Source organism: Lactiplantibacillus pingfangensis, assembly GCF_005404945.1.
Lineage (GTDB): Bacteria > Bacillota > Bacilli > Lactobacillales > Lactobacillaceae > Lactiplantibacillus > Lactiplantibacillus pingfangensis.
On sequence record NZ_BJDG01000014.1, the window covers coordinates 1 to 56,262 of the forward strand.

Here is a 56,262-nt window from a genome sequence, read left to right on the forward strand (position 1 = left end):
AATCGAAATTAAATTTACTCATAAATGAAACCCCCAAAATTGGATTTTTCTGTCCAACCTTGGGGGTTCACTTTAAGCGCCCAATCAGTCGTGATGGCTTTTTAATTTGTGGCAAGATGGTGTCGTTTGAGTGCTTGATAAGCGTAGCGCCCCAATATCGGAATGAAAATTAGCGCCAGCATAATCCAAGTAAAGTTGTTCTCAACGAATGGCCAATCACCAAAGTAATAGCCGAAGAAACAGCAACTTCCGACCCAAATCAAGACGCCCATGAAGTTCCAAATTTGGAAATGGCGCCAATCCATGGCGGTTGTGCCCGCAATTACTGGGATAAATAACCCGATGAATGGAATGAAGCGGCCCCATAACATGGACGGCTTTTCGTGTTCATCAAATAGGGCTCGGGTGGCGTCCAATTTGGCAGAATTCAATTCACGTTCTAAGCGGTGGTGTTGATGATCCATCCGACGGGTCAGTAAATATTTTAGCATGGCGCCACTCGTTGCCGAAGAGATGAAAATAAGTAATAATAGCCAAATATTTAATTTGGAATTCGCATTAGCAGCAATTGAGCTACTCAAAAATAATAAGGATTGTCCTGGCAAAAAGGCAAACGCCAGAAACGCCGATTCCAAAAAGATAATCATGAAGAGCAGACCATAGGACCAACCCCCAATTTGGTTGGTTATGGTAACTAAGTAACTCAGTGGACGCAAGAGAACCGTCCAAGCAATGATGAGCCATGTCATAATGATAAATTCCTCCTAAGATACCGACTTAATATACCATTTTTTAGGAGTTGCGCCAAGAATAATGACAAGTAAAACTTGCAACGCGTGTCGAAAGATGGTAGGGTAGTTGATGCGATGAGTCGATTAAGTCAGATCATCAGTGATGATGGTTCCGCGCGAGCGGCTTGTGACTAATATTGATAGCGGGACATGTTTTTCCGACGAATTTCGGAATGTTTGGGTCAATGACGTTGTGGAGCGTCACCCCCGCTGGTTTACCAGTGCCGTGACTAAAACGAGTTAACTGTATTTATACAGTTGGCTCGTTTTTTTTAGAAATGTTAAGATTGTGTTTAATCCAGAAAAAGGTTGGTAAATTCACTCAACTTAAGGTATTCTTGTCTCAAGAGTTAGCATAATAATTTTGGGGAGTTGAGTCATAATGAAGAAATTAATGATTAGTACATCTGTATTGGTTGGCGTAGCAGTCTTGGGGGGCGGCTATTGGCTTTGGCCAAGCGGGTCTCAAAGTTCAACCCCAGTGGCGACCACTGAAACTAGCGCCGTGGCAACTAAGAAAGTGACGAGTCATGCGGCGAAGTCACAAACGGTTGGTACAAGCGCGGCTGCGACTTCCAGTTCTAAAGGACAATCAGCAACTTCGACAACCAGTCGTGCCGCGACAGGAACTAGCCAGTCCCAAGCGACTGGCAAATCAGCAACTAGCAGTACGACGACTACCGGATCGGCGGCCAACACTAGCGCCACGGCGACTAGCCAGACGTTAACCGCGGATCAGATTAATGACTGGGTCTGGCAACAACTTGCCCCTGAATATCAAGGGACGCAAACGACTAAAGCAAATATTGGGTTTAATCAAACGAAAAAATCAGATGGGTTAATTTATATTGAAGTGCGTGAAACGAGTAATGATCAAGTTTCTCATCTCGCTGGGCTCTTTCGAGTGAACGCCAATGGCCAACTCGAAAAGCAGGATACGGCTAAAGGCGCTGATGCTTGGGAAGTTGTGTCTTCAACTTATAATTAATTCCTTGACTTAAAGTGGACTTTAAGATTTATGATAAAGACTGTAAAAGCTACTAAGTGTTAGACTTAGTGGAATTAAGTGAGAATCCTCGAATGGAAACGGGGATTCTTTTTTGTTGATAAAAGTAAGCGCCTTCTTGAACAATTGATCAATCTACGGCATACTAGATTAAGAAGATTTGTACGCACAAATTAATTAATTGATTGAGGAGTAATCAAAATGGCAAAAGAGAAATATGATGCTTATGATAAAAAAGTTGGCCGAACGGTCTTAGTCGTTGCTAAGTGGGTGGCGATTGTCGCCGCCGTAATTGGCCCCTTTGTCATGATGTTTAACCATAATTGGGGGCTGGAACTCGGAACTTTGAGTGTCTTATGTGGTGGTGTCGCGTTATGTTTTGGCCCGACTGGTCGAACGGCAAAAGGGCAATGGTTGGCATTATTGTATACGCTAGGCGTTGGTATCGCCGTATTAGTGTATTTTGTCTTAGTTTTGAAATTTATTCATTTTTAATCAAACATTCCACTTGCCTTATAGTGGGTGGAAGGGATTAAGCTAATTTCAATCAATCAGTTTAGGAGTGATCAAATGGCAACAATTACAGAGACATTTACGTTAAATAATGGTTTGAAGATGCCCAAAGTTGGGTTTGGGACTTGGCAAACTAAGCCTGGTCAAGAAACATACGATGCCGTTAGCAACGCGTTAAAAGCTGGTTATCGGTTTATTGATACAGCCAAAGCCTATCGCAATGAAAAGAGTGTTGGCGAGGCCTTACACGATTCAGTCGTGCCCCGGGAAGATATTTTTGTGCAAACGAAGTTACCAGCTGAATCGAAGAGCTATGATGCTGCGATGGCTGACTTTAACAGTAGCTTGGCGGCATTAAATTTGGATTATGTTGATTCATATATTATCCATGCGCCATGGCCTTGGGCACAAATGGGCACGAATCATGATGCCGAAAACCGGGATGTTTGGCGTGCGATGCAAGACATCTACAAGAGTGGCCGGGCTAAGTCGGTTGGGGTGTCTAACTTTAACTCAGCTGATTTGGAAAACTTATTAACTTGGGATGGCTTAACGGTCAAACCAGCCGTTGATCAGATTCAATACTATGTCGGCCACACGCAGGAAACGATTGTGCAGACGGCGGAAGCTAACCAGATTGTGGTTCAAGCATATTCACCACTTGCTACCGGTGGTCTGTTATCTAATGCGAGCTTGAAAGCCTTAGCTGACAAGTATCAAGTTTCCTTGCCACAATTGGCGTTACGCTTTATTATTCAAAATGGCGTCGCACCACTACCAAAAGCGCGGGCAATGGCACACGTTGAGGCTAATGCGCAACTTGATTTTGAAATTGACGATCAGGATATGGCAACAATGAATGCCATGGTTGATCATGACAGTTATCATCCAGTGGGTGACTAGGTCATTAGCGGCGTTACCTGTCAAAAGGGACGTCGCTTTTTGCTTGCCTTGAAGTTCACTTGAAGGGGTAAGCTGTGGATAAGTTAAAAAAAGAGGGGTTTATTAATGACATCTAAAAGTTTAATTGTTGATTACTCGTGGTCCGGTCATACCGCCACAATGGCCAAGGCGTTACAAAAAGTGAGCGCTACTGATCTGATTGACTTAACCGTTGCTGATGATACGTTTTCAACGGATATGTTTGCGACGTCTAAAATTGCGACGCAACAATTGGCGAGTGATCAGTTGCCGGCATTAACAAATGAGTTACCGGCCTTAGCGGACTATCAAACTATTTTTGTTGGTGGGCCAGTCTGGTCAGGCAAAGTGTCAACACCAGTTCGGACTTTCTTGTCTCAACTAGGAAGTTATCAAGGGACGGTTGTGCCGTTTTACACGGATGCCGGTACCGCGGGTGACTATGAAGCAGATTTTCAAAACTTGTTAACCAATGCTAGTTTTAAACCGGGCATTGGGTTGAGCGGTGATCAACTTGCGCAAGCCGAAACTAGGTTAAAAACATGGTGGAAAAAATTTAATTAAGTTAAAAGCTTGCCTTGAAGTTACTGCAAGGGGCTATGCTAGGGTTATCAAATAGAAATTAGAGGTAATTGAAATGAAAAAAGTTTTAATTTTGGCAGCTAACGGTCAAATTGCACGCCTGGTTGAACAACGGCTTTTGACGGAACCACGTTTCAAGGACGTCGACTTAACCTTGTTTTTGCGCAATACGGCTCGGTTAGCAGACCTTGCTGGAAATGAGCGGGTGACGTTAATTGATGGTGATCTAACCGATCCGCAAGCTGTCAATAACGCTGTGGCTGGGCAAGATATTGTTTTCGTCGCCGTTGTCGATCATGATAGCCAAAATCGGTTAACCAAAAACGTGATTGCTGCTATGCAAGCTAATCATGTTGAACGCGTCTTATTTACGAATGTGCTAGGCCTTTATCATGAAGTTTCAGGGGAATTTGGTCGTTGGAATGCCGAGTCAATTGGCAGCGGTATGACGAGTGCGCGTCACTCAGATGAGTTACTGGCGGCATCAGATTTAGACTATACAACTTTACGATTACCTTGGTTAAACGATCGTAATGAAATTAAATACAGTGTGACCACGCAAAATCAGCCATACGAAGGTGTTTCCGGTTCGCGGCAAAGTATCGCCGATGTTGTCTTACAACTGATTGCGAGTCCTGAAACCTATCAGCGTGAGAGTATTGGCATTGCTGATCCTGCCACACAAGGTGAGACGCGGCCCGTTTATTAATGGAGGTTTGATGAAATGAACATTAAAGAAGCTAGTGAACAGACCGGGGTCTCTTCGGCGGCGATTCGCTACTATGAAAAAGAGTCGTTGATTCCAGCGATTGATCGGACAGAAGTTGGTAATCGCGATATTGATGCGCGGATTTTGCGGCGGATTCGATTTGTCACACAAATGCGAGCGGCTGGGATGAGTATTGAAAATCTCCGGCGTTATATTCAATTATTTGATGCCCAGGAAGACAACACTAAGGAACAAAAGGCGCTACTAAAAGAACAGTTGGCAGCGATGACAGAGAAACGTGATGATCTGCAAGCGGCGATTGATCATCTGAATTATAAATTAAGTCATTACGATGATCACATGGTGACGACTGAAAATGAATTGCGCGAGTTAGAACGTCAACACCGTACCAAGCTTGATCGGGAATACTGAGCTACTAATTGGTTGCCTTAGTCCAACCCGAGGGGCATAGACTGATCTTATTAAGAAAGGATGAGTCGAATGGCAAAAATTTTAATCACTGGTTCGACGACGGGGTTAGGCCTATTAACAGCCAAAGCTTTAGTTGCTGCAGGGAATGACGTTGTGTGTCATGCCCGTAACCAGAAGCGAGCTACAGCGGTCAAACAGGAACTTCCCCAAGCGAGTGCTGTCGTGGTTGGGGATTTGGCGTCAACGTCGGCGGTAGTAGATTTGGCTAAGCAAATCAACAACTTGGGACCCTTTGACACAATTATCCACAATGCAGGAGTCTATACGCAAGAGCCACAGTTGACGTTCCAAGTGAATGTTTTGGCCCCCTATATGCTAACCGCTTTGGTTCAACGACCGCAGCGATTAATTTATCTGTCATCGGGAATGCATGTTGGCAGTCAGTTGGACTTGGCTCATCTGACCACTAAAACCGACTATTCAAGTTCAAAATTACAAGTGTTAATTTTGTCGAAAGCCATCGCACGACTGTGGCCGACCGTTGTGAGCACAAGTGTTGATCCCGGCTGGGTGCCGACTCGAATGGGTGGCTCAGCAGCCAGTGATGACTTGACGCTTGGTTATACAACGCAAGTCTGGTTGGCGACATTAGCAGATGCCAAGGTGAATGGTAACTATTATCACCATTTGCGTCCTGCACATTATGATCGACGTGGCGATGATGTGACGCTACAAACGGCGTTGTTAGCACAATTAGCAAAAATTACTGGCGTGACGTTGCAATAAGTCTGCAAGATAATGACAGCCCCATAAGTGTTAGGCAGAGTAGCCTAGCACTTATGGGGTATTTTTTAAGTTAGAACTAAAGACATGGAGGCTACCGGCAATGAATCAAAGTCGTCGCCCGTCTCTTAGGTAGGCGTGTCCCACCGGTGCACAATGATTCTGACTTCGTAGCCTTTATCATAAGCTTAATTTAGAAATATCTTTTGCGGCTATAATAATGTTTGCGTTTTTGGGGGCTTAATTTAGAACTGAAGAATCGCCTTCAATCGCAACAGTAAGCTAGTTTAGCCGCTTGAATCATGTCCTCGATTCAGCAAATTAATTTAAAATGTTTGACATTTGCTAATCTTAATAGTGACCCCGCTTAACTAAAGTCGTATAATGTTAATAGGGTTAATTAATGTCAAAATAAATGATTATAATTTTGTTGAAGTTATCGGGGGATGTTTGCATGAATCAAAATAAACAAAAGGCGCTCACACAAACAGTGGGACATAGTTGGTTGTATATCAGCACATTAGTGTTAACTTTAGCTGGTCCATTTGTATTGGGACGAGTTGCTCATGCTGACACGGTAGCGACAAGTTCTAGTGAGTCAATTGAAACCACAACTCAAGCGAATCACGTTTTAACGGAGAAAACTGCTGTGATTGCAGGGACGTCAGCCGCAGTAACTGAAACTAGTCCTGCTCAGCCAAGTTCATCACAAGCCACGAGTGAGGTCAGTCAACAAGGCGCCGCCACTAGCCAAACATCGGCTAATGCCGCTAGTGCCGATTCTGCGACTAGTCAAGTCGGATCACAACAATCACAAGCACCGGCTGCCGCGACGACTCAGCAGAATGAACAGTCACCAGCGACTGATACAACGCAGTCAGCTGTCAACAATCAGCCGTCACAAGCTGCCGGGGCCACAAGTCCCAAACCGGTCGTAGCAGCAGTTTCAATGAATAAAGTGGCTAGTCGTGCGGCGATGCAACCAGCCACGGTGACAGATGATCAAGTCGTTAATTTTACGGATAGCAACCTTGCAGCCCAAGTCCGTACTAGTCTAAAGCTTGCGGCGAATGCAGATATTACTGTCGGCGCCATTCGAAATTATACTGGTCAAACGGTTGCCATTGGGACTGAGAGTAAGCCCATTGTCGTGACCAGTTTGACTGGCATGGCAGCCTTTGAGAATTTACCAGTGACCAAAAATTTAAACTTGTATGTTTATTTGGCAAATCCACAGGGACAAGCAGATTTACGAGCTAGTGGCTTTGATTTAACGCCATTGGAAAATGTGCAATTTAATGAACTCGGTCTGTACACACAATTTTTTGCAATGGTAGATGTGACGCCATTAACAAAGTTAAACGTCGATAAATTAAGATATTATAATCTGCAACCTGATTATAATATTACTGCGAATTATCACGCGGCTACCAATGCCAATTATGGGTTAACGAATGCGCAGTTAAAACAATTGGCACCAACGATTATCGCAATGAGTAATAATCAAGTGAAAAGCTGGAAGATGGTCCAATTGGCCGATAACGCCTTGACCGATTTTTCCGTTTTGTCAGGCATTAACATCACGACTGATATGCGGATATTTGCTGTCGGACAAGCTGCCATTAATTACAAGCCAATTAATATTGTGGCTGGGCAACCGCTCACTTATACTGCGGATGAACAGCTTGGTATCAATGGTGAGATCTTACATGTCGCTTATGATCAATCTAACGTGATCACGCCAGTGTATACTTATGATGACGCCGGAAATATTACATCTGTGACCTGGACGCCGGCACAATATCTCGGCAATAATCAGTTCTATATCGCTGCACCAGTGGAAAATGCACCAACTTTTTATCATGGTCAGTGGGGCTATTTAGGCCATTCAGCTGATACAAATTATTACACTAGTAAATATTATGCTGGTTATAACGGGCTTCAATTGATGACCGATGCGATGATTTTTCGCCCAACAAACTGGCAAACGTCACCGTCGATTACGGTCAATTTTGTGGATCGGCAGACTGGGCAAGTGATTCAGACCCAAACGGTTTTAGGCGCTAATAAAACCATTGGTGAGACTGAAGATCTAACGCCCTTGACGACTATTAAAGACTATCACTATGTTGGTGCCAGCGTGTCCGATTTGAAATTGACTTACAGCGCTGACCCACAAACGGTTAACTTGTATTTTGCAGAACCTAGAGTTAGAGCGCAAGGCATTATTCAAGTCAATTACGTGGATGATACAACTGGAACGGTTTTGACTATTCAGACAGCGACGGGAGAGCAAGGAGTTCAGAGTGATTATGCCACGGCCACCACGATCCGAGGTTATCTCAAACAAGGCTATTTGTTAGTCAGTGATGAGTATCCTAGTGCTGGTGCAACCTATACTGAAATGCCAGAACCTTATACTGTGCATTTTAAGCATGGGACGACTACGGTTAGTGATCAGAAGGTAGTTACCGAAACGATTCATTACGTTTATGAAGATGGGACGCAGGCGGCACCAGATAAGCAGGTCACGATTACTTTTGACCGAACTGGTAGTCAAGATCAGGTGACTAACACGGTTACTTGGCATAACTGGACGTCAACTACGGCTCAGTTTGACGCGCAGGTTTCACCAACAATTACCAATTATATTGCTAAACCAAGCAGCGTTGCCGCTGTTGATGGTATTACGCCAACCAGTCAAGATATTGAGATGACGGTGACCTATACGCAAAATAAGGCGACGTCAACGTCAACCGATGACGACGTGGTTGATCCGGGGACACCAAAGGACCAAGCGGAAACAACGCAAGTGACTAAAACGACGGCTTTATCACCTGCCGTTGTTAAGGCAACTAAGACTGGCCAATCAGTTGAAGTGGGGACAGTTCAACCTGCTGCAGGACAACCGAATAAGTTACGTGCCACTAATCGGCAGACGATGTCAGTTGCTGCAAAATCACAAGCTGAACAACAACGGTTACCACAAACAGCTGAAACCGCAACGTCTTGGCTCGCATTAGCTGGGGTAGGGTTGATGGCGTTGTTGAGCGCAATCGGGATTGTGCGTAAACATTAAGTTAGTCAAATTTGAGTAATCAAAAAAGGAGTCTGGACAAAACCTCAGACTCCTTTTGTAATTCCGAATATTTATCCTCGAAACGTGCTCACCACAGCTGCGTCCTCCGCTTAGCTACGTCACCAGCACCATGCCAAATACGCATGATACTGGTGACTAGGCTATGCTCGGAAGCAACCCGCTGTGGTGAACACTCTTTTGATCTCAAGATTAGTCTAACTTACCGTTCATAAATTGGGCTTCACCGTTGCCAAAGCTCCAGTCGGACTTGTCGTTACCAACGATGTTGATCATCACGTCTTCTGGGGTCACATCAGTATTGGCAGCCAATTCTTTCACCAAACGGGCGTAAAATCGTTCTTTGTCAGCCTCTGCGCGAGGACTAGAAGTCAAACTGAACATCAGAAACTTATCGGTTCGGTTAAAGCCTAAGCCAACGTCTTCAATAATCATTTCTTCAGGATCATGTTGGGTGACAATTTGGTAACGGTCACGTGGGAGTAAGTGTAATTCTTCGGTCGCAACTTTATAGGAGATATCTAGGATGGTTCTGATTTCGGCCTTGCTACGGCCACGAGTCATATCAATTCGCATTAATGGCATGGGGATAAACTTCCTTTCAAATAGACGTTAAGTAGTGTCAGTTTAGCATTGTTCACTGAGCTAAGAAACTTAAATGACTTAACAACAAAGTTAGTTTATCACTGGAGGAGTGAATAAAAATTGATAATAGTCAATTTTGAAGAATTCGGTCAGCCGATTTCGGTATCACGTACTAAGTTAAAAAGTCACTTGCAAATTAGAACATGCGTTCGTATAATGAAGTTAAAAGGTCGGTGATTTTAATGGAACGCATTGTCCCGCGAGAAAAGTGGCTTTATGATGATCGTGGCATGATTAAGTGGATGGGCTGGATATTGAGTGATCATAGTGCCTATATGGAAGGTGAAAGTCAACAGGCGCAACCGCGTGAAGTTAAGCCTGAGATGCCAGCTAATGAGGTTAGTGCGAACTTACAGTCGGCGTGGGAGTCTGGACAAACGGTTTTGATTCAAAGTGATACACTAGAAAATAATTGCTTTACTGCTGAATATCGCGGAACCGTGGCTGGCTATCAAGGTGATCAAATTTACCTACAATTAGCTAATGATAGTATTAAGTTTTTTCACCTTGATGAAATTCGCTATGTTGAGGGTTTAACTACTGAAAAGTGGTGGGCAGATGACGCCACTGCGAGTCATTAAAATAAAGATATGGGTTTAGGGGAAGACTATGAAGAAAAGATTAATGGTCGTTTTAGGAATTGGCTTACTCTGTTTAGGATTGGCAGCTTGTGGTAAGACTGGAAAAACGGTTAGTTCTGCCAAACCAGTTGCTGAGTCGTCTACGGTTAGCAAGTATCAGCCAACGTTATTTTTCCATGGCTGGGGTAGTAGCTATCATGCTGAACAACAGATGGCTCAATCGTTAGTCGCAGCTGGGATGACGAAAACAATTACTCGGGCAACTGTCTCAAAACAAGGAAAAGTCACCTTGTCTGGTCAATTTCAGAAGAATGATGATCACCCGATTGTGGAAGTAGACTTTCAAGATAATCGCAATTCAAATTCACGCCAATGGGGACAGTGGGCAAAAGCGACGGTAGTTAAGTTACAGCAAACTTATCACATTAAGACTTTTAACATGGTCGGCCATTCAATGGGAAATATGGCTATCATGTTCTATTTACTTGAGAATCAATCAACGTTGCCTAAATTGAAAAAGCAGGTTGATATTGCGGGCCATTTTAACGGCATTTTAGGAATGGGTGACGAGCCCAACCAAATGAAATTAACGCGTGAAGGTAAGCCCGAAAAAATGCAGTCTGATTATCGAGCGTTGTTAAAGTTGCGTCGGACTTATCCCAAAAATCAAATCGCCGTGCTAAACATTTATGGTGACAAGAATGATGGATCGCACTCAGATGGGTCGGTCAGCAATGCTTCTTCCAAGTCGCTACGCTATCTTATTTCCAAAAGAGCCAAATCGTATCAGGAACAGAAAATTATTGGCGCCAATGCGCAACACAGTCGCTTACATGATAATAAAAAAGTAGATCAGTTGCTGGTTAATTTTTTGAAAAATTAGGTTTAAAGAAAGTAGTGCTGTCAGGCATTGCTTTTAATTTTCAATTTTTTCAAAAAGCATCTTGATAAATAGAACGTATGTTCGTATAATAGAGACTGAAGGTGGTGATCATGACGGCACGATTAAGTCTACCAAAAACCGAGTATTATGCCTGGGGTAGTCAGCAGAGATGGCTTTTGTTGTCGTATCGTGATGATTTTCAATTAGCTGCGGTCGTTATGTGTCTGATAGGACTAGTTGGCTTGCGGCCTAATGAGAAGAGGTGTTGGCGTGATGACACCACTAGATGATGAAAGTCGGTTACCAGAACGCGATATTATGTGTATCGACTGTAAATCCTTTTTTGCCAGTACCGAAGCAATCCGACGAGGCGAATATCCATTAGCCTCGAAAATTGCCGTTTTGTCTCGCTCTGAGTCACAAGGTGGGTTGATTTTGGCGGCCTCTCCTGACACCAAGCATGACTACCAAGTTAAACTTGGTACTCGAAAATATGAAGTTAAGCCCGATATGGACATTGAGCTAGTTGCACCACATATGCGTGATTATATTGAATTGAACTATCGAATTAATCAGATTTTTCGACAGTTCACGGATGACCAACACTGGTATGTTTATAGTATTGATGAAGCCTTTATTGATGTCACGCATAGCCATCGCCTGTTCGGGTCGAACCGTGAGATTGCCACGCAGATTCAAAAAAAGGTCTTCAATGAAACCGGAATTGTGACAACGGTTGGCATTGGACCGAATCCGTTGATGGCAAAGCTGGCTTTAGATAATGAGGCTAAGGAACAATCGCCTTGGCAGGCTGAATGGTCCTATAAAGATGTGAGGACGAAAGTTTGGCAGATTGCACCGCTGACCGCTTTTTGGTCAATTGGCAACAAAACTGCCGATAAGTTAGAACAGCTTGGCATTCATAATATTGGTGAGTTAGCCCAATTTGATCGTAAAGCGTTGCATAAAAAGTTTGGCATCTTAGGCGACGCCCTTTATTTTCATAGTTGGGGAATCGACTATTCTGATTTAGCTAAACGCTATGTGCCACGAGCTGAAAACAAAGGTTACGGCAATAGTCAGGTTTTAATGCGTGATTATACAACGCGCTCGGAAATTGAAACGGTTTTATTTGAGATTTGTGATCAAGTCGCCACGCGCTTGCGGCAACATGACGTGTTAGGCGAAGTCATTAGTGTCCAAGTGGGATTCTCAGAAGCTGATAGTGCGAATCGCCATGGTTGGGGGGCACAGACTAAAATTGATCCAACTAATCAGACCAATGACCTCATTCGGGCGGTCCAATATTTATTTGAAAAACGATGGCAGGGCAATGCTTTGCGTAATTTGGGCGTGCGGGTTAACCGGATCAGTAAGCCTAATAGTCTACAATTGTCGTTATTCAGTAGTCAACGGCAGACAGAGGCCAATTTACAACTAGAGCACACGATTGATCAGATTCGGAGTCGCTATGGTTATCGCGCCATCGTCCGTGGTTACAGTAAGACTGCGGCCGGTACCGCGATTGAACGTTCCAAGCTCGTTGGTGGTCATCAAGCCTAGGAGGTTAAAACATGTTAGCTGAATCTAAAACATTACTTGCTAATTTTGACCGTTATTTTTTGCGCCGGTATCAATGGCGTTATCATTTAATGATTGTCGACAATCATTTATTCAACTGTTACACCTTCTTTTTGCAAGCGCAACGCGCCAACGAAAAATTGCTACATAGTTATGATCTGCTAGAAATTCCGCGTGATGACCTGTTATATCAACAAGTTTTAGCAGATTTGCAGGCGCACACCCAATTATCGATTGAGTTTCGCAATACGCATCATTTGGTTCATCCAGGAACTAATATTGTACATGATTTGGAACATGGACACGGTCGTTCGACCAAGTATCACAGTGAGACAGATTAAACGTCAAAAAAGTTCGCTAAGCAAAATAACTACCTTGCTTAGCGAACTTTTTGACCTTAGTCTTTGTCAATCCAAGTATAAACACCAAGACCAACGAGTATAAAATCGACGACGAACAGCCCCAGATAAGTGGGGACAACTGACATGAGACCAATCACGCCAATGCCAATGACAAAGGTCACAACTTTGGCTTTGGGCAATGGGTGAACATTAAATAGTGCTGGTCGCGTCAGCGCTAGTAAGGCAAGTAAAATGAGGGCACAGACAATCAAGAGCCCATGGTAATAAACAGGTTTACCGGTAGTTAGGGCTTGTGAGATGAAGAATGATTGCAAAGTTAAACAGGCAATCAAAAAACGATGAATCCCGCGGAATAACGACACGGGCCAGTAACGCTTAGCTTCAATCGTTCGCTCATCCATTAGGGTGAAGTAGATCATCCAAGTTCCGATGACACATAATAAGGCCAAGACAAAATGATTATAGTCAGCCAGATGAGTATGGGCTTCTGCCATCCGTTCGATAATGTCGGCCAACGATTCACCTAAAACAATCATCGTAAAGAGCCCGTAACGTTCAAGAATGGCGGGATTGACATTAAATGGAATGTGACGACGATTAAATTCAGCATCAAAGTTTTTACTTTCAAACATGACCGTGCTCACAAAAATTAGCAGACTAAAAATGATTAAGCCTTGTTGCCAGACTGGCGTTGGCGCCCAGATACTACCGATGAATAGTAGTTCACCAAAGGTATAACTGATTAGAAACGGACGAGCTGTCGTGCCATGTAACGGATCACTAATCATCGTTTGTAAATAAAGATACATGTAAATTAACTGATTGAACGAATAAGCTAAAATGAATCCTGTATAATGGCCAGCAAAAACGTCGGTCGTAAAGGTTGCCGTAATCGCAACTGCCACGATTTGTAGCAGCGAAAAGCAAGTATTACGAAGATTTGGTACACCATGCAAATCAAAGTAGAGGACCATATTTGTCCAAGTGTTGAAGAAAAATAAAAAAAGCACCCAGAAAGTAATAAAGCCTTGCAAGCTGAAGTGTTCGGACAAGTTTTCCACGAAGCTATGAATGATGACGACATAGATTAAATCAGAAAATAATTCTAGCCATGAGATTTTTCGATTGGCAATTGTATTGGTGATCGTTCGTGGGGCACCCCACCAATCTTTTTGTTGCGTTGACATTGTTGTTTTCCTCCTAAATTGGCATCGCCCGAATTTTAGCGGTGACGTCATTGATAAAGGCTTGTGCAATTGGTGACGGTTGTTGATTTTTACGCCAAATTAAAGTGTGACGTGTTTGACTGATTGGATTAAACGGCACAAAGGTTAAGGGGCCATCTGGGTAAAAGTCGAGAACCCCATCAATCCCAATATCATAGAAGCCATGATTAAGCATCAGTGGAATGACGTTATTCTCTAAGTTGCGTTCCCCCCGCAGATTTAAGCTGTCTGAATCAATATGTAGCCAAGCCGCAATTTGATTAATGACGATACTACGACGCGACCCAATCAGTGGAATGCCAGTTAAATCAGCGCCGATAATGGTTTTATGGTCAGCGAGCGGTGCTGTTTTTGCCATAATCAGGCCCCAAGTTTCGGGGACGGGAATGATATGAGAAAAATATTTTGCGGACTCCACGGGTTCTAATAAGAAACCAACGTCCAGTTTTCCTTGATCCAATTGAGTTCGAATCGAATTACCATCCGCGCTAAAAATAGAAAAAGTCACGTTCGGATGCTGTTGCTGAAAGTCAGCTAGCCAATCTGAAACGGACTGTGACAGTCGACTCTCAACGCAACCGATACGCAATACTCCTGCCAAACCCTCCGTTTGCGCGTGTAAATCCTGTCGGGTTTGATCAAGATAGTTCAGAATAGTCTGGGCACGTTGTTCAAATAAAACGCCAGCATCAGTCAGCGTGATTGAGCGCTTGCCGCGAATAAACAGCTGGGCACCGACGTCGTTTTCCAGTTCTTTGAGCTGTCGCGATAAGGTCGGCTGAGTAGTGTGCAATTCGTCTGCGGCTTTCGTAATATTACCAACACGAGTGAGAACGGTGAAATAGTGCAATAATCGGGTATCCATAAATGCCTCCATAACTATACGTAAATTGAATGATGAAACATAAAACATAGGCATTTTACATTATTATCATTCGCCAGTATGATGTTGTCAATGAGTTGAACTTAAAGGAGATTTTTTGAAATGAATCACTGGACGAAAGCACAATTGACGGAGTTTGCGACGGCGGATGATATGCACGTCTCGCCATTTTACGATGATGGCAAAACTTATGGCACCCCGACTTGGATTTGGTCGGTCGTCGTGGCGGATGAGTTATACGTTCGGGCCTGGAACGGGCAACAGTCGCGTTGGTATCAATCAGCACAGCAACAACGGGCAGGACGAATTACGTTAGCCGGTCAAAAATTTGAAGTGAGTTTTAATCCCGTTATTTCTGATGATCGGTTAACGGCGGCAGTTAGTCAGGCTTATGAGAAGAAATACGCTGGCAGCCCGTATTTACCGCCGATGTTAGCGGCAGGACCAGTCAGTGCAACGGTGCGGATAGACTTGAAAGGGAGCGTCAACTAAATGACTAATTTAAAACAACCACGAATTGCTTTAGGAACTTGGGCTTGGGGCGATACGCCGAATGGTCAAGTTTTCGGCAATCACTTAACAACGACAGAATTACAACCAGTTGTTGATGCCGCGATGGCAGCAGGCTTAACTTTATGGGATACGGCCTATGCCTATGGCGCCGGTGCTTCGGAAGAAAAAGTTGGTGAGTTGTTACAAGCATATCCCCGCGAGAGTTACCAACTTTCAACGAAGTTTACACCGCAAATGGCCACCGGAGCTAGTGATCATGAAGTGGCAGATATGTTGGCCGGCAGTTTGAAACGGCTCAAAACAGATTATATTGATCTTTATTGGATTCATAATCCAGCCGATATTGAAAAATGGACGCCACAATTAATTCCGTTAGTTCAAAGTGGTCAGATTAAACAAATTGGGGTTTCAAATCATAATTTAGCGCAAATTAAACGGGTTAATGAGATCTTGGGTGCTGCGGATATTCAGATTTCTGCGGTTCAAAATCACTTTAGTTTGTTATACCGGTCATCAGAAAAAGCCGGGATTATCGATTACTGTCAAGAACATGACTTGACGTTCTTTGCTTATATGGTTTTAGAGCAAGGAATTCTAACGGGGCGTTATGATAGTAAACATCCTTTACCTGCTGGTAGTGCCCGGGCCGCTGCTTATAATGGCGTGCTCCCACAAATCTCAGCCTTAGTCGCAGCATTAACCGAGATTGGCGCGAAACAACAAGCTTCGGCCGTAGAAGTGGCAACCGCTTATGCGTTAGCCAAGGGTACGACGCCAATTATTGGCGTGACAAAGGCGAAGTATATTCCTAGTGAAGCCACTGCTTTGGCCTTGAAATTGACTTCAGCGGATATTGACCGGTTAGAAAGCTTGGCCGCCACTGCTGACGTGGATACTAAAGGGTCGTGGGAAGCACCGATGATTTAGGCTAGGCAATGTGGTAAGGAGTAATTTTAAATGACAAAAGTAATGATTCTTGGCGCACATGGCGCGATGGCGCAGCTGTTAACCAAACGTCTGCTAACCGAAACGGCCGATGACTTGATCTTATTTTTACGTGACGCCAAACGATTAGCCCAATTTGCTAATCAGCCACGGATCACCTTAGTTGATGGCGACGTTAAAGACACCGCCACGCTGGTTAAGGCCATGGCAGATGCGGATATTATCTATTCGAATTTAGGTGGCCGTGACTTGGCTGACCAAATGACTCATGTGCTAGCTGCCATGCATGAAACTGGCAAGCAACGCTTGATTTACATTAGTGCGCTAGGCGCGCGTCATGAAGTTCCTGGAAAATTTGGGGACTGGAATGAACAAGCCATCGCGGCCGTTTTACCAGGTTTTCGGGCAACGAGTCAGTTAGTCGATGAGAGTGACATCAGTTATACAGAAATTCGACCAGCATGGTTGACGGATTATGATGAAGTTGATTATGAAGAAACGACCGTAGCAGAGGGCTTTCCTGGGACTGAAGTCTCACGGTTAAGCGTGGTGGATTTTGCCTTTAAAGTGATTCAGGACCCCAGTCAGGCACAAAATGCCAGTGTTGGTCTGGATAAACCGGGCACGGCCGGTGAACGGCCAAGTTGGTTATCCGAGGGGGATAGTCAAAATGATGATTGATGTTTTTGCCCATGTGTTACCATCAAAATTTTTAGCGAAGATGCAAGCAATTGAGCCGGCAATTTTGGATCACTTTCCATATATGAAAAATCCATTGTTGACGGATTTGACACAACATTTAGCGAGTTTGCCTGCCGGCCATCAGCAAATTATCTCAGCGGTGAATTTAAATCCAGAAGATTTTGTTGATCCCGAGCAAGCTGCACAACTCTGTCAAGCGGATAATACCGAGATTGCAACGATGGTGCAAGCAAACCGCGCAAGTTTTCCCGCGGGAGTCGCCATGTTACCGATGAATAATATTCCGGCAGCCTTGCAGTTGATTGAGACTCAAATTGTTGGTAGTCATGACTTAGTGGGGGTGCAACTCTTTACGCAAGCTTTGGGCAAACCAATCACGGACCCAGCGTATGCGCCTATTTTTGAAAAATTGGCAGCCATCGGGGCGCCGATTTGGTTACATCCTGTTTTTGACACCGCTAAGACAGATAACAATATCACCTTTAGTTGGGAATATGAATTAACGCAAGCGATGAATGGTATTGTGGCTGCGAAGTATTTCCGTCAGTATCCGGGCTTAAAGATCATTGTCCATCATGCGGGCGCAATGGTGCCATTTTTCAGCCAACGAATTAAGTACATTCAGTCGGCGGAAAATTATGCTGATTTCAAGAAATTCTATGTCGATACGGCTATTTTAGGCAATCCCCAAGCGCTTGACTTGGCCGTGGACTTCTTTGGCAGTGAACACGTGTTGTTTGGGACGGACTCGCCATTCGGGATTCCACCGGTGGGACCGACGGCAGTGATTGAACAGGCTGTCCAGAGGATGTCAATTACTGAGACGCAGAAACAACAGATTTTTAGTGGCAATTGGCAACGGCTAATGGCGTCACAAGCTGATTGAGAGGAGCTTTTTTGACATGATGACAGAACACGAAAAATTATTAGCAGGACAAGATTATGACTACCGTGATCCCGAATTGCAAGAATTATTAGCTCGTGGTAGAAAATTAGTCGGTTTGATTAATACCACTCAAGATGTGACTGAACGGGCCACCGCAATCAAATCACTGTTTGGCAAAACCGGTACCGGTTTAACGATTAACGGGACGTTTAGTGCCATCTATGGGCAACATATTAGCGTTGGGGACGACGTCTTTATCAATGGTAATTGTACGTTCCAAGATTCTAATCGGATTACTTTAGGTGACCGGGTCATTATTGCACCAGATACGAAGTTGTATTGTGGCGCGCATGCGTTGGATGCGACTAAACGGTTTGGGACGCGAGCCGATGGGTCCAAATACCTCATTACTTACACAAAGCCGATTACGATTGGCAGTGATGTTTGGATTGGTGGTAATGTCACCATTATTGGTGGGGTTCACATTGGTAATAATGTCGTGGTCGCAGCCGGTGCGGTTGTCGCTAAAGATGTGCCGGATAATACGATTGTTGGTGGTGTGCCCGCTAAAGTGATCAGACCGTTAGCGCCGCTAAGTTAATCAATAAAGGAGTCTCGATTATGATTAAGCAAGCGCCATTATTTAGATTATTTAAATTGCACATTAAGGCTGAGCAACGTGCAAATTTTGTTGCGGTTGGACAACAGAATCTACTGACTTCAATTAAGCAAGAGTCCGGGACATTGGCAATGTATACTGGTCATTTGGATGATGCCGGGGTCGAGAATCGCGTGCTTGAAGTGTATCGGGATCAGGCGAGCTATGAAATCCATGCCAATTCAGCCCAATTTCAAGCCTTTAAGACAGTTGCGGGACAAGCAGTGGTTGCGCAGTCAGTGCTCGCATTGACACCAATTTTATTGTTGGAACAGGGACAGGGGTTACGTGCGGTTCAGCCAACGACCAACGTGGCTTACTTGACAGAAATGACCGCGGTATCGGACCAGCAGCTGGCACTCAAAAAAGTAGTGACCACTGAAATGAGCCATGCGATGACAACTGAGCCGGGTTTGGTGGTGACTTATTTTGGGCAAGTTACAGATGAGCCACAGCAGTTTGTACGATTTGAGGTTTATACCAGTGCGTTGGCTTATCAGCAACGTCATCGGCATTCAAAACTTGGCGAAGCTAGCCAAGCAATTGTGAGCCAGCAACGGACGACTGAAATTAAACCCGATGTTTTTGTTACTCAAGGCCAGCTGTCATTTGAAGCCAAGTGACGGGGTTGACGGAAAGAAGTTTGAAAATGGATTATACGAAATTTGGCAATACTGGTCTGGACGTTTCCAGACTTTGTTTAGGGACGATGGGATTTGGTAATGCCTCAACTGGGATGTTTCCTTGGGCATTGGGGGCGGAACAAAGTGAAAAAGTTATTAAACAAGCCCTTGATTTAGGAATTAATTTCTTTGATACGGCGAATATTTATTCACATGGTGATAGTGAACGTTTCGTAGGTCAGGCCTTAAAAAAGTTAGCCGATCGTGACCAAATCGTGTTAGCGACGAAGGTGTTTTTTACGCCGGAAAAAGCGCCTAATTTGGCGGGATTATCGCGGAAAGCGATTATGTCTCAGATTGATCAAAGTCTGGAACGACTGCAAACGGATTATGTCGACTTATACATTATTCATCGTTGGGATTACAATACGCCGATTGAAGAAACCATGTCGGCGTTACACGATGTGGTTAAAGCAGGTAAGGCGCGCTATATTGGTGCCTCAGCGATGTTTGCTTGGCAATTTGAAAAAGCTCAAGCGGTTGCTAAATTACACGGCTGGACCGAATTTGTTTCCATGCAAAATCATTTGAACTTGTTGTATCGCGAAGAAGAACGAGAAATGTTACCACTTTGTCGTGATCAAAATATTGCCGTTACGCCCTATAGCCCGTTAGCTTCGGGACGGCTAACCCGTGACTGGGCGGGTGAAACGAAACGGTATGCGACGGATGCGGTTGCGCGGTCGAAATATGATGATAGCAAGAAATTGGATATGCCAATTATTAAACGCGTTGGTGAAATTGCGGCGAAGTATGGTGTTGACCGTGTGCAAGTAGCATTAGCTTGGTTGTTACAAAAGCCCGGTGTCACTGCGCCAATTATTGGGGCAACTAAAGCGCACCATTTAACGGGCGCGGTTAAGGCACTGGATTTGACTTTGAGTCCTGAGGATATCAACTATTTGGAAGCACCATATGCCCCGCATGAACTAGTGGGACCGTTGGCGTCTGATCAAATGGATTATCAACGTTAACAAGTAGACTAAAGAACCGAGTGCATCAGCTCGGTTTTTTAGTTGCTCAATAGTTTTTGAGAAAAATCAGTGAGTCGCGATCGGGAAATGGATAAGTCACTGGTAGCGCCGCGCGCGGAATTTGTTCAAAGCCGTGCTTTTGATAAAAATAGTGTGAACGGGTCTCTGCGGCAGGCGTATCTAAAATGAGTTGCGTTAAGCCAGTTTCCTGAGTGACATAGGTTTCCAAAGTTTCAAATAACTGACGTCCTAAACGTTGCGGTTGACCACGATAGTTGGGATAGGTGAAAAACTTTTTCAGCACGCCAACGTTATTATTTAGATTGAGCAAGCCAATTGAGCCGACAACTTGTTGCTGGTCGATGGCCAGCCAGAAGTTGCCGCCATTAGCTTGATAATAAGTCTCAATATCAAAAATATCGGCTTGTTCAGCTAGTTTGATGTTCAGTTGAGCTTCGGTGTTTTGGCAATACATAATCAAATCAACTAATTCAGCATTAGTTTGGGCAGACTGCGTATAAGGGACAATTTTCATGCTGGACACTTCCTTTCGACTGTTTTAAGCTTAACATCGGTTTAACTAGCTTAAAAATTGATGTTAATGATGGAATCAATCGAAAATTACGATGGAGGTGCCGCATGGAACTGCAACAGTTAAGGACGTTTAGAACGATTGCGGATACGGGTAGTTATACTAAAGCCGCCCAGCTATTGGGCTATACGCAATCAACGGTATCGGCTCAAATTAAAAATTTAGAACAAACGTTACAAGCGCCTTTATTTACCTATGAACATCGGCAGTTAAGTTTAACGATAACGGGACGTCGACTATTGCCCTTAACCACGCAACTGTTAAGTGACTATCAAGCCATTGCGCACTTAAACGCATCAACCCAATTAAGTGGCCAGTTACGAATCGCCGCACCGGAATCTTTGACGATTTATCAATTGCCACCGATTTTACAAGCTTTTCGGCAGGCCTATCCGCTGGTCCAACTCCAATTGACTAATGCGACTTGTCAATATAATCGGCAACAACTGATGGCAGGTGAGGCAGATATTGCCTTGATGCTCTGGCCAGAATTGCCGGCTGACCGGCTGGTGGACCATGATCTGGGTCCGGTGCCGATGAGTTGTGTGGTTAGTGGCCAAAATGAGGCCCAGTTGACCGATTTATTAACGGGCGATTTACCGTGGATTATCAATGAACCGGATTGTAGTTACCGCAATCAATTTGAAAATTACTTATGGCAAACGCGACATCAACGGTTAGTGCCGATGGAATTATGGAGCATCGAGGCCATCAAAAAGATGGTGGTGAGTGAGGTTGGTTATACTTATTTACCTACGCTAACGATTCAACCAGAATTGCAAGCTGGAACGCTGCGAACGGTAGCAACACCCATTGTAAATGAAATTCATGCACATCTGCTCACCCGCGCCAGCATGGCGACACAGCCATTAGTGGCAGCTTTTATCGCGATGGCTCGGGCTAACTGGCCGACGATTCCTGCCGACTAAAAATCTTGTAAGGAATCTTAATGGCCGCCGTTGCTGCCAGTGGGGTTAACTGCTTGGTAGTCCCTAAATAGTTAGGCAATAAGGCGATGCCACGGCCTTGTTGTACTAGTGTCATAATGTCATTCCAACTATCGACTTCGATGATTGAGGCAGATTTTTCAACCATCGTCAAAGTCTTTTGACGAAATGGACAGTTGGTATCACGATTGATCAAAATGGGCTGATGCGCGACACCAAAAAGACTAGCAGTCAGCCAGCCATGCTCGATCAGCTGATAATGGTTAGCGGTAAATGGCGCATAGGTGATGACCATCTGAGCGGAAAAATCTTGGGCAGTCGCAAATTCGGTCGAACGCTTAGTTTTAAACCTATATTTGGTCAATGAATAGGCTTGCTTATAAATGACAAGATAATTGAATAACAATTCTGAAATGAAAACGGTCGGATGGGGGACTTGTTGGGCTAAGTCTTGTTGCAACTGAGTGGTTGCTGCCAGCACTTGCTGCGCATAGGCATAAGTTCGTTTGCCAGCGTCAGTCGGGGTTAAGCCGCGATTGCTGCGAATAAATAATTTCACTTGTAACTCGTTTTCTAAAACTTTTAACCGGGCGGTAATGTTGGATTGTGAGTAACGCAATTGGCGTGCAGTTTGATTGATTGAACGTAAGTCATACAAGTGACAATAAATTTTTAAATCTTGGGTTTGCATATGGTCATCTCCTAGCTATCACAATTAATGATAACACGTTCGCTAATTGCGCATAGGCAAACGCGCTTAGCATCTCTATACTAGGACTATAAACAAATTTAGGAGGAATGCATCATGCCATATATTAATGTTCGAATCGCCGCGCCAAAATCAGCCGAAACAGCCCAACAGGTTGCTAAATTGCTCACTGATTTAGCTGTTTCAGTTTTAGGAAAACAACGAGAAGTCGTGGCCGTTGATGTGCAATTTGCGACCCCTGAAAGTTGGTTTGTGGGTGGTAAAACAGTTGCGAGCCAAGCGCTGAACACATTTTTTATTGAGGTTAAAGTGACGACTGGCACTAATGCGCGTGATGACAAGGCAAAATTTATTGTTGCGGCTTATGATGGGATGCACGCCATTCTAGGAACCGTGACGCCAACCAGTTATATCGTGACGCAAAATGTTGATGGCGAAGATTGGGGCTTTGGCGGTCAAACGCAGGCTTATCGTTATATTGCGCCACAAGTGAAATAGCTTGTTTTATAGATGTTTTAAAATAAGACCGCTGTTTGAGATTTCTTCAAACAGGCGGTCTTATTTTTGTGTAAACGGGGTTTAACGAAATTTTCAAAGATAAAAAAATAGTTATAGTGTATACTTGTTTTTAATCATGAGTGTTTTGCAACGGTCTAGCTTGGAACTGATAAGAACAGTTTGAGAAAGAAGTGGACAGTGATGTGGATTCCCTTTGTAATCGGATTGATCATCTTTTTTATTTGTATTGCCTATGCGTTGTGGCTACGATATGCAATGGCCAAGCGAGGTGTACCTTATAAAGCCTATCGGCAAGCCTTGAAACAGGCAATGCAACAACCTGCGTATCAAAAACAAGTGCGTCACTATCATCGCGTCATTCGGTGGCTAACAGTGGGGCTATTTTTGGGCTTATGGGGGTTGGTCTACGAACAGATGACAGTTGCCAACCCAAGCTGGCTGTTTTGGTTGTTAACCATGGGAATCGTGGTGGCGATGTGGGTCGTCGAGCTTAGGTTCCTTAGACAGGAAAAACAGTTTATCGCGCAGCAGTCATTTAAAATACAGCTGCCAGGGTGGGTGAGGGTAACGAATCGGATTGTCTTCCAAGTCTTACTACTCTCATACCTATTTATTTTGTTAGGATTGGTTCTTTTAGTTCCCAGCTTAGTTGAATTAGCCCAGTAAGCCATAATGTTCACAGTCAACGGAACTAAAATTTTAGCTTCAATAAAGGTCGCATCGAGAAATTGATAGCGACTTTTTTGTTGGCTTTAAATTGCTGATAAATACAATTATTTTCAAATTTTCCCTTGCCTTGAAGTAACTTCAAGGGTCTAAACTGCATTTATTCACTTAAAGACAAGGGGTTACAACATGACAAAGAACAAACGCTTTGACTGGATTTTATTAATTATTTTATTCAGTTATTTCATGATTTTATTAGACAATTCGATTATTTTCACCGGAACTGTAAAAATTGCACAAGACTTGCAACTTAATCAACAAACATTGTCGTGGGTCAGCAGCGCTTACTCATTAACCTTTGGTGGCTTTTTATTACTTGGTGGTCGTGCCGGGGATTTATTCGGACGTCGACGGGTATTTGAAATCGGCCTTGTTATCTTTGGCCTGGGATCATTAATTGTGGGGTTGGCAATCAATGCGCCGATGATAATTGCGGCGCGGGCGTTTCAAGGGATTGGCTCCGCAATTTTAGCGCCAACGACTTTGGCAATTCTGATGGATACTTATGAAGGCGTCGCGCGGGTCAAAGCGATTGCGTATTACGGCGCCATGGCCGGTATTGGTGCTAGCGTTAGCCTCGTTATTGGTGGGATCTTTGCCAGTTTGCTGACTTGGCGGGTGGGATTCTTCATTAATGTCCCAATCAGTATTTGGATGTGCTATTTAGCGGTTCGACATTTAAAGGCGGATCAAGGTCAAGCTGATGGCAAGCTTGATTGGCTTGGGACGATCACTTCACTGGTCGGGATGAGCGCATTAGTTTATAGTATTGTCGGGACTTGGGCAAAATTGCCAGCCCTATTCTTAGCAATCGTCATGTTAGGGACGTTCATTTTTCAAGAATATCGAACGACGCAACCAATCATGCCGTTACGATTATTTGCGGACCGTGAACGGGTCGGCGCCTACATTGGCCGCTTTCTCTATCTAGGTGCCATGCTTGGTTTTTGGTTTATCACACCCCAATTGATGCAAAATCAACTTGGATTTAGTGCTTTGATGGCGGGAATCGCCTTTTTCCCGTTAACCATTTTGAACTTTATTGTGGCGTTACAAGTGGCGCGGTTGACCGCTAAATGGGGCAACGGTTGGTTACTTGTTCTGGGCGTGGGGTTAACCTTAATTGGGATGTTTTGGATGAGCTTCTTTACCCCAGCGATTGGTTATTGGCTGGGAATTGCCTTACCAATGGCGGTGATTGGGGTTGGTCAAGGCTTGGCATTGAGTCCATTTACAGCGGCCGGGGTCGCACATACCCACGGCGCCGATGCGGGGGCCGCTTCCGGGGTTGTGAATGTGATGCATCAGCTCGGTGGTTCCGTCGGTTTGGCGATTTTAGTGGCGGTACAAAATCTGAGTCACAACCAAGTGCTCGGTTTCCGGCACGCGATTTTAACTGGTTCCGGCTTGCTAGTGATTGCGTTGCTCGTGACGATTTTGCTGATTTTGCCAGGTGAACGGCGCTAAAGCTGTCAAAATGGCTCAGATTGACCTGATTAAGCAATTGGAAAGGTGGTGAGGCCTCATGCAAAATGAACCAATAACGTTATATCGAGCGTATAATCTAGCGATGGCGGCGAATTGTACGCCAAAGCTCGATCAGTTGTTAGCCGCAGATTTTACGTTGACCCATATGACTGGACTGGTACAATCGAAGGCTGAGTGGTTGGCACAAATTCGTAATGGTCAAATGCATTATTTTAACTCTGACGAGGAACAGGTACAGGTTGTGCCCACGAGTGATGGCTGGCAAGTTACAGGACGAAATGTTGTGACAGCAGAAATTCACGGTGGTACGCGGATTGCTTGGCCTTTAGAGACCGTGATGCAACTCAAACGCTCAGCTGGTCAGTTACGGATTAGCCAAGCGGTGGTCACAACTTATGAACGATGATAAAAAATTAAAAGAGGTTGATTAAGATGAAAAAAGTTTTAATTATTGGTGCTACTGGTTCGATTGGTGCGACGGCGCGCACTTATTTTCTAACTCACAGTGATGATCAACTCAAATTGGTTGCGCGACATGCCAATCGCCTAACGGTTGATCCGACCCGTGAGACAGCTGTTCAAGCTGATGTGACTGATGTGTCGGCTTTGGCAGCCGCGATGCAAGGCCAAGAAGTAGTTTTTGCCGCATTAAGCGGTGATTTGAAGACGATGGCGACTAGTATTATTCAAGCAATGCATCAGGCACAACTAAAACGGTTGATTTTTATTACGTCGATGGGCATCTACAATGAAATTCCTGCAAGCTTAGGGGCAGGCGGAAATTTAGCCAGTAATGGGATGTTGCGGCCTTATCGTGATGCGGCGGATGCGATTGAAGCGTCTGATTTGGATTACACGATTATTCGCCCCGGTTGGTTTGATAATGGTTCAGACAACTATGAGGTGACGCAAAAAGGGGAGCCATTCGGTGGTCATGATGTTTCTCGTAAGGCCATTGCCGACTTAGTTTTACATGCGGCCGATGATCACCGGTACAGTCAGGCCAGTATCGGTATTAATCGCCCAGAATAGTTGAAAGGAAGGTTACAAGATATCACAAACTGATGTCACATTAGCGGATTAATAAGCGGTTAACTAAAAGGCCAGCCGACACTTGAAATTTCTCGGTGTCGGCTGGCCGTTTGTTTTGTATGGGGCTAGTGCGCTTGATTCTCTTGGTAGATGTCGTGTTCTTCGGCTTCTGGAATGTTGGAAGGCACAAAACTATCAGATTTGTGATTAATCAAAATATCAGCATAATGATCAACTTTAATATTGATGGTTTTTAAATGATTTTGTAGATCGTTAATTTCATCCAACGTACGTGATTGCTGAGCCTTCATCATTTCATAACGCTCAGGAACGGTATTTTCACCTTCCTGGACGAGTTCCAAATAATGTTGAATCCGTTCAACCGGCATCCCGGTTTGACGCAAGCAAATGATGAGATGCAGCCACTCTAAATCGGTATCTTCAAAGACCCGATTGTTATTGTTATCACGCTTGACGAATGGTAGCATGCCATGATCGTGATAGTAGCGAATGCTATAAGTTGAAATGCTCATTTTTTTAGCAACTTCTTGAATGGTATAGGACAACTAGAACCCCTCCTGAAAAATAGCGTTAAACTCTGAATAGTATCTTACAGCGTCGTGGCGGAGTTTGCAACCCTAAATGTTCTGAGTGAATTATAGGGCTCCCTTATAGCAAGACTAAGCTGATGTCACTTTTTTTAATTAAATGGTTAAAATCGCTTGCATTATAGTTGCTGTAAACCGTTATGATCATGACAGGTCGTGATTAGAAAATGGCGGCGTTAAATTAAGTTGACTTTGCTAATCGTAATCAAAGTAGTTGCCTTCTAGCAACGTTAAGGTGATAAGCTACGATTATTAACTAAACAAGGGGGTGTGAGCCGTGTGGCAATATTCAATTCAACAAAGTGGTCGTGATTTTGAACCGGTTCTGACTTGGTCAGCGGATGCCCAGGCGGCCTTGGCCCAAGTTAAGACGCGCGATGATGTTGATTTATTGAGCTGGAATCCCAGCACGGATGTGAGTGAAATTTATGAACAGTATTCATTAGAACAGTTGGTAGCCCAAATTGACCAGACGGCTTATGCGCGCTTATTAGAGAAAATGGCACAGACGTTGGAGAATTCTGGACAAGTGATTACGCCAAGTTTACAACGACAATGGTACTTGGTCGGCTACTTGGCGAGTCTGGAGCATCAAGCCTTAATTAACACCGCCGCGGCCTTGTTGAGCCTCACGGTTTTAAACTTAAAGACCCCGCCAATGGCCCTAGCCAAGGTGACGGCCAAACAGCAACGCGGGTTGACCGATCAGGCGCGATGTTGGTTAATGGCGGCGCAAGTGACGGATTTACAATTATTAGCGACGACGAAACCATTGCAAAAATTATTAGCGCACTTATTAGATCAAGATCAGCGTTTGGATACCTGTTGTGTGAGTGGTCAGTCGGCTGGTTGGCAATTAGCAAATGACGCCAACTGGCTTAGTCAGATTGCGACACCCCAGTTTGCGTTACCACAGCTTGAACGGGCGAGCGCTTTTAGATTGTTGCGAGCAGCATATTTGGAGCGTCAGTTGGGGTAAACTAGGATTAAGTAAATTTTTTGAAGGGCGGCAGATATTGTTGAAGTCGAAGTTTGGAATGTTAAGTGTTATTTTGTTAGGAATTAATTCGATTATTGGTTCTGGTATTTTTCTCTTGCCGGGTCAGGCAGAAGCCTTGATGGGACCGGCCAGTATTTTAGTCTTTATTTTTGATATGTTATTGATCGTGTCAATCGCATTATGTTACGCAGAAGATGCGACTTATTTTAAAAGTAATGGTGGGCCGTATTTGTATGCGAAAGAAGCCTTTGGCGACTTTGTTGGCTATGAAGTCGGGTTCAGTGTTTGGGCAATCAGTATTATTGCCTGGGCCACGATGGCGAATGCTTTTACCACGGCATTAAGTGCTATTTTTCCAGTCTTACAGCAGGCAATTTGGAAGGATTTGACAATTCTCATCTTGCTCGGCGGCTTAACCTTGGTTAATATTTCTGGCATTACTTTGACGAAAGTCGTTAATAATATTGTCACGATTGCGAAGTTATTGCCATTAGTTTTGTTTGTTGTCGTGGGGGCGTTCTTCATTAATGGGGCGCATTTCACCCCATTTGTGGTGACCAACGCCAGCTTTACTAATTCGTTTGGGTCGGCCGCAATTCTAATTTTTTATGCGTTTACTGGTTTTGAAGCGATTGCGATTGCAGCGCAAGAATTTCGTAACCCACAGCGAACGATTCCCATGGCAATCATGGTTGTCTTAGCCGTTGTAGCCGTGTTGTACATTGCGATTCAGGTCGTGTCGATTGGCATCTTGGGTGGCAGTCTGGCGGGCAGTACTGCCCCAATCCAAGATGGGTTTGAAAAAATCCTCGGTCCGGTTGGGAAGACGATTGTGGCAGTTGGCACAATTATTTCGATTTTAGGTGTTGCCACGGCGCAATCTTTCTATTTACCAAGAATTGGCTCATCAATGGCAGATAACGGGGTGATGCCCAAGATTGTTGGCTATCGCAATCGCCGTAATGTGCCAGCGGTTGCCATGGTGATTTCGTTCTTAATTGCTTATCCGTTAGCTATTTCTGGGACATTTCAAACGTTGGCTGCAATTTCGGTTGTGTCGAGATTCGCGCAATATATTCCAACGATTTTAGCCGTTTTAGTTTTTCGGCGCCGTAAAACGCAGACGGGCGCAAGTTTCCGTGTCCCATTTGGGCCAGTTTTACCAGTCATTGCGGTAGTTGTTAGTTTATGGTTGCTGTCAAAGGCGACTGGTTTTCAATTGATTATGGGGCTGGGCTGCTTGGTCATTGCCGTGCCGTTCTACTTCTTAACCTCGCACCGACAACAAGCTTAGCATTTGACCAAAAAAGACTTGCCTTCGTGTTGGTCGAAAGGGGTAAACTAACCTTATCGAATCAGAAGGGGTGAGTCAATGAGTTGTCAAACAGCCTGTGGTCGAATTAGTGTCATGCCAAGACGTCATCGTGAAGTAACGGTAATTGCTGCCGTGAGTGGACAAGGTCGGCAAGCGTACTTGTTGGCTCAACAACAGTTATTGCGCACACGTTTAGCAACGTTGTCGATAACTGAACAGACAGCAGTTGTTAACACTGTCCAAGCTGAATTGCATCAGCTAGAAATTCAGTTAGTTAAGTGACTAAAGATTGAAAGACGAGAAGCACTAATAATACGGTTATACCAGTACATTGGTGATAAAAAGAAGTCAACGTTGGCGCTTCCGGTCGTCGCTGATTACATGCGGGCGTGGGACCAGGCCAAGCCTAGGAAGCGGTCTTGGCCTTCCCCTGGAATCTTTGCCAAGCCCGCAAATATCCCGGACCGTCCGTCCCGTAAGACCGGCAAAAAGCGCCGCTCTAACGGGATATTCACGCCCGATGCAATCAGCGACGTCCTACAGCTAGGCTAATGGCTATAAAGTGAATGGCACCAAAAACAATTGATTTGATTCTTCGAAGTTATTGAGCTAGTCACCGATACTTTGAACTTTCACAGTTATTTTTATTGGCCGACTGTACTGGAATCAATAGCCATCAGTCACCTTACAACCTTTTAATTGAGTGAACTAAATCGTCATCAAGCGTGCCTAATCAGGGCATGCTTGATGACGATTTTTTCGATACAAGCACCATGGAAAATGTTGGGGTAACGCAGGTTTGGATGCGATATTTAGAATTAGTGATGCTCAGCAAAATGACAATTATTGCTAGAGTTTAATTAGAGCTGGACATATAGATTTGACGCTAATCAAATTTGTGCTATTAGTGACTTGAACTGGCCCAAGAAAAGTTAAAAGTGAACTTGGGTATCGCTTCAGGTCGGAGGCGGCCACGAGTTCGGTCAGTGAGTGTTTGGTGAAGATTTTTGGGTGACTGGTAATCAAAAACAATGCACATCGCTAGCCGTGAGGGGGATTCGTTTGGGGCTCAGCCGTGGCGTTTGACTTAGCGCGGGTCTTGTCCGCGGTTAGTCAAAAACCAGCTTTTGAGACCGCCTTTTGGCTCAAAACTGGTTCATGGCGTTCCAGCCCCAAACGAATCCCCCGGTAGGCGGGAATCGTAACGTGCTCACTAAACAATTGACGAGCTGAAAAATGGAATAAAAGACCTGTCACTCAATCACGTGCGTAACCACTTGACGGGTTGTACATGATTAGAGTAAGATTAAAATACAATTAAATAACATGTTGATGAGAAGAGTAGTCACGAACCGGATCGACAGGAAACTGCGGCAACTGAGAAGCAGTGATTCGTGCAGTGATGAAGATGAACTCGGAATGTCTAGTCGTGGTCACAAGGCCCTGCTAGCGGCACTGGCCGATATCCCAGCGAGTTAGTAATAACTTGATGAGCTTAGCTAGGTGACTAGTTAATAAACTTGGGTGGTACCGCGCCAATGCGTCCCTCGTCCGAAATGGATGGGGGATTTTTTGCGTTCACGATAGTCATGACAAACGACTTATCAACATGTTGATAACAATTAGAGAGACCATCACTAAAATGGCAATCAGAGAAAGAGGATTTGGCTGATGACAACGAACAAGACTGAGTTACATATTGAAACACTTTTAGCCCAAGCGGGTAATCGAACCGATGACGAAAAGACTGGGGCCATCTCAGCGCCAATCTATTTATCGACAGCGTATCGACATGCCGGACTTGGTCAATCGACCGGTTTTGACTATCCACGAGAAGCGCAACCGACTCGATGTATCTTGGAGCAGACGTTGGCGGAGATGGAACATGGGGTAGCTGGTTTTGCACTTGCTTCAGGCATGTCCGCCATTCAATTAGTCTTTACACTGTTTAACAGTGGTGACCGAATTATCATCTCTGACGATTTGTATGGCGGTTCTTATCGCTTTTTCGATTTATTGCATGATCATTATCGGCTAAACTTTTCCGTTTGGGATGGTCAGGACCAAGCCCAACTGGCTGATGAAATTGATGATACTACCGTTGCACTTTGGTTAGAAACGCCCTCCAATCCGACGATGAAACTCATTGATATTGCGGCAACGGCTAAAACTACCCGGGCGCATGGCATTAAGCTGATTGTGGATAATACATTTTACACGCCACTGATTCAAAAGCCACTCGATTTGGGGGCAGATATTGTCATTCACTCGGCAACCAAATATTTGGCGGGACATAACGATGTGTTGGCCGGCGCCGTAATCGCTAAAAGTCAGGCGGATGCAGATCAACTAGAATTCAATTTAGTGACCACTGGCGCTGTCCTCGACCCGATGGATTCTTGGCTATTATTGCGGAGTCTGAAAACTTTACCGTTGCGGATGCGACAACACGAAGCCAATGCGCAAACGTTAGTCAAAGTTTTAACGGCCAATGCGCACGTCGCCAAAGTGTTGTATCCTGGTCGCGGTGGCATGATTAGTTTTTATTTAGCCGCGGGCGTGAGTGTGGATAAGTTTCTGCGCGCCTTGAAAATTGTGTCCTTTGCAGAAAGCTTGGGTGGCGTCGAGAGTTTGGTCACGGTGCCAGCCGTGCAGACTCATGCGGATCTGTCCGAAGCGGAACGGCAAGCCAAAGGGATTACGGCGAACTTATTACGGTTATCCACCGGTATTGAAAACGCCGCGGATTTGCAAGCGGACTTAGAACAAGCATTGACCGTCGCAGCAAATTAAGGCAAAAGCCTTTACTTACTTTTTGTACGTGGTAAACTTAACTTATTGAAACGATCTTGATAACTATTGGAGGCATTTTAAATGGCAACAGCAACTTTAAGTAACGAAGAGATTCGCGAACGCATTAAAACGGGTAAGCACATGTTATTCTTTACGGCGGATTGGTGCCCAGATTGCGCTTTCATTAAACCAGTCATGCCTCAGATTGAAGCAAAATACGATCAATATGATTGGATTACGGTTGACCGTGACGCCAACATCGACATTGCACAAGATATGGGTGTCATGGGCATTCCTAGTTTTGTCGGCATTGAAGATGGTGAAGAAACCGGACGCTATGTGGATAAATTCCGTAAAACCCAAAAACAAGTTGAAGATTTCTTGGATTCATTAGAAAAATAATTAAAAAAACGAACGTGTCACAAAAGGTGGAATTTCAGCCCTTTGTGACACGTTTTGCGTTTAGCGGTTAGCTTGTAATTGATATTGAAGACGGACAATTGGGGAGGCGCCCTTAGTCGTAAAGTGTTCATCCAAATTCATTTGCCAAAGTTGATCTGTAATTTTGAGATCGTTCTTCTGAATATATTCCGACAATAGTTGTAGTGAGATGCAGATACCTTTCAGGTCATTCGTGGTGTCAATCGAGAGGTATTCGCCGGCTGGCTTTTGAATTAATGGCAAGTCACCCGTAGCCGTTTGTGGCGAAATGGCCTTTAGAATACAGAAAGAAGCGGTTGAATAACCGTTGGCATCACTATTAGGTAACTGAGTTAGAAAGCCAGAGTCTTGCTGGTCCATCAGTTTTAGTTGACCAAGCTGAGTATAAAATTCCGCATATATTTCGGCAATTTCTGCGTCCGTACAAGCAACCGATTGCCGTGAACGACAAAATGACTGTGGCGTCACAGTTTCGATGAATGGGTGATTCTTGACGACGGGAGCGCTAGTCACTGATTGATTAAAGCGCGTGTTTAAGGTTTCGCGTAAAATGGTGAGGTTATCCATCTGTGCCTTAAGTTGTTGTTGCACTTTTTTGAGCTCAGCATTTAAGGCAGAGGCATCGGTCGTCTGAGTCAATTGTTTAATTTCAGCAATGGGGAGTCCTAAGCGGCGCAAAGCCAGAATGAAAGTGACAGTGTAGAGTTGATCATAAGCATAATACCGGTAGCCATTAGTGGCTTTTTTTTTCGGCTTGAAAAGATCCTTTTCGTCATAAAAGATGAGTGTGCGGCGCGTGGTTCCGGCAAGCGCTGCAAATTTTTGAATCGTTAACATTGAGATTCCTCCAAGTGTCGGTTTGACTGTAACGTTACGTTATAGCCTATACTTAAGTCATTGATGAAGCAACTTAACTAGAAAATGAGGTAATGAAACATGCGAGCAATTGTCATTGATCAACCAGGCAGTCCCGATGTGATGAAGTTAGTCGATCGGCCAATCCCACAACCGACGAAAAATGAATCAGTCATGCGAATTCATGCGTTTGGTGTGCACCGTTATGAGGTGTTGACGCGAGAAGGTGGGTCACCATCCGTGACCTTTCCACGCGTGATTGGTGTTGAAGCGGTCGGCGAAATTGCGGCTGTTTCTGACAACAGTCCTCTGAAAGTCGGTCAAAAGGTGATTACGATGATGGGTGGTTTGGGGCGTGAAGTCGATGGTAGTTATCAAGACTATGCGCTAATTAATGACCAGCACCTCTTCCCCGTGACTTATACCGGTGATTGGGTTAGCTTAGCGCAGTATCCAGAAAACTTTTACACTGCGATTGGCGCAATTAAGTCATTGGGCTTAAAGGCTGGTCAAACGCTATTAGTTCGTGGTGGGACGACCGCGGTTGGCCTAGCAACGGTGCAGTTAGCGAAAGCCTATGGTCTCAATGTCACGGCGACGACCCGGCGTGAGACCATGACTGATGCACTGGTGGAAAATGGCGCGGATGCGGCTGTTTTAGATGTGAAGAATGCGTTACAGACTGAGCAGTCTTTTGATGGCATCGTCGATATGGTTGGCACGATCACTTTAACGAATTCAATCGCGCATCTCAATCAAGGTGGTCATGTTTGTTTGATTGGGTTATTATCCGGCGAATGGATTATGAAAAATTTCAATCCATTTATTTTGGCCGGCAAGACACTGACGGTGTTTGATTCTACCGAAGTTAAACCGGAGCTAGTGACAGAGATGTTTGACTTAATTGCCAAAGATCAGCTCTCAATTCCGATTGCCAAGGTTTTTAAATTGGATGAGATTAAAGCTGCTCATGAGTATGTGATGGCGAGTCGTGAACTTGGTCAGGTGATTGTGGATAACGATTAGTTTTTGTGAGGATATGAGTTAAAATGATGGCTGCAGATTTGATAAAATTAATTCTTGACCAGACGGATGGCTTTTTGGACTACCCGTTTAATCGCCCTAATCAGCAATCGGGCGTCAGGTTTGCAGTCATCAAGCACCAACAAAATCAAAAAATTATTGCGATGGTGTATCAACAAGCTGGGCAAGTTTTCATTGATGTCAAACTCTCACCACAACAAAGTGAAGAAATTCGGATGTTAAAAGGCGTCCAGCCAGGCCGTCATTTTAATCGGCAGTTTTGGACAACAATCAGTGTTAATGATACGGCGTTATCGGCATTGGAATTAAGTCGTGTGATTGCGGCAAGTGCTGCTTTGACAAGTTAAATGATTGGTTTAGCCGCAATTCTCTGCTAAACTGATAACTATTAATTCTGAAAATGGTGATAATAATGACAACGACTGTCTTTGAAGATGTAATCGTTCGCGCAATTAAATTGGACGATTTACCAGTATTACATGTGTTTGCAGCGAGTCAGGCACAGACTAAACTTCCCACGATTATTGATTATCATGGCTGGACGACACCCACCTCATCTGAATTAGTGGCGAGCTATCAATTGGTTCAAGCTGGATTTCGCGTCATTTTACCAACCGCATATTTGCATGGTAGCCGCAATGACGGCACTGATTTGGACCGGCATCCTGAACACTTTTGGGAAATTGTTGGTCATTCAGTGGCTGAATTTCCACGGCTCGTTGCTGCACTCGTCACGAGTGGGATGAGTGATCCCGATAAGATTGGCGTCATGGGAACTTCGATGGGTGGGATTACTGCGGCAGGTATTATGGCAACGCAGCCAACAGTTGTTGCGGGGGTCTCGTTGATTGGCTCACCGGAACCGGTTGCCTTTGCGAAGGACCAAGTGTCGCAAATCCCGGCCGAGTTATTAGCGCAATTGCCAGCGGAGCTATTGACTAAGACCTATGCTCAGATTGGTCAATTTGATTTATCGCAACAGGTTGAGCGTTTAGCGGGTCGGCCAATGTTCTTCTTTAATGGCACTGCCGATACGATGGTACCTTATAAATACGTTGATGATTTTGAACGACGTTTTTCGGGAAACGCTGCTTTGCAACAAACTATTTTCAAACATGCCACGGGCGGGACGCATCATGTGCCCCATAAGATGCATCAGGCCGCGGTTGCCTTTCTGAAACAACATATTATCGGTTAAAAATAACGGGTCTGGGATTTTTTCCAGGCTCGTTTTAGTTTAGAAATTTTGGGCAGCCTTAATGCCGGCAACTAAAATTAACGACGGCAGGGCTAAGGCCATTAAAACAGTCCGTTCGAGTATTTGAAAGCTTAAATTCATTTTGTCGTCACGTAACTTATTTTTGAAATCCAGATCATATTTGTTCGCAATTGGATTGATGACGTTACCTTGTGAGTATTTGAGCTCAGCAGTTGAAGAGTGGCTGGCCATTGAGTGTGTTTTGAGCTTACCAGTTCGCAAGCGTGGAACCCAAGCCATCAAAATTGGATAGGCAAACAGATATGAAGTGGTTAAATATAAATTAGGCAGATTCCAGATAAACCGAAAACTCCCATCCGGTCGCGCGGTCACAAAATAAAAAATAATGATGAAACCAACTAATCCCCATAAGTAATCTGCAATGAGATGTCCCAATAATCGCATCTGACCCCAACTCCCTTTAGTTGACTGTGAGGCCAGTTTAGACCACTAGTTTGAGGAAGACAACGAAAATTATTAAATTGGTAATTATGCGAACGTTTTGAAAAAGACGAGTCCTGCAAATGATTAGATAACCGTGTGAACTAGGTTAAACTAGGCCTAAACACAAAGAGAGTAGTGATGACGGATGCGTAACCCAGTGGGATGGTTAATCAGTCCAACTTTGATCATGTTTGTCACACTTGGCTATGGGCTGTATTTACGGTGGTTGCGTCAAGCTGAGTGGGAAAATTGGGTTGTCTTTAGCATGGTAGGTTTGGGAATGTATGCGATAATGCTGTTCTTTATCGGCAGGATCGGTAAAGCGATGCGTGGTGAGAAGCATTTTAGTGGTTCTGAAAAATTAATTTATGGCTACTTGGGTGGTCTGTGGGCAGTGATTGTTTTGATTAGTATTTATTTGATGGGACATAATTAAGAATCAACAGTAACCGCGTCATCTCTGGACTTGTGATGGTTTGTGCCCGCGACTTTCAGCAGGTTATTGTAAAGTCTTCGGTGCTATAATTTGAAAAAGTCTTGAAAGTGAGCTGAGGATGATGCACTTAAATCGACCCGTTTCATTTTATCGTCACTTTGATTTTTATCTTGGTCTGTTGATTATTTATCAGGCCTTGATACGACCGGCGGATTATCATAACTTATATATTGTTGGTCTTTCAATTCCAGTTTTGATTCTTGGTATTTTTTGTCTCCTACGGTCGTTTTTTTCATTTCCACTAATCAATGTTCGTACTGCCGATGTGACTCAACGGGTGACTTGGCTACTACCGACAGCGGTTGGATTATTGTTTTTAGTGTTTGGTCAGATTGGTCGGGTTCAACAAAATCCATATTGGGTGATGATGACCTACGTGGGGGCTTTGATGCTGTGCACTTATTCGCTGATTTTATTAGCAGCTAGCGTGCGCACAACTGTTCAACGGCGGGGGGCACCAGATAATATTGCATCGCGCTGGTTTTTCAGTTATTTAGTAGGACTAGTGATAGTCAGTGTCGTGATTTTATTGCGTCTGTTTATGCAAGCTTAGACTCGGCTCATAAAGTGGTTAATAATTATCCTTAAGAAACGGCCGCTTTTTGGTAATCAATACGACAAGTGGTAGTTGACTTGGCCCTGTAAAATTAGATGGTCAATCTTGTTGATATAGCAATGGTTTTCACTAAGCTTAGTTATCAATCCCAATCGAAAGCGATAGTGAGTTGAACGCAAAAATAAGCTGAAACAGTTTGGACTAACCAAACCGTTTCAGCTTATTTTAGTTACTCGACGACGTAGACTTGATCATGGATTAAGTCAAACGGGCGATAGTGACTATTTAATTTTTCAACCGCAGGATCATCACGGTAGTGAGCGTTATCCCAGAACTGTTTAGAACCGGTGGCACCATACTTTTCACCGATACAAATGAGTGGGATTGCGTGATCACTGGCACGCATGGCTTGCAGTAACTCCCAATCCAGCGTGAGTTTGTCCGGAGACCAAGCCATGATCACAAACTTAATTTGGTCGGCATATTTTTTAAACGCACTGATCGCGTCTAACCGGTCAATCGTTGTAACTGGATGTTTGCCGGTCTCATTGTCGGCTTCTTTCGTCCAAGCCTTAGAGTCGGTCGTGATGATCTTTTGGCTCGGATGCAGCCGACTTAATCCCTTAGAAATATAACCATTGCCGGCCATCACTTCTAGAACCGGGCCGTTGCCGATAAAATCGGCTAAGTCTTTCAGGAAAGGGGCACTGATATAAGCCCACATGCCGTATTGATCTTCAAGGTAGTCACGAAAGTCACGCAGCAGTTTGTCGACTGTTGGCAAAGCTGCCGAAAGTCGCTGCCATTCTGCGTCACCAGCGGGATCATGTAACGGATATTTTGCATTGATGCGGGCAACCAATTGCGCTTGAAAGTTGTCTGGGACTTCTAACAAGGGTAATTGTTGTGGTGCCAAGCCAGCTGCCATCAAGCGATCGGCTTCCAGCGCATTATTCAGCAAAACGAGAATCTGGGGATCATCTTTGAACAGCTCGCGATAATGATTAAGCTGTTCAATATAGGGCGCTGATTTCGTGGCGTGCTTTTTGCTGCGCTTTTTCAATTGTTTTAATTTCTTGGGATTCATTTGAATGGCAACTCCTAATTGTCAAAGTGTAAATCAAGTTCTTCTTGGCCACTGTCATCAGGTGCGGATCGTTGTTGGCGACCGTGCAAGTAGCCATTCATCAACTGAAATAGTTCGTAACGATCCTCACCGGAAAGTGGTTCTTGATTAAAAGTTAACGGTTTGCCGGATAGGAAAATACGGCCTAAATCATAGACTTCTTGATCAGACTGACCAGAGAGATAATCGGTGGTCACGTGGAAGAATTCGGCTAATTTACGGACTTCCAAATAAGAAGGCGTCCGCAAATTGCGCTCCCAGTTGCCGATTTGGGCGGGCGTGTTTTTTCGCGTTAAGTCAGCATCTGGTAAGTGGTTCAAAGCGGTTGCCAGCTCGCCCAAGGTCATCTTCTGCCCGCGGCGCAAGGCACGTAAACGTTCTGGAAACATGTGCACACTTCCTTTCATTATAAGAGTGGCGCTGATAACGCCATAAATTCATCAATATCACGTTTGATTAATGCGACACCGGCTTGCCAAAAATCAGGTTTAGTTAAGTCAACGCCAAGATGCTTTTTTGCCAAGTCTTCGGTGGACATATTAGCGGTGTCACGTAATAGTGCAATGTAATGGTCTTCAAACTGCGCATCTTGCTTCGCTTGCGCATAAATGCCAAGGCTAAATAAATAGCCAAAGGTGTAGGGAAAATTGTAGAACGGCACGTCTGAAATATAAAAATGCAACTTGCTTGCCCAAAACATCGGATGGTACGTGGTGAGGGCATTATCATAGGCGCTTTTTTGTGCTTGTAACATTAATGCCGACAGCTCCGCTGGGGTGACGACATGTTGCAGACGCGCTTGATAAAACTGAGTTTCAAATAAGTAGCGGGCATGGATGTCCAAGAACATTGCTAACGGATTTTGCATCTTGGCATCTAACAAGTTCAATTTAGTTGCGGTGTCACTGGTTGCTTTGACGTTGGCATCCGCGACGATAAGTTCTGCGAATGTCGACGCCGTTTCGGCAACGTTCATGGCATAGTCCTGCCGCCAAAATGGCAAATCTTTAATGACATCCGCATGAAAGGCGTGCCCCAATTCATGTGCGAGGGTGGCCGTATCATTCGGTGATCCGGTAAAGGTCATGAAGATCCGGGATTCCTTAGTTTCTGGTAAGTTGTCCATGTAGCCACCGGGACGCTTATTGGGACGATTTTCAGCTTCAATCCAGCGATGCGCAAATGCGTATTTTGCCAACTGTGCCATCTTCGGGCTGAATTTTTGAAAATTACTAATGACAAAGGCCGCGGCTTCATCGTAGGTCTGGCTGTTGGTCGCTGTTCCTAAGGTCAAAGGTGCCTCTAAATCTTGCCAATCAACTTGTTGTTTACCCATCAAGACCGCTTTTCGTTGCAAATAATGCAGTAGCATCTGTTTGTTACGATCAACGACGTCGTACATCGTGTCTAAGGTTTCTTGGCTCATGCGATTGAGTTCAAGTGGTTTTTGTAAAAAGTTGGTCGTGCCGTGTGCCTTATAAGCTTGCAGTCGGAAGCCAGCTAGATGATTCAAGGTGTCGGCGATTGGTGCGGCATTTTGTTGCCAAGCTTGCTCCCAATTTGCCATTAAGTCGGTCCGTTGTTCATTCGGCATTGCGGCGGCTAGCATGTTTTGGGCTTGCCCAGCTGAGAGCAGTTTAGTTTGACCGGTCTGATCGGTGTACTTGATCTGCATTTGACTGACCAAGGTATCATAATGGTCGCTCCAACCTTGAAAACCATCGACAGCTAAGTTATTGATCAAGGCTTCTGTTTGACTGTCGAGAAGCGCTAAGCCTTGTTGCCGCATTTCGGTGAGATTGAAAGCCAACGACTGGAGTTCCGGCTGCGCAATCAGCTTCGCAAACGTCGCTTGTGAGAGTTGAACCAGCTGCTTTTTGAATTGTGTCATTAACTTTTGCTGGTCATTATCTAGTTGGTACAACTGGTTGAGCACGATACCGGCTTTAGTATCACGGGCATCTGCGGATTGAATCGCCACGACAAAGACTTCACATTGTGCCAGTCCGGCTTCGATGGTTTGCAACTCAGCCACAATTTGTTGAAACCAATCATAGTCAGGTGTATCGGCGTCGGCGCGCCAATTAGCCAAGGTCGTTTCTGCTTCGTGTAACTGTTGTTTAATGGTGGTTAACTTTGTTTTAAGTGCCGGCGAGTCAATGCCGCCCGGGAAAATGCTGTCCAAGTCCCACGTTTCCGAATAATGCATGGCAACCCCTCCAAAATGTTTTCTAGTTATCTTCAATTATAAACGTTATTATGTTGGTAGTGGCAATATTTCTATCAGAATCTGAGGTTGAAGCGATAATGAAAAAATGGTTGATTACAATTGGGGTCTTGGTCATCATTCTCATTGGCGGGCTAATTGGGGCTGGCAGTTACTTTTACCATGTCGCCATTGCTCGCGGTGACAAGTCTTTTGTAACCCAAAGCACCAAACTTTCTAAAAAAAGTCAGGTGTATGCGGAAAAGTATTGGTATTTGCACGCTAAAAAGCAAACTTGGACCATTAAATCCGCGGATGGGCTAAAGCTCGTTGCCTGGTATTTACCGAAAGCCGGTTCACACAAAACGGTCGTGTTGGCGCACGGCTTTGCTGGCAATAAATCGCTGATGGGTGCTTGGGCGGGAATGTATCACGAATTGGGATACAATGTGCTAGCGCCAGATTCTCGAGCTAGCGGTGCCAGTGCTGGTAACGCAATCGGTTATGGTTGGTTAGAGCGAAAAGATGACTTGCAGTGGGCGCGAACTGTCGTCAAAAGGACCCAGACAACCCAAATTGTCATGAGTGGCATTAGTATGGGGGCGGCTGGGATGACAATGGCCAGTGGTGAAAAGCAAGTGCCACAAATCAAGGCCTATGTGGTTGATAGTCCGTTTACGAGTGCGAAAGCGATTATTAGCTATCAAGCTGGACAGTTGTACCATTTGCCAGCGTTTCCGTTAGTTGACGTGACGAGCGCCATTACGAAATTGCGGGCAGGCTATACCTTTGGTGAAGCAGATGCGGTGACCCAAGTTCGGAAAAATAAGCTACCCATCATGATCATCGCCGGAACCAAAGATGATTTCGTACCAACCCGGATGAGTCGCGATCTCTATCGAAATGCCAAGCAACCGAAAAAGTTGTGGCTGGTTAAAGGTGCCGGGCATACAACGGCAATCGGCCAAAATTATGCGGCGTACAAGCGGCAAGTAGCGCACTTTTTAGCCGAATATGTGAAATAGGTTAGAAGCGTTGCGATATGGCGTGCCAACTGGTGTGTTGACCTAAACACCAGTTGGCACGTCTTTTTTGCTTGTATTTGTTAATTAGTGATGTTATAGTGTAATAGTTAAATAGAACACTAGGGAGGTATAATCCAGTGAAATTTGACGACAAAGTGCCAATTTATTATCAAATTAAAACGTACTTGTATTATGACGTCCTGACTGGAAAGTTAAAACCGGGTGCCAAGTTGCCGGCAGTTCGGCAGTTGGCCGTGGATTTAACGGTTAACGTGAATACGGTTCAGCGCGCCTTGACTGAAATGATTGCTGAAAAGACAATTATTTCACAGCGGGGCAAGGGCAACTTCGTCACGGAAGACCAGGATAAATTAGCGCAATTAAAGGAACAACTCGTGATGTCTCAACTGGCACATGTTTATGATCAGTTGCATCGTTTAAATTTAAGTGATAGTGAAATCGTTGCGAGTTTGCAACGCTATATTGATCAAAAGGGGGCGCCACAAGATGTCGAACGTATTAGCGATTAAAGATTTGGCTTATAAACAAAACCGAAAAACGATTTTAAGCAACGTTGATTTGGAATTAACGACTGGCAAAATTGTTGGGCTGTTAGGCGAAAATGGTGCCGGCAAAACGACACTGATGCGCCTCATTACTGGAAGTGCCAAGGGTAAAGGTGCCATCGAAGTGAGCGGTGACTCCGAGATTGCTAAGCGCAAAAGTCATGTAAGTTTTTCTGAACAATTACATGGGTTTAGTAATGGGTACAAAGTTGACCAAGTCGTCCATTTTTATGAGACCATTTATCCAGATTTTGACCACGCACGTTATGACGCGATGGCTAAATTTTTGCAGGTTGATGGGACTAAAAAATTATCGGCTTTATCCAAAGGGATGAAGGAAAAAGTTGTGATTGCGCTAACCTTGGCTCGTCAGACGGACTTGTATTTGTTAGATGAACCTTTTAGTGGCATTGATAGTATGAGTCGTAAACGAATCATTAGCAGCATTTTGCAATGGAAACCGGATGACGCCACGATTTTGATCAGTGATCATTATGTCACTGAGATCGCGCCCATCTTAGATGAAATCGTTATTGTGAAGGATCATGGTATCGCCACGCATATTGGGGCGGATGCCATTCGTGATGAAAAGGGTATGGAAATCGAAGACTACTATGAGAGTTTATACGAAGATGGAGGTGACGCTGATGACGAAATTTAGTGACTTGTTCAAAGCGATGAGCAGTTCGAAGTTTCGGAGTATTCATCAACTGATGTTGCTAGAATTAGCAGCGGTTGCCGTTTCATCAATCTGGTCACTCATCCGTGGCGACTTTAGCAGTGCAACGCTATTTTATTCGGTGATGGGTTGGTCAATTATCCCGTATTTGGTGTCGTTTGTGTTGTTGGCCGTCCGTAATGAGCAAGCCTTTACGCGCGATACGTTTCGGCTAGCACCGATCAGTGATGGCTTATTTTACGCCGCCAACTTGTTATCAACCGTTGTCAGCTTTCTATACTTGTTAGTCTTACAGTTGGTTCTCATGGCGGTCACTGGCTTGATTGGCTGGTCAATGTTATCGTCGATGTATGACAATATGCAAATGAGCTTACAATATAGCGACTTGGGCTCAAATCCAGTGGGCGTTTGCCTTGGAATGTTAACCGTCATGTTGGTCATCTATTTGCTGGCATGGAGCACGGTCTCGTTAGTCCATCTGATTACGAGTGCCGCTAGCAATTATTTGCCACGGGCACGGCAACGCATTGTTAATGGCATCGTTTATGTGGTCATGATTCTAATCACCTTTAGAGTTGTGAGTTACTTGATGGGTCAAATTGCTTGGATGTCTTCTTCACTCATGGGTGGCACGACCGTCAGCTCTTGGTGGATTGGCGTTTTAATCATGATTTTGATTATTGCGATTGAAACGGTTGCTAATATTTTCTTGTTAAATAAGTGGGTCGAAACAACGACCAATTAAGGTTAGTATGCCTGTGTCAATAACCAGCTAATACAGATTAATTAGCAGCTGTTACTTCCGGTTGGGACTGAGAACATGCGGTCGTGGGACCGGTCCAAGCCAAGAACGTCTTGGACCTCGCCCGGAACCCTTGCCAAAAGCGCAAGTGTCCCGGACCGTCCGTGGCGTAACGTCGGCAAAAACCGCCGATGCAACGCCACCATCACGACCGATGTTCTCAGTCCCAGCCTTCAGCTATTAAGCACAGCGATTCTGACTGACGGAGCGCCCAACACGAGTTCATATAGTCCTGTTCACGTTTCTTTTCAGTCTCGTAACCTTTAGTACCTAAATAAAATGCTGGTCCAAGTTCTCATTGAGAATTTTGGACCAGCATTTTTTTAGTTAATCATTAGTTGGTGCTGCATAGGGTTTCTGTGCTGAGATGCCAGGAGCTGCGAGTACGGTTGCTTGATAAAGTGGATCTAAGGCTTTGGGGCCGTGTAAATGTCCCATTCCCCAGAGTCGTAAGGCTTGATTCAAGTCACCCGCAACTTGGTGGAAATCTTTGCCTTGTTCTAATAATGTCGCATGTTTGAGTAATAGGCCGTTTAGCTCAGCATCTCCGCGAATTTCTGGATCGTTATCTGCTGTGCTGATTGCTTGCATTAAGGCTGCCGCCGTAATTCCTTTTGTCATGTGTATCCCCCCTGGCTAAAAGTATATCGGGGAGAGACCTGAAATGCAATGCTTACTGTCAATTGATAACTGACAGTTGTACAGCTTTTTTCAGTAGCATGATAGTGCGAGCCGGTTGAGACTAGTGCAGGTTTTTGCTAATTTCAGCAACGAGCTGTTCGGGAGTCAATTTAGCCTCCTGCCAAAGTTCAGCAGAAGTTTCGCGGTCGTTGAACCGCTTAGCGGCGCCAAAATTCAATACATGCATGTCGGTATTGCCATAAAAGCTCGCAATCTTTTCACCAAATCCACCGCTTAGACTGGCTTCTTCTAAGGTGACGACGAGTTGATGATCAGCCAATAGTTGTGTCAAAGTATCTTTGTCCAAAGCAGAAAGGTTCCGTGGCGCATAGACACTGGCGTTAACTTGTTGTTTAGCCAATTGTTTTTGCACTGTTTCTGCAAGTGGCAACAAGCTCCCAACGCCGAGTAAGGCGACTTGTTGACCGGCATGGATTTGAGCCATGCGGGTGACGTCAAAATCAGTCAATGGCGCTGAATGGACACCGTTTCCTGGGACTCGAATCGCCACAGGACCGGCATTTTGATGGAGTGCCCAATGCATCATGGCGGCAAGTTCTTCCTTCGTGGTTGCGGCCAAATAAGTTAGCCCGGGAATATTTGACAGCATTGCGATATCGAACGTCCCTTGATGGGTCGGGTCGCCAGCACTGATGTTGCCTCCTGTAACCATGATCGTGACGGGCAACTTGTTGATCCCGAGGTCATGGGACAATTGGTCGTAAGCACGTTGCAGAAAAGTCCCAGAATGGAAGACAATTGGCCGCAGACCTTGTTGTGCTTGACCAGCCGCAAAGCTGATGGATTCTTGTTCGGCGATACCGACATCGAAATAGCGTTCGGGATGGTTACGGCCGAAACGTTTCAAATCGTAAGCTCCAGGAATCGCCGCCGTAATGGCTGTAATGGGCGTGTGAAGCTCAGTCAATTCAGTTTCTAATGTGGCGTGAATGGTGTCATTATAGCTTTCGCTAGTATCTGGATGCAACGATTCACCAGTCGCTAACTCGAAGGGAACATGCCAATGAAAAGCTTCCTTGTTGGCAATGGCGGGCGCATAACCACGGCCCTTTTCCGTGTGAACGTGCAACACCACGGGATGATCAATATCTTTGATGTCTTTGAAGGCGGTGAGCATCGTTGCCAAGTCATTGCCATCCGCAACATAGCGATAATCTAAGCCCATCGCCTTAAAAAGATTATTTTTGGCTTGACCATTTGACTCGCGAAGTTGTTTTAAATTCGTGTAAAGGCCACCGTGGTCTTCGGCGATTGACATGCCATTATCGTTTACTAAAATAATCAAATTGGAAGTCAAGGTTGCCGCGGTATTAAGTCCTTCAAGGGCCAAGCCGCCAGAGAGTGAGCCATCACCGATCACGGCCATCACATTGCCAGATTGGTGTTGTAAGTCGCGGGCGACAGCCATACCAGTGGCTAACGCAATCGAAGTCGAAGTATGGCCAATGTTGAAATAGTCATGGGGACTCTCTTCGGGAGCGGTATAGCCGCTGACATCATCATAGTGGTCAGGATCGAGCCAAGCCTGTTTACGACCGGTCAGAATCTTATGCGTATAAGACTGGTGTGAGACATCCCAGACGACTTTATCAATCGGGGAATTAAAAATTGTGTGAAAGGCAATCGTCAGCTCGACCACGCCTAAATTTGGCCCAACATGGCCGCCAGTTTGGCTGACCTTGTTCAGTAAGACCGTCCGAATTTCAGTGGCTAGTTGGGTTAATTCTGGTAATGCTAGCGTTTTTAAGTCCGCTGGTGAATTAATTGTATCTAAAATAGGAGTTTCCATTAGTTTATCGCTCACTTTCAAATGATCATTATGCTTTGATGATCATAGCTTAGCACCTTATAGTAGGTCTAAGACAAGCCAACCAGCGAAAAAATCAGCACTAATTGTCAGTGACGACAGCTAGTCCTGATTTTAACAAAAAATAACGACTTCAATTAAATGGGTGTTGCTTAAGTTGTCGCAAGAACCGCGTTGTGATGACTCGAAAGGCCAGACCTGCGGCGATCATTAGGAGAATCAGATGGGGGACAGTTAGACTCACGAGGAGGTATAAGCCACTAATGATGACCATCATTTTGACTGACCGATATTCTTCGCGGTCATGCGACGACAACTGCTGTAGCGGCTTTAAGTTGGCCCGAATCACACGATGAAACATGCTCAACTGGAGAATATCAACGGCAGCAATCACGACGGCAAACGCAATCGCACTGTAACTGGACGTCTGGCTGTCTTTCAGCCAAGCCGTTACGAAAGGGATGAGACAAATCAACGAGAGATAACAGTTGTTGAGAATGTAGATTCCCGTTGGTAAGTTGGCGTTGCGGTCGAAGAGTTCCTGATGATATTGCCAGTATTGGGCAACCACAGCGAAGCTAATGAGATAGGTGAAAATTTCTTGAAGCAGTAACCATACAGCCGGCGTTGAAAGGGGGCCGGTTGGGACTTTGATTGCCAAGACCATAATCGTTAAAACAACCGCGAACACCCCGTCTGAAATCGCGACTAACCGGTTCTTGGAATTTTGAAATAACACCACCATCACCCACCATTTAATTGATTGCTTTCAGTTTACCTGAATTGCGCGGTGAAGACAGTGATCCACAGTTGGTAGCGTTAGTGACGTTACTAATGTTTTTGGGCTAGTAAATAGGCGATTAAAGCCATCCGAACAAAGCGGCCTGCTTTAACTTGATCAAAATAATGTGCTTGAGGGAAATGGTCAAAATAAGTGGGCAATTCCTGACCACGAGGCAGTGGATGTAATAATAACGTGTTTGGCGAAAGTAGCTTCTGCTGAGCGGTAGTTAACTGTACCGCATCTTTAACTTGTTCATATTCGTCGGGATTTTCAAAGCGTTCTGCTTGAACTCGCGTCATATAAATGACATCTAATGGGGCGTGGATGTCATCAAAACTGTTGATTTCAATAAAATCAATATTTTTTGCCATGAGTTGTGTACGTAAAGTGACTGGTATTTTTAAGCTTGAATGTGACACAAAAATAAAACGGTTTTGTCCATATTGCAACAATGCTTGAACTAAGGAGTGAACGGTTCGACCGTATTTGAGATCACCTGCAAAGGCAAGCGTGAGGTGATTAAGCCGATGTTTATATTGGGTAATCGCTGCTAGATCAGCCAAAGTTTGGGTTGGGTGCAAGTGATCGCCGTCGCCAGCATTGATGACCGGGACACTAGCGTACTTTGCTGCCAGTTCAGCAGCACCGGCTTGTGGATGACGTAAGACAATAATATCAGCGTATTGCGAGACGACGCGGATGGTGTCAATTAGTGACTCACCTTTGGTTGTTGAAGTTGACAGGCTGGATTCAAAGCCTAAAACGGTTCCACCAAGACTGTGCATTGCAGATGTAAAACTCAAACGTGTTCGAGTGCTAGGTTCAAAAAACAACGTTGCCAATTGTTGATGGCGGGCCAAGGATTGAAAGTTTTCTGGTGTTTGTGCCATCAGCTGGGCACGCTGAATTAGGTTATTGATTGTTTCGATGGCTAGATCCTCAGTTGTCAAAAAATGTTGCATCTTGCACCCCCATATTTGAGTCATACGTTACACTGACTGTGTCAAGATTTGATAGTCATTCTGTAAAGAATCTGTATAAAAAATGACGCTGGCAATTTGCCGGCGTCATTTTACATTTCAGAGAAAATCGAGCTTGAGGTAGGAAAGCAGCAACCTTCTGTCATTTTCTAGTCTGCATTGACTGATTGCAGATAAACTAATTGATCGGTGGAGATTTGTTCGTACAATTGATTGCCTAAATCATGGCTGATTTTCTTCGTTGCCATTTGTGCTTGAATATAGTTGTATTCTAGTTGAAAGGCTTCAATGAGTAATTCATTTTGTGCCTCTTGAAAATCGCGGGTGCCGGATAAACGCCGGTGACGTTCATCGTAGGCTCGACGAACAATCCCGATGGCTTGGCGGTTATCATTAGTGTACTGATCGTTTAAATAACTGACGACGGCGTTGTAGGGTTCACGCTCAACGTCGCGCATTTGCTGCCAAACTTGGCGGTTACGTTCAATCATCTGTTCACGAGTGATGCCACTTTGTTTGAATTGGTGCATCGCCCGGCGACGCGCACGTCCCTTTTTGGAAAGGGAGAACCGACCAAAGATGACAAATTTAAAAAAGAGCCGCAAGCGTTGCCAGAAGGATTGTTGATTTTGAAGCCGTGTTTGACTGGCGATGCGCATGTACTTCTCGCCAAGGCCGGCGTCTATTTTGCCGCTTGCAATCATTTGATCAACGGTTTTTTGTTCCAAGTCGAAGGCGTCATCAAAGAGTTGATTGAGCTGGGCGCGGTCGGCGTGGCCATCGAGTGCCCGTTGACCTTCCAAAATCATGATGACTTCACTGGCATTAGGACTGTCGCCATAACGCGCATGAATCATGTGAATGGCGTTTGTGACCATGTTGACTTTGGCATTGGCTAAATCTTCGTCACTGACTTTTTCGACCTGTTTTGGTAAAAGTAGTGGCAAGACTAGGGTTGGCACGAGCAGGCTGGTCAAAATGACCACCGCGGCGACGAAAATTAAGTCGTTACGATAGGTGAAGGCGTGATTGCCAAGGGTGAGCGGTAAGGAAAAAGCCATTGCTAAGGTGATCGTCCCATGAACACCACTCAAGGCGGCAACGAAGCTATTGACGACTTTGTCATGGTTAGTCCAAGCACGGATTTGAGCAAAGCCAAGTTGAATCCAACAAAAGCGTACCAATGTCATTATCAGGTACAAGAGCAGTCCCAAGCCAACTAAGATGGCGATGGAACTTGTATCGCGTTGTTGTAAATGACTGATGACGCTTGGTAACGAGACCCCAAGTAAGACGAAAACGATCCCATTTAAAATGCTGGCGATAATTGACCAGGTTGTGGACATGACGATTTGTAAACGGGAAGTCGTTAGCCGCAATCGGTTTTGTTGGACACCGTGAATCAGGCCAGTGGCGACAACTGCCAAAATACCAGAAACGCCGAGGCCTTCTGCTAAAAAGTAGACGACAAAGGGGGTTAACAGCGTGTATGGGACGACAACTGATGGCGTGTCGACGCCCATGTTAATCAACATAATTCGCAAGGCAACAATTAGATAGCCGAGAATGATACCGACGATAATGCCGCCGACAAAGACATATAAAAAGTTGCCGATGCCATGCCAGACGGAAAATTGACCGGTAACCAACGCCGCAATCGCCAAGTTAAAGGCGACAATGCCGGAAGCGTCATTGAATAAGGATTCATTTTCCAGCGTATCCATGACATCTTTTGGCACGGAGATCTTGGAAGTTATCGAGGAGACGGCCACGGCGTCAGTTGGCGTGATAATCGCCCCTAATGCGAGCGCTAAAGCCAATGAAAAGGCTGGGATTAGCCAATGAGTGACGACGCCAACGATGAGAATGGTGACAATCGCCAAAACAACGGCTAATGAGAGTGTGGTGCCAAGTTGCCGGGATAACCGACGCACGTTGGTATTCTGCCCATCATTGAACATTAACACTGAAATAATGACGAATAAAAAAACTTCTGGTTCAAGTTCGAAATCTTGATAGAGCGGAATGAGTGACAATACCAATCCGGCAGCAATTTGAAGAAAAGCGACCGGTAATAAGGTGAACCGTGAATAGACGGCATTGGCAGCCACGACCGCGGCAATCAAGAGTAAGACTAAGAAGACGGTTTGCAAACTGGGATCCTCCAGACAATTAGTTAATTTGTTTAATTTTACCGCAATTCGCAATCGTCGGGTATTAATAACGCGTTGAACCGCATGTTCAAAAATTTCGGTTGCCTAGCATGAAACCTGAACTTGCACACCCGTTTATGTCAAAATGCTTGGTTCGACTAGCGGAGTCGGTATAATGAAGACATCAAGTCAATTTGGAGGAATCACGCGATGCTAACTATTGCTTATTTGGGTAACGGGAAAAGTGCGAATCGGTATCATTTACCATTCGCATTGAAATTGAAAGATAAAATTAAGGTCAAGACGATCTATTCACGGTCCGGTCGCCAAGACTGGACGCCAATTCCGGGTGTGACCTATACGACGGATATTAATGATATTTATGCGGATCCGGAGATTCAATTAGTCGTGGTTTCAACCCCCAGTAGTACGCATTACCAACTGGCAAAAGATGTGCTGACTCATGGCAAGAATGTTCTGGTCGAAAAACCATTCACCGAAACTTCCGCCGAGGCCAAGGAACTATTTGCGCTCGCTAAGGAGAAGGGGCTTCTCATCCAATGTTATCAGAACCGCCGTTATGACTCGGATTTTCTGACGGTTCAAAAAGTGATTGAAAGTGGCAAACTGGGTGACTTGTTGGAGCTGGAAATGTCTTTTGATTATTTTCGTCCAGAAGTCCCGACCGCTGTCGATCAATTTTCATTAAACACCAGTTATTTATATGGGCATGCTTGCCACACGCTCGATCAAGTGATTTCATACTTTGGCCGGCCTGATGCGGTTCATTATGATGTGCGTCAATTATTAGGCCAGGGCCGGATGAATGACTATTTTGACTTGGATTTGGCATACGGCGCGTTGAAAGTGTCGGTGAAATCTAGTTATTTCCGTATTAAATCCCGACCAAGTTTTGTCGTATATGGTAAAAATGGCATGTTTGAAAAGGTAACCAAAGATCGTCAAGAAACCGATCTCAAACATTTTTATTTGCCAGATCATGCGGATTTTGGCATTGATCGTCCAGAAGATTACGGCACGCTGACCTATATGGATGCGGACAACCACTATCATGAAGAAAAAGTTGTTTCCGAAGTTGGTGATTACAGTCGCGTCTACGCTGGTCTGTATGAAGCAATTATCAATGGGCAACCGAAGACCGTTAAAGACGAAGAAACCATTTTACAAATTGAGATGCTTGAAAAAGGCATTCAGGAAATGAAACATAGTGAGGTGTAAGCAGATGCGATTAGGGATTTTAGGTACCGGAAAAATTGTACAAGACTTTTTGACCATGATTGGTGACTTGCCAGCAATCGAATTGACGGCAATTTTGAGCACGCCGCATAGTCTCGACCATGCCCACGAGTTACAACTGAATTATGGCATTGGACAAGTTTATACCGATTATGCCGACTTGTTGGCGGATGACCAAGTTGAGACGGTGTATGTCGCGTTGCCAAATTCATTGCACTACGAGTTTAGTAAGCAGGCCTTGTTAGCAGGCAAAAATGTTATTTGCGAAAAACCGTTTACGTTAAATTCAAGTCAATTCGCTGAATTGGAAAAGCTGGCGCTCGCCAAAGACTTGGTTTTAATTGAAGCTATCACGAATCAATACTTGCCAAATTACCAACGAATTCAAGCAGAATTGCCAAAACTCGGGGCACTGAAAATTGTGGATTGTAATTATTCACAATACTCGTCACGTTATGACCGATTCAAGCAAGGAATTGTGTTGCCCGCCTTTAATCCAAAATTAGGCGGTGGGGCCTTGATGGATTTGAACATTTACAACATTCACTTTGTTGTCGGCTTATTAGGTCAGCCCCAAGCGGTGCATTATGCCGCCAATGTTGAACGTGGGATTGATACTTCCGGTATCTTAACGCTGACTTATCCGGACACGCAGGTCGTGTGCATTGGTGCGAAGGATTGTGCAGCGCCCATTAAATCAACCCTTCAAGGTAATCAAGGGTCGATTGTGGTAGCTGGCCCCACTAATACCGTCGAAAGTTTCACTGAAACGGCCAACGGTGGTGATCCACAGTCAGTGGCATTGAATCGACATCCGCACCGAATGTTTGCCGAGTTTGCCAAGTTTGAACAAGTGATTGCGACCCATGACATGGCCTTTGTAAAGCAACAATTGCAACATTCTAAGCTAGTCATGGCCGTCGTCGATGCCGCATTAGCGGATGCGGGGATTACGTTAGGTTAATCAGTGGTTGCCTGAAAAGGTGGGGAACATTAGCCCATACAGATTAGTTAACGGCTATCGCTTCCGGTTGGGACTGATCACATGCGGTCGTGGGACCGGTCCAAGCCAGACCCGTCTTGGACCTCGCCCGAAACCCTTGCAAGAATCGCAAGTGTCCCGGCCCGTCCGTGGTGTCGCGTCGGCAAAAACAGCCGATGTAACGCCACCATCACGACCGATGCAATCAGTCCCAACCTACAGCTAATTAGGCCTAGCGGAGATAGACAGAATGTGTCGGTAAGATTGGCTGTTGACAGTACTGGTCACGATTACGATCCTTATGATTGTGTTTACATCAGTCAATTTTAATGGTCAACTATTATCGAAAAAATCGTCCAGAACACTAACCGAGGTTAGGTCGTTGTGGGCGATTTGTCTGTCTTATTTTGTTTGTAGGGGACCATTTTGCATCAGGGCTTGATTCTGTTGTAGCTTAAGGAGATTTTGGCGATAATCGCGTACGTATAAGAGTGAAAATAAGTTGTCCAGCAAATATTCAAAGGCCGCTTGTGAAGCAAAGGTTGCGACTTTGGCGAAATCTTTTTCTGGTTGAACTGAGATGAGCTGCTGTGTTGTCAAGGCAATCAGTGGGGATTGGGCATTGCCCGTCAGCAGGACAGTTGGGATATGCTGTTCGTGAAAGTGGGTCGCAAAGTGTTGATGCGTCGTGGTTGTACCAGCATAGGAAATGAAGACTGCACAATCTTGTGGCGTGACGTTAGCCGCTTGCCAGGCATCATCAGCGTATTCTTCAGCAATGATGGCCAGCTTGTTAATTTTAATCAGTTTATTTTGAAAACTGCGGGCACGCAATTGGGAGTCGCCCTGGGAAAATAAGAAAATTCGATCAGCTTGATCGAGTAATTTAGCGGCAGCTGTTAATTGTGTCGCATCAATTTGGGCATAGGCAGTTTGAATCGTGTTGACAGTAAGATCGGCTAGCTTTTTAGCAATCGTCGCGGCAGTATCAGTGGCCTGAAAGGGGAAGTTAGCGTCGACAGTTGTTAAGGCTTGTGATTGTGCGGTCGCCGCCACGGTTAGCGCGTGTTGAAAGTCACGGAAACCGTGATACCCAAGTTTTTGCGCTAATCGAATAATGGCCGAGTGGGACGTATACGTTGCCGCGGCTAAGTCTTTAATATAGAGATTGGCTAGGGTTGGCAAATTGGCAAGAATGTAGTCAGCCAACCGTTTTTCAGTGGTGGTGAAATCAGTTTGTTGCGTTAAAGCATCCAAAATTAACATGCGTACACCTCTTCTAAGTCTATTTTACGAAACTAGTCTGAATGTGCAAGAAAAAGGTTGACCTGGTACCGGTTTCATAAATTATGGTAAGATTGGATGGTGTTGCGACGACGCAACTAGTAAGTGCACTGATTTTTCGTGCAACCAATGGCCGTAAACGTTAGAATATAAGTGATAGGGGTTGAAAGTCGATGACAAATATTCATGATATTGCGCGGTTATCTGGTTACTCGGTTTCGACGGTCTCACGCGTTATCAATCATCAGAAGTATGTTGCCGATGATAAACGGGCCAAGGTTGAAAAAATCATGCATGACTTGGATTACGTGCCGAATCGACTGGCACGTGATTTAAGTAAGGGGCGGACCAAAACGATTGGCGTGGTTTTACCATATGCGAATCATCCGTATTTTGCGCGGGTTGTTGATGGCATCGTGATGGCCGCATTTGAAGCTGGCTATAAAATCACGTTATTACCAACAAATTACGATATGACAGTTGAACGGCAGTATTTAGATCAATTGCGAAGTAAGGCTTACGATGCGCTGATTTTCACGTCGCGGAGCAGTCAACTTGAAACGCTCGAACGTTACCGTAAATACGGTCAGATCGTCTGCTGTGAAGATCCGGGTGATGATCGGCCACTTGCCGCCGCGTATACCGATCGGTTGGGATCATTTGTGAGCGCTTTAAATTGGGCGAAGCAAAGTGGTTATGAAAAAATGGGCGTGGTTTTAAGTCGAAACAATGTGATCAGCGCGAGCACGCGGATGACACGGCAGGCTTACGAGCGTGTTTATGGTCATCTCGAAGATCGCGACTTATTCACCGGAGCGGTCAAGTATGAAGACGGGTATCGCGCTGGGGCTTATTTTGCGAAATTAACGCCGGCCGTGGATGCGGTTTTTGCGAACGGTGACGATATCGCGGCAGGGGTGCATCAATATTATCTTGATCATCAGTTGACCCCACTACCGGTCATTGGACAAGAGAACTTATTATCAAGTCGATTATTAAAATTTTCAACGATTGATCATCACTTAGAAGCCTTAGGACAGGCAGCGTTTCGATTGGCGACGGCGCAATCGACGACGCATGAGTTGATTAAATCAGACTTTATCAAGCGGTAAGCTGGAGGATTAGTTATGGGTGCGAAATTAGCGGTTTTTGATATCGATGATACTTTATTAGATACCAATAAAAAATTATTACCAAGTACGATTACGAGTATTGAAAAATTAAAACAACAAGAGATCAACGTGGCAATTGCAACTGGACGGAATTATGCCATGGCTAAAAAAGTGATTCAGGAATTAGATTTACGCGACTTTGTGTTGTGCAACGGGTCAGCGGCGTTCGCAAATCATGAGCAGGTGTATCGGCACACGTTATCACGCGATAATATGATTAAACTGATTGATTCTGCCGATCAAGCCAATCTTGATATTGTGGTGGAATCAATTGATGGCTTGCATGCCCATCGTCACCCTTCACTCGGAACGCAGGAAGTTTTGGAAACGTTCCGAGCACCAGAACTGGATTACGCCCCGGATTATCATTTAACACACGATGTTTATCAAGCGATGATGTTTTATACTGTCGATCAAGATAAGTTATTAACACATCCCGATGAATTTTCATTTGTTCGTTTCCATGACCGCGGTGTCGATGTGATTCCGAAGGTTGGGTCAAAAGCACAAGGCATTGCGAAGTTAGCCGCATCTTTGAACGTCGCACCAGCCGATGTTGTGGCTTTCGGTGACGGACAAAATGACCGTGAAATGTTAGCCAGTGCTGGCATCGGGATTGCGATGGGAAACGCTTCGGATGAAGTCAAGACCCACGCTGACCGTGTCACGACCGACTGTAATCACGACGGCATTGCCAATGGCTTGAAGGCAATTGGCTGGATTTAAGTCGCAAGATTAGTTTATACAAGCGTAAATAACGACAGCCAGCACCAATACGGTAATGTACCCGTATTAGTGCTGGCTGTCGTTGTCACTTCCGGTTGTTACTGATTGCATGCGGTCGTGGGACCGGTCCAAGCCAAGCACGTCTTGGATCTCGCCCGAAACACTTGCAAAAATTGCATTACTACGACGAAGGATATTGTATATTTTTATCTTTCAACCTTGAGTAACGAACAAGAAATCAAGGCGTTGCTTAAGACTGGTTTGATATTGAATACTGTGGAATTCCAACAAATGTCGGATGAGAGCCACACGGGCAGCTAAGTAAAGTATAAAGCTTTTAAATTATGGTTACGATAGTCGGTAAATTGAGAAGCCTTGTTATTGAGCGGAACTAACAAAGTCACGGCTCAGTAATCAGATTGTTTTTGACACGAAAATGTAGTAAATCTTATTGATGCCTTCAGTGTATGCCAGAGTCCTCTCTAGCGAGATAGTATTACGGTCACTTTCCTACTTATCAGATGATGTATAGAGACACTAGCCATTTGAGTGTTGATGTTGTTCTCCCCAAGTACAGATTTCATCCATGACAGGAATGAGGGACTCACCTAATGATGTTAGACTGTATTCTACTTTTGGTGGCACTTGCGGAAAAACTTCACGATAAACTAGTCCTGCAACTTCCAACTCTTGCAAAGTGTTTGTTAGCATCTTAAAGGAAATAGGTGTTAGTAACCGTTTGAGTGCATTGTACCGCAAGGGGGTGTGATTAAGACGCAGCGCATAAAGGGTCTGCATTTTATATTTACCGCCAATTAGTTGTATTGTGTGA

The 56,262-nt window shown here is 44.7% G+C and carries 62 protein-coding genes (1 of these 62 only partly in view); 43 read left to right on the forward strand and 19 right to left on the reverse strand.

Translation table 11 applies throughout. The features are described from left to right. Positions 1 to 101: 101 nt before the first annotated feature. The gene (locus tag FFM74_RS07750; RefSeq protein WP_137626059.1) at positions 102 to 749 is read right to left on the reverse strand and encodes a DedA family protein; all 648 of its coding nucleotides are present in this window, start codon (positions 747 to 749) and stop codon (positions 102 to 104) included. Between the two features lie 424 nt (positions 750 to 1,173). Between FFM74_RS07750 and FFM74_RS07755 the strand changes: the two genes are divergently transcribed. The 8 genes from FFM74_RS07755 (at position 1,174) to FFM74_RS07790 (ending at position 8,816) form a co-directional block, all read left to right on the forward strand. Next, positions 1,174 to 1,779 (forward strand): hypothetical protein, encoded by a 606-nt coding sequence (locus FFM74_RS07755; RefSeq protein ID WP_137626060.1) that lies wholly within the window; start codon positions 1,174 to 1,176, stop codon positions 1,777 to 1,779. Positions 1,780 to 1,998: 219 nt separating this feature from the next. Then, positions 1,999 to 2,292, forward strand: coding sequence for a hypothetical protein (locus tag FFM74_RS07760; protein WP_137626061.1), 294 nt, complete (start codon positions 1,999 to 2,001; stop codon positions 2,290 to 2,292). A 75-nt stretch (positions 2,293 to 2,367) separates the two neighbouring features. Then, positions 2,368 to 3,213, forward strand: coding sequence for an aldo/keto reductase family protein (locus FFM74_RS07765; protein ID WP_137626062.1), 846 nt, complete (start codon positions 2,368 to 2,370; stop codon positions 3,211 to 3,213). Between the two features lie 105 nt (positions 3,214 to 3,318). After that, complete coding sequence (locus FFM74_RS07770) at positions 3,319 to 3,795, forward strand: flavodoxin (protein ID WP_137626063.1); 477 nt, start codon at positions 3,319 to 3,321, stop codon at positions 3,793 to 3,795. 73 nt (positions 3,796 to 3,868) lie between these two features. Beyond that, positions 3,869 to 4,522 carry an NAD(P)H-binding protein gene (locus FFM74_RS07775; RefSeq protein WP_137626064.1) on the forward strand — a complete coding sequence of 218 codons (654 nt, stop codon included), beginning with the start codon at positions 3,869 to 3,871 and terminating at the stop codon, positions 4,520 to 4,522. A 15-nt stretch (positions 4,523 to 4,537) separates the two neighbouring features. After that, positions 4,538 to 4,954, forward strand: a complete 417-nt coding sequence (locus tag FFM74_RS07780; protein WP_137626065.1) for a MerR family transcriptional regulator — start codon at positions 4,538 to 4,540, stop codon at positions 4,952 to 4,954. 69 nt (positions 4,955 to 5,023) lie between these two features. Next, the gene (locus FFM74_RS07785; RefSeq protein WP_137626066.1) at positions 5,024 to 5,740 is read left to right on the forward strand and encodes an SDR family NAD(P)-dependent oxidoreductase; all 717 of its coding nucleotides are present in this window, start codon (positions 5,024 to 5,026) and stop codon (positions 5,738 to 5,740) included. Positions 5,741 to 6,191: 451 nt separating this feature from the next. Then, positions 6,192 to 8,816, forward strand: a complete 2,625-nt coding sequence (locus FFM74_RS07790) for a mucin-binding protein (protein ID WP_171000683.1) — start codon at positions 6,192 to 6,194, stop codon at positions 8,814 to 8,816. Between the two features lie 210 nt (positions 8,817 to 9,026). Here the strand turns inward: FFM74_RS07790 and FFM74_RS07795 are convergent, their stop codons facing one another. Continuing rightward, complete coding sequence (locus tag FFM74_RS07795; RefSeq protein WP_137626068.1) at positions 9,027 to 9,419, reverse strand: tautomerase family protein; 393 nt, start codon at positions 9,417 to 9,419, stop codon at positions 9,027 to 9,029. Positions 9,420 to 9,661: 242 nt separating this feature from the next. Between FFM74_RS07795 and FFM74_RS13760 the strand changes: the two genes are divergently transcribed. The 4 genes from FFM74_RS13760 to FFM74_RS07815 all read left to right on the forward strand — a co-directional run bounded on the left by FFM74_RS13760 (position 9,662) and on the right by FFM74_RS07815 (position 12,865). Then, on the forward strand, positions 9,662 to 10,060 hold the full coding sequence (locus FFM74_RS13760; protein WP_223877195.1) for a DNA-directed RNA polymerase subunit beta: 399 nt from the start codon (positions 9,662 to 9,664) through the stop codon (positions 10,058 to 10,060). Between the two features lie 28 nt (positions 10,061 to 10,088). Further along, on the forward strand, positions 10,089 to 10,943 hold the full coding sequence (locus tag FFM74_RS07805) for an alpha/beta hydrolase (RefSeq protein ID WP_137626069.1): 855 nt from the start codon (positions 10,089 to 10,091) through the stop codon (positions 10,941 to 10,943). A 270-nt stretch (positions 10,944 to 11,213) separates the two neighbouring features. Further along, on the forward strand, positions 11,214 to 12,506 hold the full coding sequence (locus FFM74_RS07810; RefSeq protein ID WP_137626070.1) for a Y-family DNA polymerase: 1,293 nt from the start codon (positions 11,214 to 11,216) through the stop codon (positions 12,504 to 12,506). Between the two features lie 11 nt (positions 12,507 to 12,517). Beyond that, positions 12,518 to 12,865, forward strand: coding sequence for a hypothetical protein (locus tag FFM74_RS07815; protein ID WP_137626071.1), 348 nt, complete (start codon positions 12,518 to 12,520; stop codon positions 12,863 to 12,865). Between the two features lie 56 nt (positions 12,866 to 12,921). On the opposite strand, the gene FFM74_RS07820 is transcribed toward FFM74_RS07815, so the two are convergent. Both FFM74_RS07820 and FFM74_RS07825 read right to left on the reverse strand, forming a co-directional pair. After that, entirely contained in the window at positions 12,922 to 14,073 is a 1,152-nt protein-coding gene (locus FFM74_RS07820) for a low temperature requirement protein A (RefSeq protein ID WP_171000684.1), read from the reverse strand. Between the two features lie 13 nt (positions 14,074 to 14,086). Beyond that, positions 14,087 to 14,977 (reverse strand): LysR family transcriptional regulator, encoded by an 891-nt coding sequence (locus tag FFM74_RS07825; protein WP_171000685.1) that lies wholly within the window; start codon positions 14,975 to 14,977, stop codon positions 14,087 to 14,089. A 120-nt stretch (positions 14,978 to 15,097) separates the two neighbouring features. Here FFM74_RS07825 and FFM74_RS07830 point away from each other — a divergent pair, with 120 nt between their 5' ends. The 7 genes from FFM74_RS07830 to FFM74_RS07860 are packed head-to-tail and all read left to right on the forward strand — an operon-like array spanning position 15,098 to position 20,356. Further along, positions 15,098 to 15,487, forward strand: coding sequence for a DUF2255 family protein (locus FFM74_RS07830; RefSeq protein ID WP_137626074.1), 390 nt, complete (start codon positions 15,098 to 15,100; stop codon positions 15,485 to 15,487). After that, positions 15,488 to 16,435 carry an aldo/keto reductase gene (locus FFM74_RS07835; protein WP_137626075.1) on the forward strand — a complete coding sequence of 316 codons (948 nt, stop codon included), beginning with the start codon at positions 15,488 to 15,490 and terminating at the stop codon, positions 16,433 to 16,435. A gap of 30 nt (positions 16,436 to 16,465) precedes the next feature. After that, positions 16,466 to 17,134, forward strand: coding sequence for an NAD(P)H-binding protein (locus tag FFM74_RS07840; RefSeq protein WP_137626076.1), 669 nt, complete (start codon positions 16,466 to 16,468; stop codon positions 17,132 to 17,134). Then, complete coding sequence (locus tag FFM74_RS07845; RefSeq protein ID WP_307722408.1) at positions 17,124 to 18,041, forward strand: amidohydrolase family protein; 918 nt, start codon at positions 17,124 to 17,126, stop codon at positions 18,039 to 18,041. The genes FFM74_RS07840 and FFM74_RS07845 overlap by 11 nt, the downstream gene beginning before the upstream one ends. A 16-nt stretch (positions 18,042 to 18,057) precedes the next feature. Then, positions 18,058 to 18,642 carry a DapH/DapD/GlmU-related protein gene (locus tag FFM74_RS07850; protein WP_137626077.1) on the forward strand — a complete coding sequence of 195 codons (585 nt, stop codon included), beginning with the start codon at positions 18,058 to 18,060 and terminating at the stop codon, positions 18,640 to 18,642. 20 nt (positions 18,643 to 18,662) lie between these two features. Beyond that, positions 18,663 to 19,322 (forward strand): putative quinol monooxygenase, encoded by a 660-nt coding sequence (locus FFM74_RS07855; RefSeq protein ID WP_137626078.1) that lies wholly within the window; start codon positions 18,663 to 18,665, stop codon positions 19,320 to 19,322. Between the two features lie 26 nt (positions 19,323 to 19,348). After that, positions 19,349 to 20,356: an aldo/keto reductase gene (locus FFM74_RS07860; RefSeq protein ID WP_137626079.1), complete on the forward strand. Its 1,008-nt coding sequence runs from the start codon at positions 19,349 to 19,351 to the stop codon at positions 20,354 to 20,356. 46 nt (positions 20,357 to 20,402) lie between these two features. Here the strand turns inward: FFM74_RS07860 and FFM74_RS07865 are convergent, their stop codons facing one another. Beyond that, a complete protein-coding gene (locus tag FFM74_RS07865; protein ID WP_137626080.1) occupies positions 20,403 to 20,891 on the reverse strand; it encodes a GNAT family N-acetyltransferase in 489 nt (162 codons plus the stop codon). A gap of 104 nt (positions 20,892 to 20,995) precedes the next feature. Between FFM74_RS07865 and FFM74_RS07870 the strand changes: the two genes are divergently transcribed. After that, a complete protein-coding gene (locus FFM74_RS07870; protein ID WP_137626081.1) occupies positions 20,996 to 21,877 on the forward strand; it encodes a LysR family transcriptional regulator in 882 nt (293 codons plus the stop codon). Here FFM74_RS07870 and FFM74_RS07875 read toward each other — a convergent pair. Beyond that, complete coding sequence (locus tag FFM74_RS07875; protein WP_137626082.1) at positions 21,849 to 22,586, reverse strand: LysR family transcriptional regulator; 738 nt, start codon at positions 22,584 to 22,586, stop codon at positions 21,849 to 21,851. The two genes, FFM74_RS07870 and FFM74_RS07875, sit on opposite strands and share 29 nt — an antisense overlap. Positions 22,587 to 22,700: 114 nt before the next feature. On the opposite strand from FFM74_RS07875, the gene FFM74_RS07880 reads away from it, so the two are divergent. From FFM74_RS07880 to FFM74_RS07900, 5 genes are all read left to right on the forward strand, one after another. Further along, positions 22,701 to 23,102 carry a tautomerase family protein gene (locus FFM74_RS07880; RefSeq protein WP_137626083.1) on the forward strand — a complete coding sequence of 134 codons (402 nt, stop codon included), beginning with the start codon at positions 22,701 to 22,703 and terminating at the stop codon, positions 23,100 to 23,102. 201 nt (positions 23,103 to 23,303) lie between these two features. Beyond that, the gene (locus tag FFM74_RS07885; protein ID WP_137626084.1) at positions 23,304 to 23,789 is read left to right on the forward strand and encodes a hypothetical protein; all 486 of its coding nucleotides are present in this window, start codon (positions 23,304 to 23,306) and stop codon (positions 23,787 to 23,789) included. Between the two features lie 189 nt (positions 23,790 to 23,978). After that, complete coding sequence (locus FFM74_RS07890; protein WP_137626085.1) at positions 23,979 to 25,316, forward strand: MFS transporter; 1,338 nt, start codon at positions 23,979 to 23,981, stop codon at positions 25,314 to 25,316. A gap of 58 nt (positions 25,317 to 25,374) precedes the next feature. Continuing rightward, on the forward strand, positions 25,375 to 25,743 hold the full coding sequence (locus FFM74_RS07895) for a nuclear transport factor 2 family protein (RefSeq protein ID WP_137626086.1): 369 nt from the start codon (positions 25,375 to 25,377) through the stop codon (positions 25,741 to 25,743). Between the two features lie 26 nt (positions 25,744 to 25,769). Then, positions 25,770 to 26,369 (forward strand): NAD(P)H-binding protein, encoded by a 600-nt coding sequence (locus FFM74_RS07900; RefSeq protein WP_137626087.1) that lies wholly within the window; start codon positions 25,770 to 25,772, stop codon positions 26,367 to 26,369. Positions 26,370 to 26,494: 125 nt separating this feature from the next. On the opposite strand, the gene FFM74_RS07905 is transcribed toward FFM74_RS07900, so the two are convergent. Then, positions 26,495 to 26,935 carry a MerR family transcriptional regulator gene (locus FFM74_RS07905; RefSeq protein ID WP_137626088.1) on the reverse strand — a complete coding sequence of 147 codons (441 nt, stop codon included), beginning with the start codon at positions 26,933 to 26,935 and terminating at the stop codon, positions 26,495 to 26,497. A gap of 319 nt (positions 26,936 to 27,254) precedes the next feature. Here FFM74_RS07905 and FFM74_RS07910 point away from each other — a divergent pair, with 319 nt between their 5' ends. From FFM74_RS07910 to FFM74_RS07930, 5 genes are all read left to right on the forward strand, one after another. Further along, positions 27,255 to 27,956 (forward strand): hypothetical protein, encoded by a 702-nt coding sequence (locus FFM74_RS07910; RefSeq protein WP_137626089.1) that lies wholly within the window; start codon positions 27,255 to 27,257, stop codon positions 27,954 to 27,956. Between the two features lie 58 nt (positions 27,957 to 28,014). Further along, positions 28,015 to 29,271, forward strand: a complete 1,257-nt coding sequence (locus tag FFM74_RS07915) for an APC family permease (RefSeq protein ID WP_137626090.1) — start codon at positions 28,015 to 28,017, stop codon at positions 29,269 to 29,271. Between the two features lie 78 nt (positions 29,272 to 29,349). Beyond that, a complete protein-coding gene (locus FFM74_RS07920) occupies positions 29,350 to 29,574 on the forward strand; it encodes a hypothetical protein (protein ID WP_137626091.1) in 225 nt (74 codons plus the stop codon). Between the two features lie 1,389 nt (positions 29,575 to 30,963). After that, positions 30,964 to 32,085 carry a PLP-dependent transferase gene (locus FFM74_RS07925; protein WP_137626092.1) on the forward strand — a complete coding sequence of 374 codons (1,122 nt, stop codon included), beginning with the start codon at positions 30,964 to 30,966 and terminating at the stop codon, positions 32,083 to 32,085. Between the two features lie 81 nt (positions 32,086 to 32,166). After that, on the forward strand, positions 32,167 to 32,487 hold the full coding sequence (locus FFM74_RS07930; RefSeq protein ID WP_137606635.1) for a thioredoxin family protein: 321 nt from the start codon (positions 32,167 to 32,169) through the stop codon (positions 32,485 to 32,487). 60 nt (positions 32,488 to 32,547) lie between these two features. On the opposite strand, the gene FFM74_RS07935 is transcribed toward FFM74_RS07930, so the two are convergent. Continuing rightward, positions 32,548 to 33,363, reverse strand: coding sequence for a MerR family transcriptional regulator (locus FFM74_RS07935; RefSeq protein WP_137626093.1), 816 nt, complete (start codon positions 33,361 to 33,363; stop codon positions 32,548 to 32,550). 99 nt (positions 33,364 to 33,462) lie between these two features. On the opposite strand from FFM74_RS07935, the gene FFM74_RS07940 reads away from it, so the two are divergent. The 3 genes from FFM74_RS07940 (at position 33,463) to FFM74_RS07950 (ending at position 35,623) form a co-directional block, all read left to right on the forward strand. Further along, entirely contained in the window at positions 33,463 to 34,407 is a 945-nt protein-coding gene (locus FFM74_RS07940; protein WP_137626094.1) for a zinc-binding dehydrogenase, read from the forward strand. A gap of 23 nt (positions 34,408 to 34,430) precedes the next feature. Continuing rightward, entirely contained in the window at positions 34,431 to 34,772 is a 342-nt protein-coding gene (locus FFM74_RS07945; protein WP_137626095.1) for an MmcQ/YjbR family DNA-binding protein, read from the forward strand. A 65-nt stretch (positions 34,773 to 34,837) separates the two neighbouring features. Further along, the gene (locus FFM74_RS07950) at positions 34,838 to 35,623 is read left to right on the forward strand and encodes an alpha/beta fold hydrolase (RefSeq protein ID WP_137626096.1); all 786 of its coding nucleotides are present in this window, start codon (positions 34,838 to 34,840) and stop codon (positions 35,621 to 35,623) included. A 39-nt stretch (positions 35,624 to 35,662) separates the two neighbouring features. Here the strand turns inward: FFM74_RS07950 and FFM74_RS07955 are convergent, their stop codons facing one another. After that, the gene (locus FFM74_RS07955) at positions 35,663 to 36,088 is read right to left on the reverse strand and encodes a hypothetical protein (RefSeq protein WP_137626097.1); all 426 of its coding nucleotides are present in this window, start codon (positions 36,086 to 36,088) and stop codon (positions 35,663 to 35,665) included. 184 nt (positions 36,089 to 36,272) lie between these two features. Between FFM74_RS07955 and FFM74_RS07960 the strand changes: the two genes are divergently transcribed. Continuing rightward, positions 36,273 to 36,563, forward strand: a complete 291-nt coding sequence (locus FFM74_RS07960) for a LasU family protein (RefSeq protein ID WP_171000687.1) — start codon at positions 36,273 to 36,275, stop codon at positions 36,561 to 36,563. Between the two features lie 121 nt (positions 36,564 to 36,684). Then, positions 36,685 to 37,176: a hypothetical protein gene (locus FFM74_RS07965; RefSeq protein ID WP_137626099.1), complete on the forward strand. Its 492-nt coding sequence runs from the start codon at positions 36,685 to 36,687 to the stop codon at positions 37,174 to 37,176. 232 nt (positions 37,177 to 37,408) lie between these two features. On the opposite strand, the gene FFM74_RS07970 is transcribed toward FFM74_RS07965, so the two are convergent. From FFM74_RS07970 to FFM74_RS07980, 3 genes are read right to left on the reverse strand one after another with little or no spacing between them, the layout of a single operon-like run. Then, on the reverse strand, positions 37,409 to 38,266 hold the full coding sequence (locus FFM74_RS07970; protein ID WP_137626100.1) for a nucleoside-diphosphate kinase: 858 nt from the start codon (positions 38,264 to 38,266) through the stop codon (positions 37,409 to 37,411). Positions 38,267 to 38,280: 14 nt separating this feature from the next. Next, positions 38,281 to 38,694, reverse strand: coding sequence for a helix-turn-helix domain-containing protein (locus FFM74_RS07975; protein ID WP_137626101.1), 414 nt, complete (start codon positions 38,692 to 38,694; stop codon positions 38,281 to 38,283). A gap of 17 nt (positions 38,695 to 38,711) precedes the next feature. Further along, a complete protein-coding gene (locus FFM74_RS07980; RefSeq protein ID WP_137626102.1) occupies positions 38,712 to 40,514 on the reverse strand; it encodes a M3 family oligoendopeptidase in 1,803 nt (600 codons plus the stop codon). A gap of 98 nt (positions 40,515 to 40,612) precedes the next feature. Between FFM74_RS07980 and FFM74_RS07985 the strand changes: the two genes are divergently transcribed. From FFM74_RS07985 to FFM74_RS08000, 4 genes are all read left to right on the forward strand, one after another. Then, positions 40,613 to 41,536, forward strand: coding sequence for an alpha/beta hydrolase (locus FFM74_RS07985; protein WP_137626103.1), 924 nt, complete (start codon positions 40,613 to 40,615; stop codon positions 41,534 to 41,536). Between the two features lie 137 nt (positions 41,537 to 41,673). Next, entirely contained in the window at positions 41,674 to 42,066 is a 393-nt protein-coding gene (locus tag FFM74_RS07990) for a GntR family transcriptional regulator (protein ID WP_137626104.1), read from the forward strand. Then, a complete protein-coding gene (locus FFM74_RS07995; RefSeq protein ID WP_137626105.1) occupies positions 42,044 to 42,763 on the forward strand; it encodes an ATP-binding cassette domain-containing protein in 720 nt (239 codons plus the stop codon). The genes FFM74_RS07990 and FFM74_RS07995 overlap by 23 nt, the downstream gene beginning before the upstream one ends. Then, complete coding sequence (locus tag FFM74_RS08000) at positions 42,750 to 43,526, forward strand: ABC transporter permease (protein WP_137626106.1); 777 nt, start codon at positions 42,750 to 42,752, stop codon at positions 43,524 to 43,526. The genes FFM74_RS07995 and FFM74_RS08000 overlap by 14 nt, the downstream gene beginning before the upstream one ends. Before the next feature lie 384 nt (positions 43,527 to 43,910). On the opposite strand, the gene FFM74_RS08005 is transcribed toward FFM74_RS08000, so the two are convergent. The 5 genes from FFM74_RS08005 to FFM74_RS08025 form a co-directional block, all read right to left on the reverse strand. After that, a complete protein-coding gene (locus tag FFM74_RS08005) occupies positions 43,911 to 44,204 on the reverse strand; it encodes a bacteriocin immunity protein (protein ID WP_137626107.1) in 294 nt (97 codons plus the stop codon). 121 nt (positions 44,205 to 44,325) lie between these two features. After that, positions 44,326 to 46,074, reverse strand: a complete 1,749-nt coding sequence (locus tag FFM74_RS08010; protein WP_137626108.1) for a 1-deoxy-D-xylulose-5-phosphate synthase — start codon at positions 46,072 to 46,074, stop codon at positions 44,326 to 44,328. Between the two features lie 151 nt (positions 46,075 to 46,225). Beyond that, on the reverse strand, positions 46,226 to 46,837 hold the full coding sequence (locus FFM74_RS08015; RefSeq protein WP_137626109.1) for a TMEM175 family protein: 612 nt from the start codon (positions 46,835 to 46,837) through the stop codon (positions 46,226 to 46,228). An 86-nt stretch (positions 46,838 to 46,923) separates the two neighbouring features. After that, the gene (gene pyrB / locus FFM74_RS08020; protein WP_137626110.1) at positions 46,924 to 47,838 is read right to left on the reverse strand and encodes an aspartate carbamoyltransferase; all 915 of its coding nucleotides are present in this window, start codon (positions 47,836 to 47,838) and stop codon (positions 46,924 to 46,926) included. Between the two features lie 167 nt (positions 47,839 to 48,005). Further along, complete coding sequence (locus FFM74_RS08025) at positions 48,006 to 50,009, reverse strand: Na+/H+ antiporter (RefSeq protein WP_137626111.1); 2,004 nt, start codon at positions 50,007 to 50,009, stop codon at positions 48,006 to 48,008. 210 nt (positions 50,010 to 50,219) lie between these two features. Here FFM74_RS08025 and FFM74_RS08030 point away from each other — a divergent pair, with 210 nt between their 5' ends. Further along, the gene (locus FFM74_RS08030) at positions 50,220 to 51,248 is read left to right on the forward strand and encodes a Gfo/Idh/MocA family oxidoreductase (protein WP_137626112.1); all 1,029 of its coding nucleotides are present in this window, start codon (positions 50,220 to 50,222) and stop codon (positions 51,246 to 51,248) included. A gap of 4 nt (positions 51,249 to 51,252) precedes the next feature. Then, complete coding sequence (locus FFM74_RS08035) at positions 51,253 to 52,230, forward strand: Gfo/Idh/MocA family protein (protein ID WP_137626113.1); 978 nt, start codon at positions 51,253 to 51,255, stop codon at positions 52,228 to 52,230. Between the two features lie 420 nt (positions 52,231 to 52,650). Here the strand turns inward: FFM74_RS08035 and FFM74_RS08040 are convergent, their stop codons facing one another. Further along, entirely contained in the window at positions 52,651 to 53,514 is an 864-nt protein-coding gene (locus FFM74_RS08040) for a MurR/RpiR family transcriptional regulator (protein WP_137626114.1), read from the reverse strand. A 191-nt stretch (positions 53,515 to 53,705) separates the two neighbouring features. Between FFM74_RS08040 and FFM74_RS08045 the strand changes: the two genes are divergently transcribed. Both FFM74_RS08045 and FFM74_RS08050 read left to right on the forward strand, forming a co-directional pair. Beyond that, positions 53,706 to 54,644, forward strand: coding sequence for a LacI family DNA-binding transcriptional regulator (locus FFM74_RS08045; RefSeq protein WP_137626115.1), 939 nt, complete (start codon positions 53,706 to 53,708; stop codon positions 54,642 to 54,644). Positions 54,645 to 54,659: 15 nt separating this feature from the next. Continuing rightward, a complete protein-coding gene (locus FFM74_RS08050) occupies positions 54,660 to 55,430 on the forward strand; it encodes an HAD family hydrolase (protein ID WP_137626116.1) in 771 nt (256 codons plus the stop codon). 537 nt (positions 55,431 to 55,967) lie between these two features. Here FFM74_RS08050 and FFM74_RS08055 read toward each other — a convergent pair. Further along, a protein-coding gene (locus FFM74_RS08055) for a winged helix-turn-helix transcriptional regulator (protein WP_137626117.1) crosses the window boundary here: on the reverse strand, positions 55,968 to 56,262 show its 3' portion. The gene runs 53 nt beyond the window's last position; only the last 295 of its 348 coding nucleotides appear in the window; its start codon lies off the right edge, out of view — the gene reads right to left on this strand; the stop codon is at positions 55,968 to 55,970.

Excerpts from the sequence above, each read along its gene's own strand:
- FFM74_RS07750 (WP_137626059.1), bottom strand. The coding sequence starts at position 749 with ATGACATGGCTCATCATTGCTTGGACGGTTCTCTTGCGTCCACTGAGT.
- FFM74_RS07755 (WP_137626060.1), top strand. The coding sequence starts at position 1,174 with ATGAAGAAATTAATGATTAGTACATCTGTATTGGTTGGCGTAGCAGTC.
- FFM74_RS07760 (WP_137626061.1), top strand. The coding sequence starts at position 1,999 with ATGGCAAAAGAGAAATATGATGCTTATGATAAAAAAGTTGGCCGAACG.
- FFM74_RS07765 (WP_137626062.1), top strand. The coding sequence starts at position 2,368 with ATGGCAACAATTACAGAGACATTTACGTTAAATAATGGTTTGAAGATG.
- FFM74_RS07770 (WP_137626063.1), top strand. The coding sequence starts at position 3,319 with ATGACATCTAAAAGTTTAATTGTTGATTACTCGTGGTCCGGTCATACC.
- FFM74_RS07775 (WP_137626064.1), top strand. The coding sequence starts at position 3,869 with ATGAAAAAAGTTTTAATTTTGGCAGCTAACGGTCAAATTGCACGCCTG.
- FFM74_RS07780 (WP_137626065.1), top strand. The coding sequence starts at position 4,538 with ATGAACATTAAAGAAGCTAGTGAACAGACCGGGGTCTCTTCGGCGGCG.
- FFM74_RS07785 (WP_137626066.1), top strand. The coding sequence starts at position 5,024 with ATGGCAAAAATTTTAATCACTGGTTCGACGACGGGGTTAGGCCTATTA.
- FFM74_RS07790 (WP_171000683.1), top strand. The coding sequence starts at position 6,192 with ATGAATCAAAATAAACAAAAGGCGCTCACACAAACAGTGGGACATAGT.
- FFM74_RS07795 (WP_137626068.1), bottom strand. The coding sequence starts at position 9,419 with ATGCCATTAATGCGAATTGATATGACTCGTGGCCGTAGCAAGGCCGAA.
- FFM74_RS13760 (WP_223877195.1), top strand. The coding sequence starts at position 9,662 with ATGGAACGCATTGTCCCGCGAGAAAAGTGGCTTTATGATGATCGTGGC.
- FFM74_RS07805 (WP_137626069.1), top strand. The coding sequence starts at position 10,089 with ATGAAGAAAAGATTAATGGTCGTTTTAGGAATTGGCTTACTCTGTTTA.
- FFM74_RS07815 (WP_137626071.1), top strand. The coding sequence starts at position 12,518 with ATGTTAGCTGAATCTAAAACATTACTTGCTAATTTTGACCGTTATTTT.
- FFM74_RS07820 (WP_171000684.1), bottom strand. The coding sequence starts at position 14,073 with ATGTCAACGCAACAAAAAGATTGGTGGGGTGCCCCACGAACGATCACC.
- FFM74_RS07825 (WP_171000685.1), bottom strand. The coding sequence starts at position 14,977 with ATGGATACCCGATTATTGCACTATTTCACCGTTCTCACTCGTGTTGGT.
- FFM74_RS07830 (WP_137626074.1), top strand. The coding sequence starts at position 15,098 with ATGAATCACTGGACGAAAGCACAATTGACGGAGTTTGCGACGGCGGAT.
- FFM74_RS07835 (WP_137626075.1), top strand. The coding sequence starts at position 15,488 with ATGACTAATTTAAAACAACCACGAATTGCTTTAGGAACTTGGGCTTGG.
- FFM74_RS07840 (WP_137626076.1), top strand. The coding sequence starts at position 16,466 with ATGACAAAAGTAATGATTCTTGGCGCACATGGCGCGATGGCGCAGCTG.
- FFM74_RS07845 (WP_307722408.1), top strand. The coding sequence starts at position 17,124 with ATGATGATTGATGTTTTTGCCCATGTGTTACCATCAAAATTTTTAGCG.
- FFM74_RS07850 (WP_137626077.1), top strand. The coding sequence starts at position 18,058 with ATGATGACAGAACACGAAAAATTATTAGCAGGACAAGATTATGACTAC.
- FFM74_RS07855 (WP_137626078.1), top strand. The coding sequence starts at position 18,663 with ATGATTAAGCAAGCGCCATTATTTAGATTATTTAAATTGCACATTAAG.
- FFM74_RS07860 (WP_137626079.1), top strand. The coding sequence starts at position 19,349 with ATGGATTATACGAAATTTGGCAATACTGGTCTGGACGTTTCCAGACTT.
- FFM74_RS07865 (WP_137626080.1), bottom strand. The coding sequence starts at position 20,891 with ATGAAAATTGTCCCTTATACGCAGTCTGCCCAAACTAATGCTGAATTA.
- FFM74_RS07870 (WP_137626081.1), top strand. The coding sequence starts at position 20,996 with ATGGAACTGCAACAGTTAAGGACGTTTAGAACGATTGCGGATACGGGT.
- FFM74_RS07875 (WP_137626082.1), bottom strand. The coding sequence starts at position 22,586 with ATGCAAACCCAAGATTTAAAAATTTATTGTCACTTGTATGACTTACGT.
- FFM74_RS07880 (WP_137626083.1), top strand. The coding sequence starts at position 22,701 with ATGCCATATATTAATGTTCGAATCGCCGCGCCAAAATCAGCCGAAACA.
- FFM74_RS07885 (WP_137626084.1), top strand. The coding sequence starts at position 23,304 with ATGTGGATTCCCTTTGTAATCGGATTGATCATCTTTTTTATTTGTATT.
- FFM74_RS07890 (WP_137626085.1), top strand. The coding sequence starts at position 23,979 with ATGACAAAGAACAAACGCTTTGACTGGATTTTATTAATTATTTTATTC.
- FFM74_RS07895 (WP_137626086.1), top strand. The coding sequence starts at position 25,375 with ATGCAAAATGAACCAATAACGTTATATCGAGCGTATAATCTAGCGATG.
- FFM74_RS07900 (WP_137626087.1), top strand. The coding sequence starts at position 25,770 with ATGAAAAAAGTTTTAATTATTGGTGCTACTGGTTCGATTGGTGCGACG.
- FFM74_RS07915 (WP_137626090.1), top strand. The coding sequence starts at position 28,015 with ATGTTAAGTGTTATTTTGTTAGGAATTAATTCGATTATTGGTTCTGGT.
- FFM74_RS07920 (WP_137626091.1), top strand. The coding sequence starts at position 29,350 with ATGAGTTGTCAAACAGCCTGTGGTCGAATTAGTGTCATGCCAAGACGT.
- FFM74_RS07925 (WP_137626092.1), top strand. The coding sequence starts at position 30,964 with ATGACAACGAACAAGACTGAGTTACATATTGAAACACTTTTAGCCCAA.
- FFM74_RS07930 (WP_137606635.1), top strand. The coding sequence starts at position 32,167 with ATGGCAACAGCAACTTTAAGTAACGAAGAGATTCGCGAACGCATTAAA.
- FFM74_RS07935 (WP_137626093.1), bottom strand. The coding sequence starts at position 33,363 with ATGTTAACGATTCAAAAATTTGCAGCGCTTGCCGGAACCACGCGCCGC.
- FFM74_RS07940 (WP_137626094.1), top strand. The coding sequence starts at position 33,463 with ATGCGAGCAATTGTCATTGATCAACCAGGCAGTCCCGATGTGATGAAG.
- FFM74_RS07945 (WP_137626095.1), top strand. The coding sequence starts at position 34,431 with ATGATGGCTGCAGATTTGATAAAATTAATTCTTGACCAGACGGATGGC.
- FFM74_RS07950 (WP_137626096.1), top strand. The coding sequence starts at position 34,838 with ATGACAACGACTGTCTTTGAAGATGTAATCGTTCGCGCAATTAAATTG.
- FFM74_RS07955 (WP_137626097.1), bottom strand. The coding sequence starts at position 36,088 with ATGCGATTATTGGGACATCTCATTGCAGATTACTTATGGGGATTAGTT.
- FFM74_RS07960 (WP_171000687.1), top strand. The coding sequence starts at position 36,273 with ATGCGTAACCCAGTGGGATGGTTAATCAGTCCAACTTTGATCATGTTT.
- FFM74_RS07965 (WP_137626099.1), top strand. The coding sequence starts at position 36,685 with ATGCACTTAAATCGACCCGTTTCATTTTATCGTCACTTTGATTTTTAT.
- FFM74_RS07970 (WP_137626100.1), bottom strand. The coding sequence starts at position 38,266 with ATGAATCCCAAGAAATTAAAACAATTGAAAAAGCGCAGCAAAAAGCAC.
- FFM74_RS07975 (WP_137626101.1), bottom strand. The coding sequence starts at position 38,694 with ATGTTTCCAGAACGTTTACGTGCCTTGCGCCGCGGGCAGAAGATGACC.
- FFM74_RS07980 (WP_137626102.1), bottom strand. The coding sequence starts at position 40,514 with ATGCATTATTCGGAAACGTGGGACTTGGACAGCATTTTCCCGGGCGGC.
- FFM74_RS07985 (WP_137626103.1), top strand. The coding sequence starts at position 40,613 with ATGAAAAAATGGTTGATTACAATTGGGGTCTTGGTCATCATTCTCATT.
- FFM74_RS07995 (WP_137626105.1), top strand. The coding sequence starts at position 42,044 with ATGTCGAACGTATTAGCGATTAAAGATTTGGCTTATAAACAAAACCGA.
- FFM74_RS08000 (WP_137626106.1), top strand. The coding sequence starts at position 42,750 with ATGACGAAATTTAGTGACTTGTTCAAAGCGATGAGCAGTTCGAAGTTT.
- FFM74_RS08005 (WP_137626107.1), bottom strand. The coding sequence starts at position 44,204 with ATGACAAAAGGAATTACGGCGGCAGCCTTAATGCAAGCAATCAGCACA.
- FFM74_RS08010 (WP_137626108.1), bottom strand. The coding sequence starts at position 46,074 with ATGGAAACTCCTATTTTAGATACAATTAATTCACCAGCGGACTTAAAA.
- FFM74_RS08015 (WP_137626109.1), bottom strand. The coding sequence starts at position 46,837 with ATGGTGGTGTTATTTCAAAATTCCAAGAACCGGTTAGTCGCGATTTCA.
- pyrB (WP_137626110.1), bottom strand. The coding sequence starts at position 47,838 with ATGCAACATTTTTTGACAACTGAGGATCTAGCCATCGAAACAATCAAT.
- FFM74_RS08030 (WP_137626112.1), top strand. The coding sequence starts at position 50,220 with ATGCTAACTATTGCTTATTTGGGTAACGGGAAAAGTGCGAATCGGTAT.
- FFM74_RS08035 (WP_137626113.1), top strand. The coding sequence starts at position 51,253 with ATGCGATTAGGGATTTTAGGTACCGGAAAAATTGTACAAGACTTTTTG.
- FFM74_RS08040 (WP_137626114.1), bottom strand. The coding sequence starts at position 53,514 with ATGTTAATTTTGGATGCTTTAACGCAACAAACTGATTTCACCACCACT.
- FFM74_RS08045 (WP_137626115.1), top strand. The coding sequence starts at position 53,706 with ATGACAAATATTCATGATATTGCGCGGTTATCTGGTTACTCGGTTTCG.
- FFM74_RS08050 (WP_137626116.1), top strand. The coding sequence starts at position 54,660 with ATGGGTGCGAAATTAGCGGTTTTTGATATCGATGATACTTTATTAGAT.